The organism is Gottfriedia sp. NPDC057991 (assembly GCF_042886615.1).
GTDB lineage: Bacteria > Bacillota > Bacilli > Bacillales > Bacillaceae_G > Gottfriedia.
This window is the reverse complement of the sequence record NZ_JBHVQN010000004.1, coordinates 212,898-270,568: the sequence shown is the minus strand read 5'-3', so window position 1 is coordinate 270,568 and position 57,671 is coordinate 212,898. Positions and strand designations below refer to the sequence as shown.

The following is a 57,671-nucleotide window of genomic DNA, read 5'->3' as shown; positions in this document are numbered from 1 at the left end:
AAGTAGCTGCATTTTATAAATCTCAAGGAAAAACATTATATGATGGATTACTAGAAATCTTTGAAAAGTACGGTTACTTTAAAGAAGATTTAGTATCTATGACATTAAAAGGAAAAGACGGAGCTGAGCAAATTCAACAAATGATGAATGAGTTCCGTATGAATCCACCGCAAGAGTTTGCTAGTCTTGAAGTAGCAGTAATTGAAGACTATAAGGAAAGTACTAAAACAAATCTTGAAGATGAAACGACTGTTGAAATTAATCTACCAAAGTCGAATGTATTAAAATACATTCTATCTGATGAATCATGGTGCGCATTACGACCATCAGGTACTGAGCCGAAAATTAAATTCTATTTCGGAGTAAAGGGAAATTCATTAACAAATAGCGTAGAAAAATTAGAAGCAATTAAAAAAGATTTATTAAGTCGTTTTGATAAGTAAGAAAATTGATGCACAGGAGAATCTAAAATGAAGATCCTGTGCTTTTTTTATTTTGTGAAATATAGAGGCTAGGTCTACACTATATTATAGAAGAAACTAAAAAGGAGAGATTTTCATGATTCTAGTCGTTGGCGGAGCAGGATACATAGGTAGTCATACAGTTAAAGAATTAGTCGAGCAAAATTATGAAGTAGTAGTTTTAGATAATCTAACAACTGGTCATCGTGATGCAGTAGATGAGCGAGCAAACTTTGTTGAAGGTGATTTAGGGGATGCAACTATTTTAGAAACTGTTTTCTCAACTTATAATATTGATGCTGTAATGCACTTTGCTGCTTATAGTTTAGTAGGGGAATCAGTTACAAATCCTTTAAAATATTATCAAAATAATGTTGGTGCGACATTAACATTACTAGACAATATGATAAAGTTTGACGTAAAGAAATTTATCTTCTCTTCAACTGCAGCAACATATGGTATTCCCGAAGTTGATATCATTACAGAAGAAACAGTAACGAATCCAATCAATCCATATGGTCAATCAAAATTAATGATAGAAAAAATCTTAGCTGACTTTCATAAAGCATATGGTTTAGGCTATGTTGTTTTACGTTACTTCAATGTAGCTGGAGCACATGCTACGGGATTAATTGGAGAGGATCACACTCCTGAAACACATTTAATTCCACTTGTACTACAGCATTTACTTGGTCAACGTGAGTCAATCAGTGTATTTGGAAGTAATTACCCAACTCCAGATGGCACATGTATTCGTGATTATATCCATATTACTGACTTGGCATCGGCACATATTTTAGGTTTAGCAAGTTTACTAGAAAATGGTGACCTTAATAAGACGTACAATCTAGGAAATGGAAAAGGATTTTCTGTAAAAGAGATTATTCAAACATGTGAACGAGTTACAGATAGAAATGCAAATGTTATCGTTACTGAACGCCGTGAAGGTGACCCTGCTCAATTAATAGCTTCATCACAAAAAATCTATGAGGAATTAGGCTGGGAGACGAAATATTCTTTGGAGCAAATAATCGAAACAGCCTGGAATTGGCATCAAAAGAATCCAAATGGATATCCAAAACAATATATTATGAACTGAAGTTAACACGACCTTTTGGAGGTTATGTTTTTCATTTTTCAAATAATTAACAAATAAAAAATAGGCAAATGCATATCTAATCAAGTAAGATTAAAGTAAGTTAATAAATTAAATTCCTAATTAAAGGAGAAAAATCTTGTCCAGATCAGAAAAACCCTCATCAAAAAAAATGTCCACAACAAAAAAAGTACTATTAATCCTAGTTAGTGTAATAGTCCTAATCGGTCTAGGAATAGGCGGTTATGCATATTCAATTTACCACAATGTAAATAAAACAACAGACGCAATCTATAAAGACATAAAGAAAACAGATAAACGAAAAGAAGAAGTAAATGTTGAAAAGAAAGAACCTTTCTCTATTTTACTATTAGGGGTTGATCATCGTCCTGGTGATAAAGGTCGTTCGGATTCAATGATTGTGATGACGGTTAATCCGAATACACATACAACAAAAATGGTAAGTATTCCACGTGATACAAGAACAGAAATTGTTGGAAAAGGTAAAGAAGATAAAATTAACCATGCATATGCGTTTGGTGGAATTCAAATGTCAGTTGATACTGTTGAAAACTTCTTGAACATTCCTATCGATTATTATCTTGAAGTTAATATGGAAGGCTTTAAAGATATCGTTGAAGCAGTAGGTGGAGTTGATGTGAATAATGACTTAGACTTTACTTATGATGGTGTTCACTTTACGAAGGGACCACTTCATTTAAATGGTGTAGATGCCTTAAAGTTCTCTCGCATGCGTAAGTTAGATCCTCGTGGTGACTTTGGTCGAGAGCTTCGACAAAGAGAAATTCTTGAAGCGGTTATTAAAAAGGGAGCTTCAATTTCTTCTTTAACAAACTATCAATCGATTTTACAAGCAATCCAAAAGAACGTTGTGACAAATATTACTTTGGGTGATATGGTTTCGATTCAAAAGGATTACCGTGAGGCTGCGCAGAATATTAGTAAAACCCAAGTTAAAGGTGAAGGCAAGATGATTGATAAAATTTATTATTTTATTGTATCCAAACAAGAAAAAGATAGTATATCGAATGATCTTCGCCAGCATTTAGAACTACCTGCGGAAACAAAATAACATCTAAATCTTTGATGAAATATTTTTTAGGAACCACCGTTAAAAGTTATCTTTTTAACGGTGGTTCTTTTTTTATGTCTTTCTTACCTCCACTTAGATTTCAACTGAATTCGCCATTCATTCAAATCCCCTAAGAATTTAACCTACACATCCCTTTAACCATCATCATAATAATATATATATTCCTAAATGTTTAGGAGGTCTTTGCGATAAAAGGAATTATACTTGCAGGTGGTAGTGGTACTCGACTTTATCCATTAACGATGGTGACTAGTAAGCAGCTATTGCCTGTGTATGATAAACCAATGATTTATTATCCATTATCTACTATAATGCTTGCGGGTATTAGAGAGATTTTAATTATATCGACTCCAGAGGATCTGCCTCGTTTTGAGGCTTTATTAGGTGATGGTTCTCAGTTTGGAGTTTCGTTGAAATATAAAGTACAGCCTAGTCCAGATGGGCTGGCTCAAGCGTTTATTATTGGGGAAGAGTTTATAGGAAACGACTCTGTTGCGATGATATTAGGTGACAATATTTATTATGGCAGTGGGTTGCGTAGTATTTTGAAGAAAGCTGCGATGAAGGAAAAAGGTGCAACAGTGTTCGGTTATCATGTTCAGGATCCCGAGCGATTTGGTGTTGTAGAATTTGATGAGTCTGGGAAAGTTTTGAGCATTGAAGAAAAGCCAGTGGCTCCGAAATCAAATTATGCAGTAACGGGATTGTATTTTTACGATAATCGTGTCATTGAAATTGCTAAAAATGTAAAACCATCCAATCGTGGAGAATTGGAGATTACTTCTGTAAATGAAGCTTATTTAAATTTAGGTGAACTAGAAGTGGAGTTACTTGGTCGCGGTTATACGTGGTTAGATACTGGAACGCATGAAAGCTTAGTGTCGGCAACAAATTTTGTCAAAACAATTGAAGAGCATCAAGGGATTAAAATATCTGCTCCAGAAGAGGTCGCTTATATAAACGGTTGGATTGATAAAGAACAATTAGTACGTTTAAGCGAATCGCTTAGTAAAACAAGTTATGGTAACTATTTACGAAAAGTTGCAAATGGTGAGATTAAATATTAGCTTAAGGGGTCATTATCAATGAAAATTACAGAAACTTTTATAAAAGGAATTGTAGTGATTGAGCCAACTGTTTTTGGTGATCATCGTGGTTGGTTTATGGAAACATATAATGATTCTAAAATGAAAGATTTTGGAATGGATTTAAATTTTGTTCAAGATAATCAATCGTTTTCTTCATTGAAGGGAACGTTGCGTGGATTACACTATCAATTGTCTCCAAAAGCACAAATGAAATTAGTCCGTTGTACAAGGGGTTCCATTTTTGATGTGGCTGTCGATATTCGAAAAGGGAGTCCGACATACGGAAAGTGGTTCGGAATTGAGTTAAGTGCAGAAAATAAAAAACAATTATTCATACCAAAAGGATTTGCTCACGGTTTTATGACTTTAACAGATGATGTAGAAGTCCAGTATAAAGTTGATGAGCTATATTCACCTGAATGTGATCGAGGCATTCTTTGGAACGACCCAGTTATTCAGGTGCAATGGCCAATCAATATTTCTCCATTATTATCTGCAAAGGATAAAATCGCACCATTATTAAAGGATGCTGAAAATAATTTTATCTATAAGGAGTAAGATAAATGAAGGTTTTAGTAACTGGTTACGGTGGGCAGTTAGGCTATGATGTCGTTCGGGCTTGTGAACAACAAGGTTTAGTTGTAAAAGGAATCGGACGAAAAGAACTGGATATTACTGAAAGGGAATCTGTTTCTTCTATTATAGATTCATATAAACCAGATGTAATTGTTCACTGTGCTGCCCATACGGCGGTGGATAAAGCTGAAGATGATAAAGAGAATTGCTGGAATGTGAATGTTGAAGGAACGAGATATTTAGTTGAAGCTGCGAAAAAGCATCATTCAAAGTTCATTTATATTAGTACAGACTATATATTTAATGGGAAAGGTGAAAGTCCTTTTAAAGAAGATGACCAACCTGACCCAATCGGTTATTATGGATTAACAAAGTATGAAGGCGAAAAAGTTGTTCAATCATTCATCGAAAACTATTTTATCATTCGTATTTCGTGGGTATTTGGTGTTAATGGGAATAACTTTATTAAAACAATGTTAAGGTTATCAGAAACTAGAAATGAATTAAATATAGTCGGAGATCAAATCGGTTCACCAACCTATACAGTTGATTTGGCTAGATTAATAGTAGATTTAATTAAATCTGATAAATATGGAATCTATCATGCAACAAATGAAGGCTTTACTAGTTGGGCTGATTTTGCAAAAGAAATATTCAAACAAACCGACAGTAAAACTTTAGTAAAATCGATTGCCTCCGAAGACTATCCTACTCGAGCAGCTAGACCGAAAAATTCGAGATTATCAAAACAAAAGCTAGTGGAAAATGGCTTTCAATCCTTACCTACATGGCAAGATGCATTAGCTAGATATTTAGTTCAATTAAATAAAAGAGACGAGGTACAATAAAACATGAAAGTAGCTGTTACAGGCGGTGCCGGGTTTATCGGTGGAAACTTTGTTCAATACATGATAAATAAATACCCGTCCTATACCATATATAATCTGGATGCTTTAACCTATGCAGGTGACTTAACAAAGCATAAAAATATCGAACAAAATGAAAACTATCATTTTATTAAAATTGATATTTCAAACAGTGAAGAAATCATGGCGTTATTTAAAAAAGAAAAGTTCGACTATGTCATCCACTTCGCAGCAGAAAGTCATGTTGATCGCTCAATAGCAGACCCAGGTATATTCGTGACAACAAATGTTTTAGGGACTCAAGTTTTACTGGATGCTTCAAAAGCAATAAACATTAAGAAATTTGTACATGTATCTACAGATGAAGTGTACGGTGATCTAGATTTTGATCCTACAACTTTTTTTACAGAAGATACTCCTCTACAACCAAATAGTCCATACTCTGCAAGTAAAGCCTCATCTGACTTATTAGTTCGTGCATATCATGAAACGTTTGGATTTCCTATGAATATCACACGTTGTTCAAATAATTACGGACCATATCACTTTCCAGAGAAGTTAATTCCATTAACAATTTCTCGTGTATTAAATGATCAAAAGGTTCCTGTTTATGGTACAGGTGAAAATATTCGTGATTGGTTACATGTTCTTGACCATTGCTCAGCAATTGATTTAGTTTTGCATAAAGGAGTAAATGGGGAAGTTTACAATGTAGGTGGGCATAACGAGCGTACAAATTTAGAAGTTGTTAAAACAATCATTTCAACGCTTGGTAAATCTGAAGACTTAATTGAATTCGTTAAAGACCGTTTAGGTCATGATAAGCGTTATGCGATTGATCCTAGTAAACTAGAAAAACTAGGATGGAAGCCAATTTATAATTTTGATACAGGGATTATTCAAACCGTTCAATGGTATGTAGATAATAAGGAATGGTGGGAAACGATTGTTTCTGGTGAGTATAAACAATATTTTGAAAAGCAATACGATAAATAATTAGAAATGAACTTGATGAGGGAATTTCATTAAAATAATAAAAGTAATTTAGACGTTTTCATTTCATTTGAACACGTCTTTTTTAATTTTAGATGTATAGTAATTTAGACTTCTTAACATATGTAATTTATGGGTAATTAAGACTAGAACCAATAACCTAATTAATTCTAAATTTTTTCTAATGTTTTGGCAAATATTCCTAAATAAGACTCTATTAATCATTTTTTAACTATAATGTTACTTACCATTTATAAGTTACATTTTTTTATGTTATAATACATTTTATATTAATAAATGACAATTTCATTACAAAATTGTAAGTTTTTTTTATGCGAAATTTACGATTTTTTTATGTTCAGATATGTTTCTTTAATGTTATGTTTTTCCAGGAAAATATAATGTTGTAGATTACTAGTTATATCATTAAAAACTGATTAGAAAAAAATGCTTATTTTAATGAGAAATTAAATTTTAATTCAAGGAGGACAAGGGATGAATCAACCGTTAATCTCGGTAATTTTACCTATTTATAATGTTGAAAATTATATTCATGAATGCTTAAATTCATTATTAAACCAAACGATTGGTTATGAAAATTTAGAAGTAATTATGGTAAACGATTGCTCTAATGATCGTACCCCTCTAATTATTGATGAATATGCCGCAAAATATGAAAATTTTAAAGCAATTCATTTCACAGAAAATTCTGGTGCTCCAGGTAAACCAAGGAATGTTGGAATAGAGAATGCCACAGGTAAGTATACAATCTTTTTAGACCCGGATGACATTGTACCTGCGGATGCATATGAAAAATTAATTAACGTAATCGAAAATAGTGAGTCTGATTTTGTAATGGGTAAGATGCAAAGTTTTGATGATGAAACTAAACGTAGGCATGAACACGTTACATTTAAGCAATACCAATTACAAAAGAAATACATCGATGTAAATATTGATAATGTTCCATTTTTCTATCAAGTTAAAACAGCAATTATTTTAAAATTAGTTAAAACTGAGTTTTTATTAATAAATAAAATTAATTTTATTGAAGGTATGAAAAATGGTGAAGACAAATATTATGACATTCAGCTATTCTCTAAAGCCAAAAAGTTCAGTTATATTCCTGAAGTAATTTATTTATATCGAGCAAGAAATGATGAGAAAAATTTATCTCTAACTCAAAGAGATATTATTAGTACTGTAGAAAACGATGTAAAATCGGCTTTAATTATTAAGCCTTTACTTACACAAAAAGAATTTAAATATTTTCAAATAAATGTGTTTAGATCTATTTTTTGGAAAATTGGAGATGCAGACTTTAAGAATTTAACAAAGGACCAAAAAGATTATCTTTTTAATTTAATAAAAGATGTAGTGGTAGGATATGATTCAGAAATAACTAAGGAATATATGGAAGTAGAGGAACCAATCATTAGTTTAATTAGCTCTGGTCATATCGAAGAAGCTTTAGATTATAATCATTTATTAATTTCTAGAAGATGGTGGTTTAAAATAAGCAAAGAACTAGAGAAAGAATATAAAAAGTCATCAAAAATAAGAAATAGTAATTTTTGGAAAGTGACAAGTCCATTAAGAAAAGTTATCAGACTTGTGAAGAGGGTGTCGTAAGTTGCAATTTAGCATCATAATTCCATTTGTAAAAGAGGAGATTAATCAAGCTCTTGATTGTATTAATTCAGTTAAGGATCAAAGTATTAAACAAAATCAAATTGAATTAATCCTTTTTAATACAGAAAATGAAGTACTAAATGAAGAAATTGAGAAAATATTAACTCATCAGTTTAATGACCTAAGTGTAATAAACACAAAATTGAAGCCAGAAGACCTAAATGGCAAATATGTCTTTATATATGATCGTAAAATCAATATAAATAAGCATTTATTAGAAGTGTTTTTAAGAATAGCAGATTCAGGTAAATATGATTGCATTTTTCCTACTGAAAATGCAAAGAAATTAGAAGTGACTCCAGTAAATATGAATGATTTTTCGTATTCAGATCTTATGAGTATGAATTTACTGAGAACTGTTACCTTAAAAGACTATCTTGTAAAAAATAAAATTAAAGAGTTCAATTACTTTGAATTAAAGTATTTTCAATTAAAGCAATATTTTACAAATAAAAATATTGGAACGAATGATGTATTAGAGATTAAAAATGCTGAGATTAAAGACGAGTACATTCATAATCAGGTCCACGAAATTAACTATTTGTTTGTAAAAGTAAGGGAAGAATCCGATAAAGTCTTTCAAAAATTTGTATTTGGTATGTTAATTAAGCAAATAATGTTTTTTGTTGATAAAAAGATATTTGTTGATGAATTAGATGAAGGGCTTCAAATTCAATTATTAGAACTATTACAATTGATCATAAAAGAAGTAAATTTACCTGAAACTTTAAAGATTATAAAACTAGAAGGCTATAAAGGATTTTTTGCAATCTTAAACATGAAAAAATATTCCGAAGCTATTAGTTATATGAAGTTGTTCAGGAGTAAGAGATACCAATATCATACGGCAAACAAATATAGCAATTATTTAGAGAAACATCCAGTCGATCCTAGTAAAGACTTAACTTGGAAAATGACGAAACCATTACGTTTAGTAAAACCAGCAATACGCAAAGTAAAAGGACTTATTTTTAAGTATTTATTACTGCTAATTGTATCTTTCTATAGACTTCTATATTTAAATAAAGAGGTTTGGTTAGTATGTGAAAGACCTGATCAAGCTGAAGATAATGGATATTTCTTTTTTAAGTACTGCAGAGAGCAACATCCAAACAGAAAAATCTATTATATAATCGAGAAAAGTTCTCCGCATTATGATAAAGTAGCTAAATTAGGAAATGTTATTCATCACTCTTCCTTTAAACATAAAATTTACACACTATTAGCGGATGTATATGTTAGTGCATGGACATTTAGTGAAAGTGGTTTTCCGAACCCTTCAAAAGATTTCACCTCAAGATTTAGAAAGCAATTAAAGAATAAGTTTCAAGTATGTATCCAGCATGGCGTTATTATTCATAATATTTCTCCGTATTTATCAAAGAAAAAGTATCAACAAAATTTAATTATAGCTAGTTCAGAATTTGAAAAAGAAATTATTATAGAAACTCTAAATTATCCAAACGATGAAGTTGAAGTAACAGGTTTAGCTAGATTTGATAATTTACATGATGCGATTACGAAAAGACAAATATTAATTATGCCAACGTGGAGACGTCATTTATTTAAAATAAATAAAAAACAATTCTCTAATTCGGAATACTTTAAGACGTATAAAAACTTGATATCAAATAAAAATTTTCAAGATTTTATTAGTAAGGAAAATATACAGGTTAAGTTTTATATTCATCATCAGATGCAGCGCTTCTTAGGAAACTTTATTGTAGAACATCCAAACATTGAATTCTTATTAAAAAAAGATGCCAAAGTTTCAGATTTACTAAAAGAATCGAAGTTATTATTAACTGATTACTCATCCGTTTCTAGTGATTTCTTTTATATGAATAAACCAGTAGTATTCTATCAATTTGATCCACATAAAAATCATCATGCACCTACTGAACAAATTAAATATAGCGATCTTGGAATTATTGTTAATAATGAAGAAAAATTACTTGAGGAAATCATTAATATTTCAAATAGAAATTTTACAGCAGATCAACTATATCAACAAAATTCGAGAAGAATATTTAAATATAAAGACAAAAGTAACTCAAAGAGAATATTTGAAGCAATTGAAACATCTCATCACAATTTCAAAATTAATAAGAACGTTAAATAAATCAAAAAGAGGGTAAAATAAATCACCCTCTTTTTTTATTGCGTTAATTTTATTAATTCAGATAGAAAATTCTTATAATAATTTGGTTCAAAATGCAAATGAAAAATACCCCAAGCATGATCTGCAATAGAAATATAGTTTTGTTTTACATTTATTGTTGAAACCTCATAATTTGAAATAACATAGTCATCCAATTGATCCCAAAAGGCATTTAACAATTCGATATCAGTGTCAGAATTAATTTTCTTAATGTTTTGTTCCTCATCGTAGTACATACCAGTAAATCTAGCTTTGTGAAGTATGATTTTACAATTCGGAAGTTCTTTATTAGTAATTTGTAAAAATTTGTCAATCGATTGCTTCCAAAGTGTAAAGTATTCGCTAAGATTAGTGTTCAAATTAAATGTAGTGACTTCGTTTAATTCTCTATAAAATGATGTTTTAGTGATCTTCCAACGATTATTAGTAATATATGAACTATGCGTCTTGAAACAGCCAAAATAAACATCGCCAAAGAAATCAAGAATTAGAGCTTCAGGTTGTTTACTGATTAAATCATTCAAAAAGTTCTTTTCTAAGTCATCGAAAACATCATTTTGCTCATATTGATTTAAGTTGTCAATTTTCTTTGTATTATATGGAATCGGTTTACTCATTAAACTAATGATTGACGATTGGTTTTGATAGCGAAGTAATTCGAAATGATTTTTATAATTTAAGTTAAATTTACTATTAAAATTATCGCGTGTAACACAAGACCCAAACGCGGCGATTTTTAATTTTTTTTCATTGCTTTTAATAAAAATAACGTTCTTATTTAATGAAAGAGAAAAGTTTTTAGTTTGATGATTATATTCATTCTCAGCTAATAAGTTAATTAAAACTTTAATATTTTTGTTTAATGTAATTTGTACATATAGTTCTAAGTCAGTCGATTCAGGATAGCTATTTAATAAATCAAATACATTAAAGGTTGAATACAAAATTTCATTGTTATTTCCACTATGTGTACGAAATGAATGAGTATTAATCGCTAATTCGGTTTTGATTTGATTGAATTGTTTTTGATCAAATACAGAGAGTTGAACAAAATCTTCGTAACACTCTGTTTTAGCTAGATTAAAATGTAATTTATCTTGCGTTAAGTAAAGTGCAATACGGTTATCATTTGTCATATATGTCTTTACATAATAAATGTTTAGTAGTTTTGTGTTCATATAATTAGTTGGAATTTCAGAATTACGATTAATTTCTAATGGTAATAATTCAGCATCTTTAGCTAAATATAAATCAAAAATCTCGACTGGATATAATGTGACACTTCTCAAATCAGAAAAGTTAATATCTACTATATATTGGTTATCAATCTTTTTTATTAAGCTCCGCAATATTTCATTGCTTATTTTAACATGTTTATTTGACCTCTGTTTTACGACTAATGAAGATGCTTCATTTATTTTCCCATTTAGATCCTCTATGTAGAGTCTAATTCCATCATTTAAGTATTCTATTTTTTTTAGCATAAAACAGCCCATCCCATTTAATTAAAATATTTTTTGAATTCGTAAAAAAATTTACGAAACGCTAACAGATATTAACATTAACACAATGATTATAATTATTAAACAAGACAATAGTTTTTTAAATTATTAAATTATTTATCTATGGAACACCGATTGTAGCATTCTCTTTCTATTGGAAAAGAACGTTACAGTTGGGGATTTTTTATATTTTAAAACATTCTGATGCATTACTAATTTGGAAAATCATCTCATTATTTTTTTTACATTTTTTTAACATGGATACTCATTAAGATTCACAAAAAATCGTTAATCTTTAATTAATAAAATTTTCATTTTTTAATAAACACGTCTTACTTGGATACGGTGTTTATCTTATTGTTCTGGAGGTTTGAAATGAAGAATAGTGAATTATTGAATAGTAGTCATGTTGATTCAACAACTGTAAATTTTAAACCGAGTTTAATAGAGGTTTCGACTGAGGATTTCGATGCTAATATTCTACGGAAAAATGAATTGTTAATGAAAGAAAATGAATTCCTTTCTAATAAGGTGATGGAATTAGAAAAAAGAATGGAAGAGCAATTATTTCGCCAGTTGGATTTAATTGTAGAGCATGAGGAATTTATGATGGGACTCGATGATTATGTTCTTGTAAACGAAGTAAAGCAGTCATTTGGTTCGTATGAATATGAAAAGTTGCAAGAAGAATATCAAAAGCTGCAATTAAATTATGAAACGTTTAGGAATTCAAAGTTTGGAAAATTAGCAAGGAAGTATTGGAAGATCTTGAAGTATTTAAAAAGAAAATGAGGGGTCATTTATGTTAAAAGAATTAATCGAAAAACAAATAACTAAATTACGTAATGAAAAATATGACACAAAAATGATGCTGCAAGAATTAATGAATGTGGATGAACCCTTTTATTTTCAAAACCATGAGTTACTTCTATTTTCAGCTGATGATTTTACAGTTAGTAAAGGTATCCAAAAGTTTCAGAAGGAAAAGAAAACGCTATTTCATAACAAACTAATAAAGCAGACTGCGGTCATTGATTATAAAGACGAAAAAAAATTAATGGAACTACTTTTTAATGAAGGAAGAAGTCAGTTATTTACTAAATTTGGGATCACAGGATTTGTCAGTGGTAAGTGTGAGGTAGTTTGTGAATTACGATTGATCGATCATGAGAATAACGCAAGTACAATCAGTTTTCATATGGACGAGTTAGTTAATCTATCTCAATTTAATCAAAATGAGATACAATCGGCTTCTTTTTCGATTTACATGACAGGCGCTGCTACTCTCCATTTATTCCATGCTAAATTAATGGGTTCATATAAAAATAATACAATAGACAATAGCCATTTGAAGAAACAAAAGAAAGAAATTAAGGACTTTCGAGTTGGTTTTATTGCCGACGAATTTACGACACGATGTTTCGATTATGAGTTTCAACTTGTAAAAATCACGCCAGAGAATTGGTTAACTGAGTTTAAAAAACATCGAATTGATTTATTCTTTTGCGAGTCTGCATGGCTTGGAAACGATGGAGCTTGGAAGGATAAAATCGGTACGAAAAATCACAGAAATCATACGAAACTATTAAAACTAGTTTATTGGTGTAAAGAACACAATATCCCGACCGTCTTTTGGAATAAAGAAGATCCATTTCATTACCAAGCTTTTATTGATACAGCTAAGCATTTTGATTATGTATGCACGACTGATTTTGAATCAGTTCAGAACTATGTGGATGAAGGCTGTGAAAATGTTTATTGCTTACCTTTTGCAGCTCAACCGAAAATTCACAATCCAATTGAATATATTCCACGTAAAGAGAAAGTAGTTTTTGCTGGAGCTTATTATGGTAAAAAGTTTCCTGAGCGTACGAGTGCGATGGAGAAGCTAGTAAATTCTTCGAAGGAATACGGATTGGATATATATGACCGAAACTATCATAATCCAACAAGTCCTAATCAATTTCCGGATGAGTATAAACCATTTATTGTTGGAAACTTAAAACAAAATGAAATCGATCTTGCGTATAAAGGATATAAAGTAGCACTAAATGTAAATAGTATTACGAAATCTCCGACAATGTTTGCCCGGAGAGTATTTGAGTTATTGGCAAGTAATACGCCGATTATTAGTTCCCATTCAGAGGGGATTCATCGAATGTTTGGAGACATTGTAACAGCTACAGACGATGAAAAACTAATGAAACAACGACTTTCAAACTATTATTCAGATGAGACTTTTTATAAAAAAAATCGTTTACTCACATTGCGAAAAGTATTAGAAGAACACACTTATACGAATCGAGTGGAAGATTTATTCAACATTATTAATCTGCCATACGAAAAATATGAAGAAACTGCTACGTTAGTTGGTGTTGTTCGAAGTAAGGCCGACTATGAAAAGTTAATCGCGATTTACAATAGACAAGGAATCAAACAAAAAAAGCTAGTGATCTTACTCGATTTGTTTGACGGCTATTTAGACATTTTTAATCAAAACAATCATGGGGAAGTAAAAACCTACCTAATTGATTACTGCCATCATTACTTTAGCTTGAATGATCTCGTTGATTCGAATTATATTGCTCCAATCAATCTAGACCATTATTATGGAGAGAATTATTTAAGAGACTTGATGTTAGCTACTAAGTATACGAATGATACGATTATTGCAAAAGGGAATGGAAATAGCTATAACTACGTAAACGATTGCCATATTGACGAAGCATTAATTTGCAAAAAAGCGACTAGATTTCTTCATCCAAATGAATTTATTAAGCTTTTAGATGATAAATCATCAATTGGACACTTCTCAAAAGCTGGCGTTCAATTTTTTGAAATTGATGAGTTTAATTTTTATCGAGATGCCTATGAACAAGCCATTAGCCGAGACAAAATTGAGAGAATTTTAGTATAAGGAGCTGTTTTTATGAAACTGGCGATTATAGGGCATGATTTAAAATTTATAAACGATGCCATTAAGAGGTTTGAAGCTAGAGATGACATTGAAATAAAAATTGATTTATGGGAAGGTCATACAATTCATCAAGTTGGAAAAAGCTTAGAGGTCGTTAATTGGGCTGATGTTCTTTTTTGCGAGTGGGGACTTGGAAATGTGATTTGGTATCAGGAGCATAAAAAAGATCATCAAGTATTAATTGTTAGAATGCACCGTTTTGAAATGAATACCCCTTTTCCAGAGCAATTTGATTTTACGAAAATTGATAAGATTATTGCGATTTCTTCTTATATATATGAGGAATTTCATCGGGTTGCAAGGATTCCTAGAGAAAAGATGATTGTCATTCAAAATGGTGTTGATGTAGATAAATTCCATTTGCCTAAGCAGTATGATGCAGATTTTCGAATTGGATTACTTGGTTATGTACCAAAGTTAAAACGGTTAGATCGAGCGCTTGAGATATTTGAAAAGTTATACGAAAAAGACAGCCGATATACTCTTTCGATAAAAGGAAAGCATCCGAAAGAGTTTCCGTGGGTATGGAATAATCAACAAGAACAGGATTATTATACAAGTTTATTCCGAAAAATTGAGAAATCCCACTATCGTAATCAAGTTCAGTTTGAAGAGTGGGGAGATTCAGCGGAGTGGCTCGAGTCGATTGGTTTTGTCTTATCCGTTAGCGATTATGAAAGTTTTCACTTAGCACCAGTTGAAGGGATGGCCTCTTGCGCTATGCCAATTGTTTTAAATCGTGAAGGAGCTCGAACGATATTCCCTGATGAGTATATTTTTGAATCACTCGATCAAGCAGCGCAGTACATTGCGGATAGTAGAAAAGGATCTAGGAAAGAACTAGTTGAATTTGTGAAGGAAAATTACTGTATGGATAAAATGTGTTCAGAGATTTTGAGTCTAATTGATGAGTTACAAGTAAAATTAGTTCATTAAGTATTTCGGAGAGCACAGTGAATTCTTGAGTAGAAGGAACTGTGCTTTTTTCTTCTATTATTATTCACATCAAGTATGAATGATTTCAAAATGTGGGAAACTAAGTGTATAAGACTTTGTCGTAAGTGATGAATAATCGAATAATTACTAGGTAAAGAACTTATTAGGGATTAAGACGATCAACTTTTGCAATTAATCATGTAAATAGAGGAATAAACGGTATTTTTTATGGTAAAAAATGTCTTTATTTCCTTAGTTAAGATACAATAGATAGATACATATTTCAATAAGCCGAATTGTTTTTGAAAGGGGAAAGAATTTTGACTGTTAAAGTAATGACAATTTTTGGAACAAGACCAGAAGCGATTAAGATGGCGCCACTAGTGCTTGAACTAGCTAAACATCCAGATCAAATAGAATCAATTGTGACGGTTACAGCTCAGCATCGTCAAATGCTGGATCAAGTTCTCGAAATTTTTGAAATAACGCCAGATTATGATTTAAATATAATGAAGGATCGCCAAACTTTAATTGATGTAACAACTCGAGGTTTGGAAGGTTTAAATAAGATAATGCAAGAAGTAAAGCCGGACATTGTATTAGTTCATGGTGATACGACAACTACTTTTATTGCTAGTCTTGCAGCTTTTTATAATCAAATTGCAATTGGGCATGTTGAAGCCGGTTTACGTACTTGGGACAAGTATTCACCATACCCAGAAGAAATGAATCGTCAATTAACTGGTGTCATGGCGGATTTACATTTCGCACCTACTACAAAATCAGCACAAAATTTATTAGCTGAAAACAAGAAGGAAGAATCGATTTATATTACCGGTAATACTGCAATCGATGCACTTAAAACAACAGTAAAAGAAGAGTATGCTCATCCTGTTCTTGATCAAATTGGGAATGACAGATTAGTCTTAATGACTGCACATCGCCGTGAAAATTTAGGGGAACCAATGAGAAATATGTTTAAAGCGATTAAGCGCTTAGTCGAAAAACATCATGATATTCAAGTTGTGTATCCTGTACATATGAATCCTGTTGTTCGCGAAATTGCAAATGAAGTTTTAGGAAATGACACTCGAATCCATTTAATCGAACCACTAGATGTCATTGATTTCCATAACTTTGCGGCAAGATCACATTTAATCTTAACTGATTCTGGTGGTGTACAAGAAGAGGCACCTTCTTTAGGCGTACCAGTTCTTGTTTTACGCGATACGACAGAACGCCCTGAAGGAATTGACGCTGGTACATTAAAGCTTGCTGGAACTGACGAAGAAGTTATTTTCTCGTTAGCCGATGAACTGTTGTCGGATGAAGAGGCACATGCAAAAATGTCTAAAGCATCTAATCCGTATGGAGACGGCGAAGCTTCTAGAAGAATTGTTGAAGTGATTATTCAACATTTTAATAATAGAACAAAGTAATCACGTACAATGAAAGACTATCTTTGAAAACTATTCAAGGGTAGTCTTTTTAACTTTATTCATTATCAAGAACAATAGGCATTTATTCGTTTTTAAAGTAAAATAGGTTTATAGTTTTTCAATTCTAATATAATGGTTTAGCCATTCAATAAAGGGGTCTAATTAAACTCTAGGAGTGATTAATATGAAGAAAGTAAGAAAAGCGATTATTCCAGCTGCGGGCCTTGGTACGCGATTTTTACCTGCAACAAAAGCAATGCCGAAAGAAATGTTACCGATCGTAGATAAGCCAACTATTCAATACATTGTTGAAGAAGCGATTGAATCGGGTATTGAAGACATTATCATTGTAACCGGTAAAGGAAAGCGTGCGATTGAAGATCATTTTGATCGAGCATTTGAGTTAGAACAAACTTTATATGAGAAAGAAAAGTACTCTCTTTTAGAAGAAGTAAAAATCCCTTCAAATATTGAGATTCATTATATACGTCAAAAGGAACCAAGAGGATTAGGTCACGCAGTTTGGTGTGCACGTAATTTTATTGGAGATGAACCATTTGCAGTTTTACTTGGTGATGATATCGTTGATGGAGAAATTCCAGCTTTAAAACAATTAATTGATCAATACAATACAACCTATTCATCGGTCATTGGTGTTCAATCTGTAGCTAGTGAAGAGACTCATCGATACGGTATAGTTGACCCATTATTACAAAATGGTAGGAGATACGAAGTAAAGAATTTTGTTGAAAAACCAGCTCCTGGAACAATTGATTCGAATTTAGCCATTTTGGGTAGATATGTACTGACACCAGAAATTTTTATGTTCTTAGAAGAACAAAATATTGGTACTGGCGGAGAAATTCAATTAACTGATGCAATTCAAAAATTAAATCGAATTCAACGTGTATTCGCTTATGATTTTGAAGGAACAAGATATGATGTAGGTGAAAAACTAGGATTTATAAAAACAAACATTGAATTTGCTTTAAAAAAAGAAGAAATAAGAGAAGACTTGATTCAATATTTAAAAAAGATTCTTTCAGAAGAAGTTCAGCTTTAGTCATTACAAATAAAAACGACTAAACCTTTTGTTACCCTGTAATTTACAGTAAAACAAAGTTTAGTCGTTTTTGTTTTCGAAATGGTTTAAATTACATAATCAGTCAACATCCTTATTAGCTTGTTGAATATAATAGTTCAATGTTTTTTCAAGTCCTTCATACAAAGTGTAGGCAGGTTGCCAATTTAATAATGAGTGTATTTTTTCATTTGTTAAATAGCTATCACGAATATCACCACTACGTTCATCTTCGTATTGAACTTCAATTTTTCGGTTAAGAATTTGTTCAGTAACTTCTAATAATGTATTTAAAGATGTTTTTATGTTTGTACCAACATTACATACATCATTTGCTGGTTTTTCTCCTGCATTGAAGTTTGCTGAAGCAATATCTTCTACGTAGATATAATCTCTAGTTTGCTCGCCGTCTCCGAAAACCGTAAAAGTAGAATTTGATAAGATTTTATCCATAAGAATACTAATAACTCCGCCTTCACCTTTTGGATCTTGGCCAATACCATATACATTGGCATATCTAAAAATAGTAAAAGGGATTTCATATAGTTGATGGTATACATTTATGTAATATTCAGGTGTTAATTTTGAAATGCCATAAAAAGAAATAGGGTGTTTTTGATGGTTCTCATCCACTCCTAAATAGACCGGATTACCATAAACTGCTGCAGAAGAAGCATAGACAAGCGTTACTTCTTTTTCTTCTTTTAATTTGCGTACAGCCTCTAATAAGTTGAGCGTCCCTAAAATATTAATTTTTGCGTCTTCTAAAGGATTTTGGATTGAAAATTGAATATCGATTTGTGCCGCGTGATGATTGATGATATCTGGTTTTTCTTTTAGCACAATATCAATAAATTTAGAATTACAAATACTTTCTTCGTAAAAAGTAACATTTGGTGGAAGAGTAGCTATGTTTCCACTTGAAAGATCATCTACAACTACAACTTGGTAACCTTTGTCTACATACATTTTTACAAGATTTGAACCAATAAAACCAGCACCGCCTGTAATTAAGATCTTTTTCATAAAACTTCTCCTTAAATAATGTACTAGCAATCATAGATTTCTTTATATATTAACTAAAATTATGATATTAATTTTACCATAGGAATACAAACTAGACCATGTAAAACAACTAGTACGGTCGTGCTTTCATTATTTAATTAAAGCTTGAATTAATCTTTTAGCTGATTGACCGTCTTGATATTTATTAAATCGGTGACTAAACTCAGCTACTTTTTGAAGGTCGTAGTTATCTTCTTTTATAATGTTAATGATTTCATCTGTTGTTCTGACAATCGGTCCTGGAACAAACTCATCATAATCATAGAAAAAGCTTCTTTCATCTAAATATTCTTCTAGGTCATATGCATAAAAGATCATTGGCCGTTCCAAAATCGCATACTCAAATACAAGTGATGAATAATCACTGATTAGTATATCTGTAAGATAAAGTACTTCATTCATATCATGATTGCCTAAATCAATAACAAAATCTTTTGCTTCTTGTGGAATGACAATCCCTTTTTTTACGGCTGGATGTAGTTTAAGGACTAGTACAAACTCATCTTGGAGTTTATTGGCCATTTGGATTAGATCTAATTGTAAATTAAAATTCTTTCGCTCTTTAGGGCTACCTCTAAATGTAGGGGCATAAGTAATAATTTTTTTGCCTTTCAACATTGGATACTTATTAAAATATTGCCTTTTTACGGACTCTAGCATTTCGTCATTATAGAAAAAGTCAGTTCTAGGTAATCCTAAAGCTAAAACCCTTGATTCAGGAACGTTAAATGCCTCTGCATAAAAAGGAATAATCTCATCGCAAGAAACAACAACATTTGAATAAGAAGTATGTGCTTTAATTTCAAAATCCTTACTATTACTATCTTTATAGCCTACTGCGCTAAGTCCAAATTTTTTGAAGGCTCCACATGCATGCCATACTTGAATGACTTTCGTATCTTTTCGTAAATTTACATTATAAAGAGGTCTGTGATAATCATTTAGTATGACATATTTAGCGCGTCCAAAATCATAATACATTTTACATAACTCAGAGAAATTACGTTTTCTAATAAAATAGCCAATAATTTTGTACTCTGGTTTTGTTTTAATCAGTTCTTCGTATATAAAATAATAAGAGTCTTGAAGTCCAGTTGATTTATTCGAAGCAAAAATAATCTCATTTTTCATTGGGAGCATTTTTGCAAAATTTAAGACAACCCGTCTAGCGAAGGCACTCTTTAACCTACTAGAGAATTTGTTTTTTCTTTTTTTATTTGCTTTCATTCTGACCAGGCTATTAATAGGAGATAAGCTATTTTTCCTGACGGCCTCCAAACATGAATTAACCTCTAGTTTAAATTTAGAAGTTATTAATTGATGAGCCATTTCTGGATTTAATCGTGCTTCCCAAACTTTTAGTAGGTCTAGATGTATTCGTTTAGCTTCTGGACTCATAAAATGATAACGATTAACGATTTCATAGGATAGAATCCGAGGGATCGCTGGGATTTTGTTATAAAGATTAATATCAATTTTACTAACAAATTCCCAAAGTAGTTTTAAACTCTCAACCTGGGTCTCTGTCTCCATACTTCGAATAGCACTGTTAACTGCCGGCCATATATCTGCCATTACGATTCTTTGGTAGTAATGAGCTTTTATTTGATTGCGTTCAAATTTGTTTACTATGTATTGATCCCAAAGAGGATCGGAAACTGATAGACTCTTTAAGATATCATTTAAGACTTTAACAGAATTAACTCTGACAATTTGAGATAAAGAAATATTATCTTCATCTTCTCTAGAGCGATAGTAATAAATAACTTTATCAACGGTGAAAATTTTATTGGCCTTTAAGTATGCTTCGATTATAAAAGGGTGGTCCTCGGTTACTTTAATATTTTTAGGGAAATTGATATTTTTGACGTGGGTAGCTTTAAATAGTTTATTACATGGTCCAAGAGAATAGAGTAGTCCAGGGGTTGAGATTAATGATTTTTCTCCAGGTATATTCACTCCATTACTAACATGACTGCCAATAAACCATTTTTGAGTACTATTAAAGCTTAAACTTTGCCCAGTAACAACATCTGCATTTTCATCAAGTGCTGCTTGGTACATTGCTTCGATTGCATCGTGAGGCAATAAATCATCGGAATCGACAAAGCCGATATACTCACCTCTAGCAATCTTCATTCCATTATTTCTAGCTATACCAGGTCCGCTATTATCTTGAATACCTAATACAATATTAGGATAATCTTTTGCATATTGTTTTATTAATTCAACACTTTGATCACTTGAACCATCGTCTATAAATATAATTTCTATATTTTTAAGTGATTGATTAACCAAGGATGAACAGGTTACTTCAATATATTCCTCTACATTATATACAGGGATGATTAAACTAACTTTAACGTCCTTTAAATCAGGGTTGATTATTAATTCAAAACTCATCAATTTTTCCTCATTTCAAACGATTAAATAAAAGTTTATTTATTATTTAAAAGTAATTTTGTCAAAAATATTGGAAATTATTCCTTCTTAAAGGATTTATGAATAGGTTAGTCAAAGAAAAGGCAAGTAAACAGATAAATCCACGGATTTAAATGCTTACTTGCCTTTAAAAAATTATTTAATTAGCGTTTCTACGAATCTTTCTGAAGCTCGTCCATCAGCTATTTCATTAAAACGTTGGTTGAATTCTTTCACTTTATTTAAATCAAACTGATCTTCTTGGATTAAATCGATAATCTCATTTGTCGTTGAAGTAATTGGACCTGGTACAAAATCATGATAATCATAGAAGAAACTTCTTTCTTTCATATATTTCTCATAATCATATGCAAAGAAAATAACAGGTCTTTCAAGTAATGTATACTCAAATAATAAAGAAGAATAGTCACTGATTAAAATATCTGTCATTAATAATACTTCATTAATATTCTCATTACCTAAATTCAATACAAAATCACGAGCAGATTCAGGGATTTTTACATTATTCGTAACTGCCGGATGCAATTTTAGTACAAGTACATAATCTTCCCCTAATTTTTCTTGCATTGAAGCTAAATCAAGCTCCAAATGAAACGTTTTTCGATCTCTTGGGTTTCCACGGAATGTTGGAGCATAAGTAATAATTTTTTTATCTTGTAATTTTGGAAACCTATTTAGGAATTTTCTACGAACATAATCCTTCGTTTCATCGTCAAAGAAAAGGTCAGTTCTAGGTAGTCCTAAAGGTAAAACATTATTTTGATCAATATTAAATGCCTCAGCGTAATGAGGTACAACTTCATTCGTTGAAACAACAACTTTTGTATAAGGTTTATGAGCATTTGTTTCAAATTGCTTTGGATTACTATCTGCAAAACCTACTGCACTATGTCCAAACTTTTTAAATGCACCACAAGCATGCCACATTTGAATAACTTCTGTTTCTTTTCTAAAATTCATTTTATAAATTTGGCGGTGATAGTCGTTTAGAACAATATATTTAGCACGGCCAAATTGGTAGTATGTTTTACATAAATCAGAGAACTCACGTTTCTTAAAGAAGTCATCAACTACTTTATATTGTGGGCGTTTCGTTCTAATTTGTTCGTAAATAAAAGGATATGAATCATCAAGACCTTTAGATTTATTTGATGCAAAAACAATTGTATTATCTGCAGGTAGTAAACTAGCAAACTTAAAAACTACTCGACGAGCAAAGGCACTCTTAAAGCGACTCTTAATTTTATTAATACGTTTTCGGCGATTTCTTTTGCTAATATGACTCTGAATTGGTTTGATTGAATCTTTTTGTAATGCTTTTAAACACAACTGTGTATCAAATTTTCTATTAGAGTTTTTCAAAGTATGCATTGTACCTGGGTTACTAAGTTTTACCCATTCTTTTAACCAGTTTAAATGCAATTCCTTTGCCTTTTGTGATAATAAACCATAATGAGGAACCAACTCGTATGATGTGATTCTAGTTAAAGCAGGTACTTTATTATATAATTTAAAGTCAATTGTCTTAAGCCAATCATAAATTAATTGAAATGCTTCTTCTTGGATTGAAGCGTCTTTTGAACGAACCGCGCTCATAATAGCAGGCCATAGATCAGCTGTAACGATACGATGGTAATAAACACCCATCACATCTAAACGCTCTAGCTCGTTCGGTAATAAATTATTCCATAATTGATTTGAATAACTCAAACTTTTTAAGATATCACGTAAAACTTTAACAGAATCTACTCGTACTACTTGTGAAAGAGAAAGGTTTGATTCTTCTTCACGATTACGGTAATGATAGATCACTTTATCAACTGTAAAAATTTTATTTGCTTTTAAATAAGCTTCAATGATGAACGGGTGGTCTTCCGTTACTCTAATATCAGTTGGGAATGACATACCTTTAATTAGACTAGATTTAAACATTTTGTTACAAGGACCTAATGAATATAATAGTCCTTTATTTGCAACAAGCGATTTAGTACCAGGCGTATATACACCATTGTTGACATGACTAGCAATATACCAAGAACGAGTACTATTAAAGCTTAGAGAAGCTCCTGTAACTACTTCGGCATCCTCAGTTTTTGCTGCTAGATACATAGTTTCTAAAGCATCCACAGGTAATAAATCATCTGAATCGACAAAACTAATGTATTCACCTTTAGCCAAAGTTAATCCATTATTTCTTGCAACACCTGGACCAGCGTTTTTCTGTATAGCATATAGTATATTTGGATATAAGTTTAAAAGGTCATTGATAATGTTTGGTGTATTATCAGTCGAACCATCATCAACTAATATAATTTCAATTGGACTTAATGTTTGTTTGGCAAGTGATTCAATTGTCTCTTTAATATAATTTTCTACATTATATACAGGAATAATGATACTAACCTTAGGTTGATCTATATTAGATGGTCTTACTACTTCAAAATTCATTTTAGGTAATTTCTCCTCATTATTAAAATAGTTTATGAGTTATATGATTAACATAAAAAAGAGGAGAGCAGTATCCCCTCTAATTTATATTATATTTTCCATTCCATAACTGATTTTCCCCAGTTAGTTGTTAAATCACGTTCGAATGCATTATGAATATCATCGATACTACGAATTTGATTTACATCTCCAATTAGAGTCTCTAAATATTCGACTACTTCAGGGTACTCATGAAGGAAGTTAACAGTTTCAACGAAGTCAGAGCGTCCGCTACGACTACTACCTATTAAAGTAATTCCTCTTTCAAGGATCATTCGCGTATTGATTTCAACAGGATACTCAGATACGCCAAGTAATGGAATCGAGCCTTCAGGCTGAATGTGTTTAATGATTTGTTCTACAGCATATTGACTACCAATACCGCCTACACATTCAAAAGCATGGTCGACTGTTACATCTTCAGGAACTTCATCAATTTGATACGTTTCATCTGCAAATGAGAAGTAGCTTAATTTTGAATGGTTTTTACCAAATACATATACTTTACTTTCTGGATAACGCTTTTTCAGGATCAGAGCAGTTATAAATCCTAAGTTTCCATCACCCCAAACGCCTAAAACATCACGACGTTTATGTGCACGTTCTTCAAAGCGGACAACTGCATGCATACTTACACTGATTAACTCAGAGAAAGCTGCAACCTGCAAGTTTATATCTTCTGATAATCCTACTACACGGTCTCTTTCAAGAAATACATAATCTTGCATGAAACCATCATAGCCACTTGAGCGAAACTTACTCGTTTTTAAATAGTTTTCAGCAATTACATCATCAACTTGAGTAGGTGTATTTGGAATCATCACGACATGAGAGCCTATTTTGAAATCACCTTTTGGATCATAAACAACTTTTCCGACACCTTCATGGATCAGTGCCATTGGTAATTTTTTTGCCATCGCTTCTTTGCCACGAGTACCAGTATAGTATCGTTGATCAGCAGCACAGATTGACAAATGTGTTGGACGTACAACGATATAGTCACCTTCAAGAGACTGTTCTTTATAAGTGATCTCAATTTGTTTTGTTGAAACTAAACGATAGATTTGATTAATCATTTTGTTGTCACCTGATCCTTTAAAAGTGCATTTGCTACTTTTAAGTCATACGGAGTCGTAATTTTCATATTAAAAACTTCACCTTTAACTAGCTTTACGTCTACACCTTTAAGAAGACAAATTTTACAAGCATCAGTTAAGATTGATTTTTGTTCTGAATCTAATTCAGAATAGTGTTTTGTAAGTAGATTAATATTAAAACTCTGAGGAGTTTGGCCTTGATACATTGTATTTCTAACTGGGATATCAGTAATCGTATCGTGATTAGAAGATTGAATGATTGTATCAACAGCCTCAATAACAGTATCAACAGCTCCATATTTTAGAGCAGCATCAATATTTTCCTCTATAATTCGATGTGTTAAAAACGGTCTAACAGCATCATGCGTTACGATAATATCTTCATCAGTAATTTCAAAGTTTTGTTGTAAATAGCGAATACCACTCATGATTGATTCATTACGGTCGCTACCACCCTCAACAACAGTAATACGGTCATTCATACCAATATATTTTTTGATAATATCTTTTGTATGTTGAATCCATTCTTTTGGAGTTACTACTAAAATCTTTTTAAAGTCGTCATTTAAGATAAATTTTTCTATTGTATGGATAATAATTGGACGGTTATTCAGTGCTAGAAATTGCTTTGGCATACTAACATTTCCCATGCGTGTACCTTTTCCACCCGCTAATATTTCTGCATAAATCATTCATTTTCACCTGCTTTATTATTTTGGAATTAATATGTCAAGTAGGGATATTTTAATAAAATACCCAAAGTATACAAAAAAATTACATTTCGTCAATTGTTGAATTTACATAGATATAATAATATCAAATAAAAAATAATTAGTCGACATTATACTATATTATTCGATGTTATAGTACAAGTAGCTTCAAATAAAATGAATGGCTATTAGAAAAATGGTAAAAAAAGAAGGTTTATGGTAAAATATCGTATATTTTGTCAAGTTAAAATAATCATTAATTATATGCAGGAGGTAAGACATTCTTGGGGTTTCATAAAAAGAAGATTTTACTTATTTCGCAACACTTTTATCCAGAAATAGGTAGTGCAGCAAACCGTATGAAAAATATTTATATAGAATTAAAGGAAAAAGGTTTCGATGTTACAGTGCTAACATTAGAACCTAGGTATCCTAGTCGTGAACTATATGAAGATAAACAATTTTGGAATGAACCACTAATCGACGAAAAGGACGTCATTCGAATTGATCCTTCTATAAAAAAACACTCTGGTAGTATTTTAAAGAGATTATATTTATATCTAGAAGTTATGGTTCGATTTATTGGCACTATTTTTAAACAAAAGGCTGAATTTGATTATATTTTTGTGACATCTCCACCAATATTTGTAGGAGTGGCAGGTTTAATTGCTAAATGGAAGTTAAAAGCTCCATTAATTTTAGACATAAGAGATCTATGGCCAGAGTCTCTAACTGGCGTTCAAGTTTTCTCTAATCCTTTAATCTTAAAGACGGCATATAAAGTAGAAGAAATATTATATAAAAAAGCAACGAAAATCATCGTGAATAGCCGAAGTTTTATTCAATATATGACGAATAAAAATGTAAACAAGGATAAAATTACATTCCTACCTAATTCATTAACTGAAAGTGAATTAGAATATAAAGAAGGCGAAGTAGAAAAAGAAAATATAACTGTTATTTATACCGGGAATTTAGGCTTAGCACAGGATTTGCATAAGTTTATGAAAACTGCTGCAATATTAAAGGAAAATAAATCAATTAATTTTTCGATTATTGGCTATGGGAAAAATACAAATGAAGTTAAGAATTATATTGATTCGAATGGATTATCAAATGTAACACTACATACTGCAAAATCCAGAAACGAAACTTTAAAACTTGTAGCAAGTGCTGATATTGCTTATGTAAGTTTAGTAAATCAAGAGGTGTTTAAAACCGTTTTACCAGGGAAAATAATTGATTATATGTGTGTGAAGAAACCAATCATTGGTGATGTAGCAGGTTATGCAAGTGAAATTATTCATGAAGCAAACTGTGGAATGATATTGAAAGAAGATACACCTGAGGAATTGGTTGAAAATATATATAAACTTGCAAATGATCCAAATCTCCGAAAAAATTATGGGGAAAATGGCTATCAATATGCATACAAAAATCTACGTTGGAAAACGAATATTAATGTGTTATTAAAAGTGATGGAGGATATCCATGAATAAAAAGGTTTGTGCGTTTGTTTTTAATCATTTTACGAATGATGCACGTGTACTGCGTGAATGTTCTGCATTAGCAGAAGTCGGATATGATGTTGATTTAATTGCTTTACATGATGATTCAAAAGAATTGCCAAAAAGAGAACGAATGGAAGAAGGGTTTAATGTTATTCGAGTAAATAATCGTTTACCATTTGGAATCTATCATCTTGTTCATTATTGTGCAAAGATCTTTAATTTAGTAAAAAGTAGTTTATTAATGAAGCTAGTTGCTATTTTATTGATCTTACTTGGTCTATTTTTAAATGCAGTTGCAACGATTGTAATTGTAGGTGTAATCGTTCTTTTTGGTAATCGTTATATGAAAGTACTATTAACTAGAGGCTATAATATTTTACAAATGATCTATTATGGGCTTAAAAGGGATTACGATATTTATCATGCGAATGATTTAAATACTTTACCTCAAGGAATCATTTGTGCAAAAGTATTCAAAAAAAGTAAATTAGTTTATGATTCACATGAAGTTCAATCTAGTAGATCTGGTTATGAGAATCCGATTTTCGGAAAAATTGAGAAGTTTTTAATTAAATATATTGATGTGATGATTCACGAAAATAATACTAGGGCAAAATATACTCAAGATTTATATGATATTGCATATCCTGAGGTAATTCACAATTACCCATTTGTATCTAAGCCAGAAGAAAGTAAAGCGATTAATCTTCATGAAAAACTAGGAATTAGTGAAGATGAACCAATCCTTCTTTATCAAGGTGGTATTCAAAAGGGACGTGGATTAGAATTAATTGTGAAAGCTGCACCTTTATATAAAAGAGGAATCGTAGTTTTTATTGGTGATGGTAAGATCAAGCCTACACTCTTAAATTTAGTAGAAGAGTTACAGCTACAAAATCGAGTGAAATTTATTGATAAAGTACCAGTAGATGAATTACTTAATTATACAAGAAATGCTTATCTAGGGTTTCAAGTATTAAATAATATTAACTTTAATCACTATTCAGCTTCTTCGAATAAATTATTTGAATACTTGATGAGCGGTGTACCAGTTGTTGCTTGTAGCTTTCCAGAAATCCAAAAGGTAGTTGAAGGTGAATATACTGGTGTATGTGTAGACTCCCACGATCTTGATTCAATAGCTGAAGGTGTGAACTATTTATTAGATAATCCTGAAGTTCGAGACGAAATGAGCAAAAATTGTTTAAAAGCAAGACATAAATACAATTGGAATAATGAGAAGAAAGTTTTCATCGGAATTTACGAAAAAGTTTTATACGGTGAAAAGGCAATGGTAAGCTAAAGATTTTTCGATTATGTGAATATTTTAGTAGAGAAGGTAAAAAGAACTAGGGATTATGCCATATTTCTTTTTACCTTTCTATGCATAGAGAGGTAAGCTAGATGACCAATTATAAGTTAAGTGTTGTAGTCATTAACTATAACAAAGAGAAATTTATTGAGGAAAGTTTACAATCTGTCATGGATCAGTCATTAGAAGATTTTGAACTGATCGTTGTCGATGATGGTTCGACTGATAAAAGTAGCGTTTTAGCAGAAGAGTTCACAAAAAAGTATCAAAATGCAAAGTTTATTAAGCAGGAAAATAGAGGGCCAAGTGCTGCAAGAAATACAGGTTTGTCTCATGCAAGTGGTGAATATATTGCATTTTTAGATGGAGATGACATTGCTTACCCTGATGCATATGCCCAATTATATTCATTAGCAAAAAAGTATAACGCTGATACGGCAGTAGGTAATATATTATGCTTTAATGGTGAAAAAACTTGGCGTTTAAATTATATGAAAGAAATTTTCAAAGAAGGTTTACCTGAAAATAGGCAGATTCTTGAATATCCGGAGCTGCATCTTACGCCATCTGCTAGTAATAAATTATTTAAAAAAGAACTACTTGAGCGCGAGGGTATTCTATTTCATGAAGAACTTCGAGTTGGTGAAGATTTATTTTTTACGGAGAAATCATTGTTAAAATCAAACTGTACAGTTGTATGTAATGTTGATGTAATTGGATATCGAATTGAAGATCCAGAAAATAGTTTGATTAAATCTGGAACAATTCAATTTTTCAAACAATTAGTCGTGCTTCAAAAAGAGCTACGAACTTATTATGAAGAAAATGGTTTTACAAAAGATTTAATACATATTGAACGAAGACAACTTAAATTCTTTATTAACTCAATTAATATAAAGGCAAATAAACTACCAGATGATGAGAAGTTGAATCTAGCTTCTGTTGGGAATGAATTTATGAAAACAATTCGAAATGAATCGATTAAAGATGAGCTTAGTGTTGTACCAAAGTTTGTTGCCGAGACATTACGATTAAAAGATAAACGAGCTTTAAAAATTTATTTATCCTTAAAATCAAACCCTAAAATGACGAATAGTAAGTTAAGAAAAGTAGTTTATCTTCTTTCACTATTCTCTTTAAGATACAAGTTTGTTAAATCTTAGTTAATTTAATGTAAAATAGAGTCGAATCGTGAAAATTAATTGTAAGATTAATAAGATAAATAGATATTTATTGAAATATAATTTCTACTAATTTAAAATGATGATTGGTGCTTTTACTAATTTATCAGTTTCCTTAATAGAAAAGGTAAGTTATGACGATTTAAGTTTTATCCAATTATCCAAAAAGTTTACGAATAAGACGTTTACTATAATCTAATTATCAGTAAACTATTAGTTAAGCGAAAGAGTAGAAATTAGTAAAATTTCTGAAAGAGGTTATAGTAAAATGAAAATTTGCACAATTGGACTAGGGTATATAGGATTACCAACTTCTGCGATGTTTGCAAAATATGGCGCAAGTGTTGTAGGTGTAGACGTACAAAAAAGCGTTGTCGATAAATTAAATTCTGGAGAAATTCATATAGAAGAGCCTGGATTAGGCGAAATGGTTAAAGAAGTAGTCGAAAAAGGATTTTTCAGAGCTTCATTAACACCTGAAGAGGCTGACGCATTTATCGTTGCGGTACCAACTCCTAATAATGATGATGAGAATAAATCTTGTGATTTATCATATGTATTAGACGCGGTTCATAAAGTAATTCCTTATTTAAAAAAAGGGAATGTTTTAATCGTTGAATCAACAATCGCACCTAGAAGTATGGATGACTTTGTAAAACCACTAGTAGAGCAAGCTGGATTTACTGTAGGTGAAGATATTTATCTTGTTCACTGTCCAGAACGTGTATTACCAGGCCAAATTTTACATGAATTAATTCATAATAATCGTATTGTTGGTGGGATTACAGCTGCATGTAGTGAAGCAGGAGCAAAAGTGTATCGTACATTTGTAGAAGGCGAAATTATTCAAACAGATGCAAAAACTGCTGAAATGTCTAAACTAATGGAAAATACATTCCGTGATGTAAATATTGCTTTGGCAAATGAGTTGACAAAAATTTGTAACTCATTAGAAATCAACGTATTAGATGTTATTCAAATGGCAAACAAACATCCACGTGTAAATATTCATTCACCAGGTCCAGGTGTTGGAGGTCACTGTCTTGCTGTTGACCCATATTTTATTGTAGCCAAAACTCCTGAATTAGCTGGTATGATCAAATTATCTCGTGATACAAATGTATCTATGCCTAAATATGTTGTTGATTCAGTAAAAGAACTAGTTTCAGGAATCGATAATCCTAAGATTGCAGCATTTGGTGTGACATACAAAGGTAATGTAGATGATATGAGAGAAAGTCCTGCAATGGAAATTATTGAGTTACTGAACGAAGAGGGACTCAATGTCACAATTCATGATCCACATGTAACTTCTGAGAAAATTAATGTTTTATCTGCGGAAGAAGCTGTTGAAGATGCAAGCTTAATTCTTGTATTAACAGATCATAATGAATTTAAAACAATGGATTACAATAAACTTGCTAAACAAATGAAGCAAGCAGTACTATTTGATACACGTAATTGTGTACCAACTTCAAGTGATTCTGATATGAAATTTGTTAATTACGGAAATTTATATAAAGAAATTAAAAAGAATGTGGTTGATTTATGAGTAGTATAAAAACAGTTTTACAAGAACATGCTAAAAATTTATCATTAATTTTACGTCTTTCATCTTATGAAACACGTAAAGAATATGCAGATAGCCAACTTGGCTTCATTTGGGTATTTTTAAACCCACTTTTTCAAATAGCTGTTTACTGGGTAACTTTCGGAACGGGAATTAGGCATGGTACTCCTGTAAATGGTATTCCGTTTCTTATTTGGATGCTTTGTGGTTTAATTCCATGGTTCTTTATTAGTGCAGCAATCATGCAAGGTTCAAGTTCGATCTTTAACCGAATTGGAACAGTATCTAAAATGAATTTCCCATTAAGTATTATTCCATCATATGTTGTTTTATCTAGGTTCAATACGCATTTATTTATGATGGCAGTCTTAATAATCGGTGTAATTATAAATCGAGGAATCGAACATATAAATATTTTTGCACTAATTTATTTTATGATTGTGGGATTACTATTTAACATCGCACTTGCATTACTTACATCTACCTTATCAACAATGGTTAGAGATGTTCATTTATTAATTCAATCATTAACTAGAATGCTTTTATATTTATCACCTATTTTATGGGAGCCTAAGGGTGCAAATATTTTAACGAAATTAATGAAATTAAATCCACTCTACTATATTATAGAAGGTTATCGTGGCGCTTTATTATATGGACATTCTAATTTAATTTTTTCTAAAATAACTATTTACTTTTGGTGTGTATTGCTAGCCTTTTTCATAATCGGTTCAATTTTTCATGTTAAATTCAGGAAGCAGTTTGTTGACTTCCTATAGAAGGTGAAATGTATGACAAAAAAAGTTGTCTTTAAAAATGTTACTAAAAAATTTAAAATTTATAATAAACCGACTGACAAGCTGAAGGACTTATTCTTTGGTGGAAGAGGCGGAGAATATTTTCATGCGTTAAAAAACATTTCATTTGAAATTGAACAAGGTGAAATTGTAGGGATTATTGGTTTAAATGGTTCAGGTAAAAGTACAATGTCTAATTTAATTGCTGGTGTAACAATGCCAAATGATGGCGAAGTTGAAGTAAATGGAGTTGCTTCACTAATTGCCATTCAAGCTGGATTAGATAACCGATTGACTGGTCTAGAAAATATTCGATTAAAAGGTTTGATGATGGGTCTTACCACTAAGCAAATTGAAAAGATCACGCCTGATATTATTGAATTTGCCGAAATTGGAAAATTTATTAATCAACCAGTTAAATCATATTCAAGTGGTATGAGATCTAGGTTAGGATTTGCTATCTCTGTAAATATCGACCCAGACATCATGGTAATCGATGAAGCATTATCTGTTGGTGACCCTACCTTTACAAAACGTTGTTTAGATAAAATGAATGAATTTAAAGAACAAGGCAAAACAATCTTCTTTATTAGTCACTCATTAGGTCAAGTAAGAAACTTCTGTACAAAAGGCTTATGGATTCATTATGGAAAATTAGTTGAGTATGGTGAAATAAATGAAGTATGCGATAACTATCAAAATTTCCTAACTGAATATAATAAATTAACACCTGCAGAACGTGCAGCAGACCGTGAAAAGAATATGCATGTAAATCAATAATGTAAATAGACACTTTATGAAATAGATTTTCTTCATAATAGTGTCTATTTTAATAGACTTTTATAGATACAAAAATTAAAAAAAATAAGTCATTTGTGTTGGAAAGGAATAGTATGGAATCCAAAAGTAAAATTAGAATTTTTATTGGTTATTGGATACCTGTGATCCTTATAGCTGGCATTATCTTTTATTCATCGGCAACACCGTATGAAAAACAAGATATAAGACCAGAAATAAGTCATTTTACATTTTTATATGATCTAATGAAGCATTTTACCTTTGTCCACTTTAACTACGCTGGACATGAAGTAAGTATAAAAGAACTTGGAGTAGCAGGATTTACAGAATTCTTTATTCGTAAACTATCCCATTTTTCAATCTATCTCTTACTTGCCTTTTTTGCTACAAGATTAGCAAAGCTTTATGTAAAGAGAGCCTATTTAGTAGGCGTAATTTTTTCAATCCTTTATGCAGCTTCCGATGAATTTCACCAATCCTTTACTGCGAATCGAACTCCGTTAGTTCAAGACGTAGTAATTGATTCAATAGGAGCTCTAATAGGGGCATGCTTATTTTTATTAATAAGTAAGAAACTTAAAGCAAAAGTTCAAAAATCCATTCGAGTTTAATCGGATGGATTTTTTGATTGAAATCATTTTTTGAAGTATAAACTGTACAACAAAAAACCTTATCTAAATTCAATTAGATAAGATTTCGTTTTTCACAGCTTCATAAAAGTAGGTTCTGTACCTGCTTTCTCTACATAACCGATTTTAACTGGATTCATTTGAATCAGTACATAGTTAGGATCTTCGGGACCTTCAAGCCATCTAGACAATTCTTCTGTCCATACTTTCTCTTCAGGACTTGCATTTTCAACTACTTCAGCTCTTGCAAACATCTCAACAAAGTTATCATCTAATCGGTCACCATCATGGCCAAGTAGTATATGTACGTTTGGATTATTTTTTATATCTTCTACTTTTTGTGAATTCTTATTTGTAGCGATATAAGGCGTTAGGCCTTTAAAGAAAAATACCATATAACAACTATGTGGAAAGTCTTCACGAATGGTTGTAAATAGACCTAGTTGTTTCGCTTTAAGTACTTTCATAATATTTTGTTGAATCATTTTTATTAACTCCCTCCTAGTTCAGAAGAAGGGAAGGTAGAAATCTATTCTACCAACCGAATCTCCAACTTAAGTAATTCTAGTTCTCGAGGTCATAATCCTTTGAGCAATATAGGTGAAAACGAAACTTTTATTCAAGTGATAGAAATCATTTAGCCATCAACACTTTAAGTGTTTGTTAATTGTTTTACATTTAAACCTATTTTTTTAAGTCTTTTGCATATGATATTTATAAGGATATTTATTTAGGAGGTTATTATGGCTCATCGTTTATTTTTTATTGTTACATTTATCGGTGTACCATTATCGGTAATTGGCAGCTTGATGCATTGGAGCGAGATTTTATTATTTATCATTTACTGTTTAACGATTATTGCATTAGCTGGCATTATGGGAAGAGCTACTGAAAGTTTAGCGATTGCAGCTGGCCCGAGAATTGGGGGACTTTTAAATGCAACATTTGGGAATGCGGTAGAGTTAATTATCGCGATATTTGCATTACAAAATGGTTTATCGGAAGTAGTTTTAGCATCATTAACAGGTTCTGTAATAGGAAACTTACTTCTTGTAGGTGGACTATCCTTTTTTATTGGTGGATTAAAATATAAACGCCAAAGCTTTAATGTTTACGATGCGAGACATAATTCAGGATTGTTGATCTTTGCGGTCGTACTAGCCTTTGTTATTCCTGAAATTTTTTCAGTTAAAATGACTGCAAATGATAAGATGACACTTAGTGTAGGCGTTTCGATTGTTTTAATGGTTTTATACTTAGCAGCACTTTACTTTAAATTAGTTACACATCGAGGGGTTTACGTAGCTAAAAATCAAGAGATCGTAGAAGAGCATGAAGAAGCTGAGTGGGGAACAGGGAAAGCTATGATTGTTTTAGCATTAGCTACTGTAGCGGTTGGATATGTTTCAGAGAAGCTAGTTCACACGTTTACGACAGTGGGAGATAAGTTCGGATGGACTGAATTATTTATCGGTATAATCGTTGTTGCAATCGTTGGTAACGCGGCTGAACATGCATCTGCAATTGTGATGGCATATAAAAATAAAGTAGGGGTTTCGGTAGAAATTGCTGTTGGTTCATCATTACAAATTGCTATGTTCGTAGCGCCAGTGTTAGTGATTTGTTCATTGTTTATAGGGGAAAGAATGCCATTAATATTTTCCATGCCTGAATTAATTTCAATGATCACATCCGTATTTTTAACAATTGCCATTATGAATGACGGAGATACAAACTGGTTTGAAGGGTTAACTTTATTATCTGCTTATCTCATTATGGGGATTGGGTTCTATTTAATATAAAAACAAAAATTGAAGGTGGTAATACTTGAAAATAATAATAAGAATTCTTTTTTATTTAATTGGATTACTATTTTTAACTTTAGGAATCAGTTTAGCGATTAAAGCTGGCCTAGGAGCTAGTGCATGGGATGCATTAGCAGTTGGAGAGTCGAAAACCTTTGGCTTATCTGTTGGAAATTGGATTATCATTAATTCATCTGTACTATTATTTGTAAATGCTTTTTTACAAAAGAAAAGACCGGATTGGCTTGCTGCGATTACGTTTATTTTAATTGGACGATTTCTAGATTTTTGGCTAACTGTAGAGTCAGAGCATTTATTTGATTCAAATATGGTCACTAGATATATCCAATTAGTACTAGCCATTTTAAGTATGACGATTGGTATTGCGATATATTTGCAAGCAAAATTTCCTTTAAGTCCAATAGATGATTTAATGATCTCGCTAAATAAGCGGTTCGGAGTAGGGTTAGGAGTAGCAAAAACGATTGGTGAAGTGTTTGCTTTAGTATTGGCATTTCTACTAAAAGGTCCAATTGGAATCGGAACTGTCTTAATTACATTCAGTATTGGACCCATTTTGCAGAAGTTAAGAGGTCCAATTGAGAAACTATATATTAAGCTGAGTTCATAGCAAAATTTTTCATTTTAAGGAATACATATATTTACATAAAATGTTCATGCTAAGAGTAATAATTTCCTTATTTGTGAAAGGGGCATGAATATGTCTAAATGGTTTAAGCCATTCGTTCTTATTAATATAGCTATTTTAATTATTTCTTTAAATAATGGACAAACAACTTTTGCAGCTAATTCAGATATTAAAGTCCCACGTTCGGCTGCAAATGTGACAAAAGAAAATACTTACCCTAATCCAACTCAGGACCTTCCAGAACTTCAACCAGGGGGATTAGCTAAGCAGTTGTTAAATTCATCAAATGTAAAAATTGAGAATCCCAATCTAATTCGTATGTTTAATGAATCCTATGTCAGTAAAGCACCATTTGCAATAGGCTATAATGCGAAAATTTTCTTAGGGGTTTGGCCTTTGAATTACGAGTCAAATGAGACAACAATCAATTGGCAATATAAAAAAATTAATACAAACTTTCTAGATAATAGAGGAGAAAAAGCGTACAAACGAATAAAATACTACCAAAATTCGCAACAGATTGTTAAAGGTGGTTTAACTGCTAAAGTAAGAAATTCGGATGACGTGATTAATTTAATGATGCATGATGCATCAGAGAAAACAACTCTTCCACTAGCATTCCAAACAGTAGTTGGAGTTGGAACTAAAAACGAAAGAGTATATAATGTACCTCCAAAGCAACTCGGCTATTTATATGCTTATGCTCCTGCAGTTAATGAAAAAGGGAAAGTTACATTTGGAGAAGTGTACTTAATATTAAAGGGGAATAAAAGAACTCTACAAGTTAAAAATGTAGTATCACAAGGTGTAGGTGCATGGATTCCTGTTCAGGATTATGTTTCATTTGGTTATTTTGCTTCGCCACACCCAAGATAATAGAGAGAGCCACAAGGTAGTTCATTTTCCTTGTGGTTTTTTGTGTTTGAAAAAAAGTACACAAAAAAACATGCCATAAATATGACATGTTCTTTCAAGGATTTAATTTCCCTTTAAAATCTTAGTACTTCTATTCGAAAAATCAGTTTCAGGGTAATAGCTGTTTTTTACAAGAATATTAGGTCCTAAGCATTTTACTGCTGGGCAATGACAGCTTAGCTCATTTGCTGTCTTTGATAATGTCCAAGTATCATATGCTTCTTGTAATGTATGGGTTTGAATATTTCCAAGATGAGGTACATCACCAAAGTCAGTAACGATGATGCTACCATCAAATACATTTACATTTAAGCGAGAACGCCCATCAGGGTCATTTCGTAATGTTACATTTTTACTATTATATAATCTCTGAATGATGTCTAAATCGTTTTGATCATCGCTACATGGATAAAATGGTAGAGTACCAAATAGCATCCAGATATTTTCATCACGTACATCTAGTAAAGTTGAAATTGCTTCACGAAGCTCTGATTTTGTTAGAACTTCTAGTGTACTAGCGAAATCGCTGGCATACATAGGGTGAATTTCGTGTCTCTGACATTTCATTTCTTCTATGATTTGACGATGGATTTTTTCTAAGTATGGAAGAGTACGTTTGTTTAACATTGTTTCAGCGGATACCATCACTCCAGCATCAGCAAGACGTCGGCTGTTTTCAATCATGTTTTCGAATAATTTCGCACGCTGAGCATATGTCGGTTTACGATCCATCATCGCAAATCCTGCTTCTACAAATTCATCAACAGTTCCCCAGTTATGAGAGATATGTAGCACGTCTAAATAAGGAATTATTTTTTCGTATCTTTCAAAATCTAATGTTAGATTTGAGTTAATTTGAGTACGTACTCCACGTTCATGTGCATATTTTAATAATGGCACAACATATCCGTTCAACATTTTATTTGAAAGCATCGGTTCTCCACCAGTGATACTAATACAACGAAGCTTTTCAATCTCTTCTAAGCGGTTTAAAACTAGCTCAATAGATAGTGGATTTGGATCCTTAGGTTGTAAAGTATATCCGACAGCACAATGCTCACAGCGCATATTACAAATCGTTGTAGTCGTAAACTCTACATTTGTAAGTAGGTTCTTACCATACTCTTCAACATCTAAATATGCTTCCCAAGGATCATATGTAGGTGTTATTTGTTGTAATAATTTTTTCATGTGATAACTCCTTTAGGTACAAAACTGCACCCATAAGTATTAGATTAATTTAATTTTCCTCAACTATTATAAGAAAGAAAGTTAAACCTTGTATAGGAATAACTTCCTAAAATTTAAAAAAATGTCGAATAAGGCAAGTAACAGCTAAATAAATTAATAATTTTCTGTGAAAAGTTATCAAACTTTAACATAAGAAAGGAGAATTGTTACCAATTGCTTGCTACGAAATAATAAATTCATGATACACTTAGTTTACCTACTGTGAATCTAGGATGTTTCGCGAAAGTGACTTCTGCATTGGGTAGAACCATGATAGTGGGTAGGCTAAAAATCAGACGAAAACCAATTCAATTAAAAAAGTTGAGAATAATCACTTAAAAGACTCCTCAAATATGTAGAATTCGTTGTATCCGAATTTACGCCCTTGGAGTGCTAGACCAAACGAAAGTAGCTTCGGTAAAATCGGGCACGTGGAACAGGGAAGCAAACATCAAAATTTATAGATATATATAAATTAATGGCAACGGGTATAATAAACTTATATTTGTATTAGAAAGGACGATCATTTCATGTCAAACACAGTTGAACAATTATCTTATATTAAAGAACGTTTTAATTCAGTAATGGAAACAATCGAATCATTAGAAGCTGAAGAAGTAAGCTTAGAAGAACTAGATCAATTATTATCAGTTTTAGATGACTTAGAAAGTAAATGTCGTGAAGTTAATCGCCCAGATTGAGTCCATTATTATGGGCTTTTTTTATTGGAAAGCGAACAGAATGTGTACATAATTTAATTGCTAACGATAGAAGTAGCTAAATATTTGCCCAAATCAGAAACTAACTCTGAAGGGCTTTTTTTATTCCGTTTATTAAAAATTGTATTATAATGAAGAGGGGAACATTCAGTATTTTTATAAAGGGTTTTAAGGGGGAGCATGAATGCAACACATACAAGAAAGTATTTATCAATTAATTGTTGAAACATCAACAAATCTACCAAAAGACGTACGTAAAGCAATCAGACAAGCTAAAGCAGGTGAAACTGCAGGTACAAGAAGTGCCATCGCATTGGAAACGATTACAAACAATATCATGATGGCTGAAGGCGATGTTTCACCGATTTGCCAAGATACTGGTATGCCAACTTTTAAAGTGAAAACACCAGTTGGGGTAAACCAACTTGTGATAAAAGAAGCAATTTATGCTGCAATTGAACAAGCTACAAAAGATGGTAAGCTTCGTTCTAACTCTGTAGATTCTTTATTTGGTAAAAACAGCGGAAATAACTTAGGACCAGGTACTCCTGTTGTTAAATTTGAGCAACACGAGGGTGACTATATCGATATTCGCTTAATCTTAAAAGGTGGCGGATGTGAAAATAAAAACATCCAATACAGCTTACCGTGCGAACTTGAAGGACTTGGAAAAGCAGGTCGTGATTTAGATGGTATTCGTAAATGTATTTTACACAGCGTATACCAAGCACAAGGACAAGGCTGTAGCGCAGGTTTCATCGGAGTTGGTATTGGTGGAGACCGTACTAGCGGTTATGAGCTTGCAAAGGATCAATTATTCCGTTTATCTGATGATGAAAATTCAATTCCAGAGCTTAAAGCAATGGAAGATTACATTATGGAAAATGCTAACAAGCTAGGCGTAGGAACAATGGGCTTTGGTGGAGAAACAACTCTACTTGGCTGTAAAATCGGTGTAATGAACCGTCTACCTGCGAGCTTCTTCGTATCAGTAGCGTATAACTGCTGGGCATTCCGCCGTTTAGGAATGAAAATCAATCCTGAAACTGGTGATATTTCAGAATGGATATATCGCGAAGGCGAAGAAATTAGATTTACAAATGAAACTGATGAAACAACTGAAGCACCTCGCGAAGTGAAATTAGTAGCTCCAATTACAGAAGAACAAATTCGTGATTTAAAAGTTGGAGATGTAGTTTCAATTAGTGGCATGATGTACACAGGACGTGACGCAATCCACCATCATTTAAAAGACCACGATTGCCCAGTAGATTTAAATGGACAAATTATATACCACTGTGGACCTGTAGTATTAAAAGATGAAGAAGGCAAATATCACATTAAAGCAGCTGGTCCAACTACAAGTATTCGTGAGGAGCCATACCAAGGCGATATCATGAAAAAATTCGGCATTCGCGCTGTAATCGGTAAAGGCGGAATGGGTGCAAAAACATTAAAAGCTCTAGAAGAACACGGCGGCGTTTACTTAAATGCAATTGGTGGAGCAGCACAATACTACTCAAAATGTATTAAAGAAGTAAAAGACGTAAACTACCTAGAGTTTGGTATTCCTGAAGCTATGTGGCACTTACAAGTTGAAGACTTCAAAGCAGTAGTAACAATGGATTCTCATGGTAATTCACTTCATAAAGATGTAGATAAGAGTTCGCTTGAGAAATTAGCTACTATGGCTGAGAAAGTATTTTAATCATTGAGTTTTGAGGGCAATGTCATTTTTATGGCATTGCTTTTTTTGTTTTGTGGAGAGGACATATAAAGTTACAAAAAAGAATTACAGCTGCAAATAAAAATGTGATAAGTGCAAATAAACGTTCTAATTCTGCAAATAAGAACGGAACTGCAAATAAAGGAATGAGAGCTGAAAATAAAAATGTGATAGCTGCAAATAAACGTTCTAATTCTGCAAATAAGAATAGAACTGCAAATAACCCTTTCTGAAGTGCAAATAAGTAGTTAAATCATGAAGAAAAAGTCTAATTATAGGGTAAATTAATGGTCCTGAGTTCAAAAAAGTTCAGATTAAATCGAAAAACACATCTACTTCGATAAGCATCTCTTTTTCATCAAAAATCCTTATTAGAAAAATTTAGTTTTATTTCAAAAGTACTCCAATTCTTTTCATATTTCTAATTTATTTACAGATACTATTTTTAAGTGAGGTGAATGAATTGAAAAAAATAATTGTATATATTCTTACTTTTTTCTTAGTATTTCCTAGTACTACATTTGCTTATAGTAATACACCACATGGCTGGGGGATTGTTCCTGCGAAAAATGAGACTCCACCTGATGCTGGTGAGCAACTTAATAAATTGGTATCAAATACGGGGTCAGTTTATTTAGGGGATACTACAAAAAAAGATGTATATTTAACTTTTGACAATGGTTATGAAAATGGTTTTACACCAAAGTTTTTGGATGTTTTAAAGAAACATGGTGTTCATGGGACTTTTTTTATAACAGGGCATTATATTAAGGAAAATCCTGAATTAGTGAAACGAATGGTTAATGAGGGACATATAGTTGGAAACCATTCATGGAGTCATCCTGATATGACAACGATTGGTGATCAAAAGATTGTTGAGGAATTGGAACAAGTTAAAATGGCATATCAGGAATTGACTGGCCGATCAGATATGAAATATTTCAGACCTGCCAGAGGTGTTTTTAGCGAACGTACTTTACAACTAGTTAATAAACAAGGATATGAAAATATTTTCTGGTCATTGGCATATGTTGATTGGAAGGTTGATCAACAAAGAGGTTGGAAATATGCTTATGATAATGTGATGAAAATGATTCATCCTGGAGCAGTTATATTAATGCATACTGTATCGAAGGATAATGCAGAAGCGATGGATGAAATTATTACTGGCTTACATAAACGTGGGTATCATTTTAGAAGTTTAGATGACTTAATGATGGAACGAAGCGGATTTGATCCGAACTTTTATGTACCTAAAAAATAAAAAGCTAATGATTAAGTAGTTTTATTAACTGCTTAAATCATTAGCTTTTTCTATTCTTTAATTGGCAGCGAGGAGTCGCACTTAACGCAGTAACCAATTTTAGAGTTTTCTTTAACGATTTGCGATTGCTTCGTAGTTTAGTTTAGCATGTTGCTTAGGTGTTTTGATTACAAATGGATTTTCGACTGTATTTTCTAAGAATTGTTTATCTTTATTAGCGAATTTTTTTATTCCGTTAAGAACTTGCTCTTCTTCAGTTACAACTTCTCCAAATAGTAAGTCTTGTGTAATTGGTCCTTGATTGTAATGCTCATAATAAAATCGCTTATAGTCGAACTGATAGAAAATAACTGGTTTTTCCATATATGAAAAATCAAATGAAACTGTTGAATAATCAGTGATTAATAAATCTGATCTTTTTAATAGAGATTGGACGGTCTCTTCACCTTGACGGATCACTTTAATTCTTTTATGAAAATCCGGAACATCCTTCATATAAATTTGAGTCTGGTAGTGCGGATAGAAAATGATATTTAAATCATTCTTTTCTAAGATTTGATGTAATTCCGGATTACTAAGTAAAGAAAAATAACGGTTAAAGTATTCAGAGTTCATTAATTGCTGAGTACTTTTATTCCAGTTTCTCCATGTTGGCATGATCAAAATGGTTTTCCCATTCCCTGTATTTTCAAGTGCATCCCACCTAGCCAATCCAGTAACGGCCACTTCATTTTCAGCATAACCGAATTCGTTAACAATATGATCTTTTTCAAAATCAGATGAAACGATAAACAATGAGTAGCCCATTCGATTTTTATTTAGTACATGATTTACACGACTAACTCCAATAACGCCATGTTGAATAAGGATTTTTTGATTTTGCTGCCATTCAGGATGACATTTTAAAACTTGTAAGTATTCGTGGGTGTACATGTTTGCACGCTCTGAATAGGCATTAATTGTTTTATCACAAGTTAATAAGTAAAGTGTGTGCTTTAAACTTCCATATTGTACAATGTTTCCGAATTCCTTTATATATTCGTAATCCTTTGCCTTTTTATCAATCAAATAGTAGCAGTTATCTCTTATTTTATTTTTTTGAATGTACTTGAATAAATGATATGAATTATCTTGTGCCGTATCTTTTCGTTCTCCAATTAACCAAATATGCTTATTTCGATAGTATCTTTGGGTTAAACGGTAAAGGTAAAAAATAAGGAATGATTTCCATTCTCTTCTTAGTACAAGTAACCCAAATTCATAAACGATATCACGGAATGATTTTTGGATCTTTGTTTTTAATTTTCCAAGTAAGCCTGTGTTATTGATTCGAATGTGTAAATTTTTCTTTGGAAAATAAGGTACGATACTGTGTGTTTTAGTTGTTGCAGGTTTTGAATTTGCCTTTGTTGAAAAATAGAAAATATGAAGTGGTTTTTTTAATGAAATATCTCCAACTTTTACTGAAATAAACACTTCATAATCGCCATCAGGTAATATTTTACTTAGCTCAATTGTAGCTGTTTTATAGCCACCATCGCTATAATTGATACTATTTTTTGAGAAAAGATAAGACAAATCAGAACGCTCAAGAGTTTCGAGTGTAACTGTAATAAGTTGACCATTTGATTTATTTTTAAACTGTAATTCCTTAATAGAATCTAAATTATTAATTTCCTCGATAAATGCGAAGCCGCCAACTTGCAAGCGGTCACCTCGTAACGAAAGGATTTCAATTTTTTGATGTAAATTAAATTCCTTAATTACTAGGTATTCTTTATATTTTGGAAAATACTTTGCAAAATAATGATAATATTTTCCCTCTATCATCACTGCTCCTTTTTGTAAGGTACGATCTGATAATAGAGTCATCAATAATTGAAATTCTTCTGGATTTTGATTAAGAAAAATTGTATAAAATACTTTACTAATTTTAGAAGTATTGTTTTCCATTAGATTTCCAGACAAGTTTTTAGCAAACTCCGATGAAATCCTTAAAAGTTCATTGTACTGTTCAGAAGGGAAATAGTATGCCTTTGTCAGTAAAGACGTTAAATAATAATCCCATAATTTTTTCTCTACATGTGAGTAGTGAGAGGTGATATCTTTCAGATTATAATACTTTATTAATTCTGTTTGAGTAACGAGAAGGTTATCAAAAAATTCTAAAGTACTAGTTTGTTTAATGACATCACTGTTCGTTAAATCTCTCACTTTTATTACGATATCTGAAGTTACGAAAACTTTATTTGAACAAATAAAAGATTGTTGAGTAAATAATAAATCTTGTTGTTCGGTTAAGAACTCATTGAATTGCAATTGATTGTCGTTTAATAAACTTCTTTTAATAATCATATTTTTAATAGAAGGATTTAACAGAAGTTCTGGATGTTTATGAAACTCACGTAATGTTGGTAAATCTTTTTTTATGATTGATTTTAATTCATGGTGCTCCCATTTTCTTGTCCCATTGAATAATTGTATATTTCCTAAAGCAATATCAGTATGATCTTTTATTGCACTGTTAAATAAATTTTCATAAGCTGAAGGATTTACAATATCATCCGCATCGATAAATGCCACAAACTCTCCAGTAGCTTCATTTAAACCGATGTTACGTGCTTTGTTTTTTGTCATTAGCTCTAATGATATGGAGCGAAAATTTTTATGTGAATTCGAATATTCCTCAATTATTTCTTTACTATTATCAGATGAACCGTTGTCTATAATAATCATTTCAATATCAATTAATGATTGACCTTGTAAACTGTTTAGACAATCTTTTAAGACATCTTCATGATTATGTGCAACAACGACTACACTAACTTTGGCTTTTTCCATAATAGTCTTACCTCACTAGTCTCTACTTTCAATTAAATAGTTTATCATAAATTATAACCTAATGTGTCTTCGAAAGAACTAATTTACGAATGGTAAGTAGGTATCGTACTTGTATTATTTCCAATTATTTACGGAGATATTTTAAGGTAGAGGTGAATAATAGTTTTGAGAGAGTAGATACAATAAGGATCGAAAAAAGATTGAAATTATTTTTATCCCAATACTTGACTTTGAAAATGATAATCGTTATCATTTAAGTATAACAAATATCCACACCGCTGTAGCGATATTTGGTAAGTTTTGAAACCTGATTGGACTCTTGAAAGTTTCCCCATTCCCTTAAAATTAAATGTGTCAAAGAAAGCTTGGCTAGTCCCCAAGCTTTTTTTGTATTTTTCAGACTGAAAATCAATCTTTAATATTTTTTGCACACCTTAACTAGAGATCATTTCTCTAGTTTTTTTGCGTTTCACACAAATTTTCTTAAGCGGTACTTGTTATGCTATAATACACTTCAGAGTAATTAAGGAGGAACGGGAGAATGTGGAAGGAAGAGGTTGCTTTAGAAACACCATATCAATGGGAAGAAGTTTTAAAGAGATTAGAGCATGAGCCAACATTTACAGTGCATTCTGCTGAAAAGCGGTTAAGCATTCCACTTTATATAGATGGGGATCAAGCAGTTGTAAAGGTTAAGAAAATAAATGAAGCTCCGGTTTTGTTTGAAGTCATTAGTGAGCATGAAAATAAAGAAAAAATTCTCGAAGAAGTTGCGACTATTTTGCAATGGCAAACAGAATTTGAAGAACTACATCATCATTTAAGACAAACTACAATTTCTCCTCTCATTGACCTTTTTGGACACACACCAATTACCGTTTCTAATGATCCTTTTGCCTGTTTAATTACATGTATTATTCATCAACAAATACAGCGTACATTTGCAATCCAAGTAACAAAACGATTTGTTCGAATGTATGGTGAAAGAATTGGTAATTCGTGGTTTTTTCCAGCTCCTGAAATAATTGCTAATTTAACAATAGATGAGTTAAGAGATTTGCAGCTTAGTACTAGAAAAGCTGAATATATGATTGGAATTGCTAAAGCTTGGAGTGATGGAGTTTTAAGTCATCAAGATTATCGGACGATCTCATCAGAGGAAATTTCAAAGGAGTTAATCAAGCTTAAGGGAGTCGGTCCTTGGACAGTTGAAAACTTCTTATTATTTGGTTTAGGTCGAAAAGATATTTTCCCAGTTGGTGATGTTGGAATTCAAATTGCACTTCAAAAGCTTTTAAATTTAAATGAAAAGCCTTCAAAAGAAATAATGGATTATGTAAAGGAACAGGTTTCTCCGTTTGGAAGCTACGCTGCCCTTTATCTTTGGAAGAGCATAGAATAATGGAGTTGTATATATGAGCAATCAGTTAGAAAATAAATTAGAAGTAGGACAATCCTTTCCTATTACAATTAAACGTATTGGGATTAATGGTGAGGGTGTCGGTTACTTCAAAAGACAAGTAGTTTTCATTAAAGGAGCATTACCTGGTGAGGAAGTAGTAGCAGAGGTAACGAATGTTCGTAACGGTTTTGCTGAAGGAAAAATTCAACGTATTCGAAAAGCATCACCAGATCGTGTAGAGCCGACTTGTAAAATCTATGAAAAATGTGGTGGCTGTCAAATTCAGCATGCATCATATGAAGGACAACTTGGATATAAACGAGACATTGTCATCCAAGCAATGGAAAAGTATGCGAAAGATTTACTAGAAAAAACACCAATTAAAGAAACGATTGGTATGGAAAATCCTTGGAATTATCGCAACAAAAGTCAGCTACAAGCTGGGCTAGAAAAAAATAAAATCATCGCTGGACTATATACACAAAACTCTCATAATGTTGTCGATATTGGCCATTGCCCGGTCCAACATGAGGATTTAAATAAAATTACTGGTAAAGTGAAGAAAATTTTAACTCGTTTAAATATCCCTGTTTATAATGAACGAAAAAATAAAGGGGTAATCCGAACAATCGTAGCCCGTGTTGGTTTACGTACAGGTCAAATCCAATTAGTACTTGTAACTGGAACGAAAGATTTTCCTCAGAAAAATGAACTAATCAGTGAAATTAAAAAGCGAATTCCTGAAGTGACAAGCTTAATGCAAAACATTAATAATCAAATGACTTCAGTGATCTTTGGTCGTGAAACGGTTTATTTATCAGGAGAAGAAGTAATCGAAGAAAAACTTGGAGACTTATCGTTCGAACTTTCAGCAAGAGCCTTCTTCCAATTAAATCCTGAACAAACTGTTAAGCTATATGATGAAGTCAAAAAAGCAGCGGCACTTACTGGAACAGAAAAAGTCGTAGATGCTTATTGTGGAGTAGGGACAATCGGACTATGGCTAGCAAAAGACGCAAAAGAAGTTCGAGGCATGGACGTCACGAAAGAAGCAATCATCGATGCTAAAACAAATGCTCTAAGCCATGGATTTACAAATACGCATTACGAAGCAGGAAATGCTGAACAAGTATTACCGAAATGGTTAAAAGAGGGCTGGAAACCAGACGTTATTATAACTGATCCGCCAAGAACTGGTTGTGATGAGGAGTTTTTAAATACTGTATTACAGATTAAACCGAAGAAATTAGTTTATGTTTCTTGTAATCCTTCTACTTTAGCTAGGGATTTGAAGGTATTGAGTAAGAGTTATGATGTGAAGTATTTACAGCCTGTTGATATGTTTCCGCATACTGCACACGTTGAGTGTGTGGCGCAACTCATTTTAAAAGAAGGTAACTAACCATTTAAAATGTACCCTATAGAGTAGACACTTGAAAAAGGTCACCTCTATAGGGTGCTTTTTTATATAATGAAGAAAAATAGATAAACTGGGGAATTTACCAAAAGCAAGTGAATGATGAGTGGTATTTATTGAATTTCTAGTGAAATATGATAGGGGAACACGTACGTGCAAAAATAAGGGCCTGAGTTCTATATTTACATGGACTCAGGCTGGTTAATTTTTCTCTAAAAATGGTGGTAATAATAGAAATGGTAATATTTATTTTCGACAAACTACCTCTCAATAAATTAAATGTTTTTTTTGAAATTATCCAAAAAATCACACATAAATTCCTTAGCTACTTCCGTTAAATTTTTCGTTTCTAGATAAATAAGCCAAAAATCAACTGGAAAATACTTTTCATTCTTTAACGGGATAATTTTTATTTCTCCATTCATAACCATTGAACTTTTTTTAATAGAAAAATCATGCAAAAACAAGAGGGCTTGACTCTCTTTTACCAGCTTATAAATAAGGATGTTGTTATTCGAACTAACTAGCACTTGATTTAAATTCGGTTTTGTTAATTTTAATACCTCGTTATAGTCAGATGAATTATACATTATTAATTTTGAATCTTTTAATGCACAAAGTGTTACATAATCATGATGATAAAAAGGTGAATTTTTACCAACCGCTATACAAATATGCCCTGTATGAATATGTTCAAAACGAATATTTTTTTCATTTTTTATCTTTTCTAAAGAAGCGGGAATTAAAGCAAAGTCATAATTTTCCTTGTTGAAATTCTGAATAATTTCTTTAGGGTTTTGCTCTATTAATTCGAAGGTAATATCTTTATTTTCCGAATTAAACTTTACCATTGTTTCTTGAAGGAAATAAGTAAAGGCAGGGGCAGTTAATATTTTTAAATGAGTTTGATTATTATTTTTACACTCCAAAATTTCTTTATTTAGTTCTTTAATGGTGTTTAGTAAAGTCATTGCTTTAGAAATAACAATTTTACCTTCAAAAGTAGGAGTAACTCCTTGATTTGATCGGTTAAAGATTTTTATACCCAGCTCATTTTCCAACCGGGTAATAGATTGGCTCATCCCCGAAGTTGAAATAAATAATTTTTCTGCTGCTTTTGAAATGGACATCTCATTTGCAACATTTACAATATAATTCATTTGTTCAAAATTCATCATTTCACCTCAACTTTAGTAGATGACATCATGTAAGTATTTTTTTTGTTAAGGCTTTGGAACTGACCAGTTTCGTTTCGAAGATCCCTCACACTACAATAGCACTTCAGCAAAAGGTTGATCACTAAGGAAAATTTTTCATTAGGCGCTAATTCTGGTCATCATCCCATCGTGTCCTTTCATGCACAGAGTGAATTTTTTGCTATGAAATTTCTCCAGTATCGAAAAGTACAATCCTCACTTTTGTACGAATCGGTACGAATGAGTAGATGGAATCCCAATTATTTTTCTCGGTTCCACCGATCGGGCTGATAAAGGGTAAACGGCCAATCTTTATTTTAAATTCACAGCCTTTAAATTTCCTATTCTGTTAAATTGTAAGTGACAAAAGTTAATAGAGGGTAAATTGAATGTAAAAGTTTTGTAATTAGGTTCTGGATCAAAACGATTAAATGCAATTGCAGTATTATCAACAGATCATTTTGAGAATTACTTAATACGGCATTCAGTTTTTGGGAATTTAATAAAAGTTTCGAACCATGATATCCTTCTTTACGTAAGGGACACGACCACCTTACCTGAAATCATACGTTTATATGATTATCAAGGACTATAAGGGGGAAATTAGATTCTTCTAGAAAAGGGAGTGAAAAATTTGGGGAAATTTAAAAAGAAGAAAAAATTGATTGCTGGACTTGCATTAAGCACCGTAGTACTTGGTTCTGTTAGTGCTTATGCAGCAAAGGACGGTGCATTTGGGAGTAACTTAGTCGGTAGACAACTTAACGGGTCAGTTCAAACTGCTGATAATCATCTGCTCACACCAGCTGGGAAGCAAATTGAATTTAAAGGAAGCCCAATTTCCGTTGCGGTTAATCCTAATGGAAAGACTGCTGTAGCCTTAATTGGACAAGGTGGTGGGAATGCTCTTAACATTGTGGATTTGACAACCGGAAAGCTGACAGTAATTAATGTTTCACTGGATGCTGCGAGGGGACTAGCTTATTCTCCTGATGGTAATACACTCTATGTAACAGGTTCAAAATCAGGAGTAGGAAAAATTGTCACTATGTCAGTGGCTACCGACGGAATTCCCTCAGTGACATCGACTTTGTCACTGCCAAAAGCTAGTGTGGGTGGTAATATTAACCCGCAAGACTTGGCTGTTGGGCCTCAGGGAAAGACGCTCCTTGTGGCTCTCAATCGAGACAATAGTCTTGGTGTTATTGATCTGCAGTCAGGAGAACTTTCTGCCCAAATACCTGTAGGAAACGCTCCAACAAGTGTAATGGTTAATGGTAATACAGCATACGTGACAAATAAAGGTGGTAGAAAAGCTACTACAGGAGACTACACCATAAATTCCTCCGGTACGCCGGTTGTAGTAGACTCTAAATTGGGTACTACAACTACTGGAACCGTCTCGGTGGTTGATCTCACCACGAATATCGTTACGAAGACAATTCCTGTCGGAGTTCAGCCAGAGCGAATGACGCTATCTGGAAAGTATCTCTTTGTAACAAACACAAACAGTGACACGGTGTCGGTTATCGACACAGAAACCAATGACGTTGTACAAACAATCGATATTAAACCATACCCGAATGCACCACAAGGCTCTGCACCGAACGCTGTTAAAATGATTAACGGTAATCAATTAGTAGTTAGCTTGGGACGAGATGACGCCCTCGCCGTATATGACTGGAACGGTCCGGATAAAGAACATCGCTTGAAGGGGCTTGTACCGACTGCTTCGTTCCCAGATGATATTGCCATTGATCCTGCTAACAATCAACTGCTTATCGCTAACTTGGATGGAGTAGGCTCGCTCGGAGACACGGGAAATAGTCACTCAGTTTATCGTCAAGTGGGCTCTATATCAATGATTCCGTTCACTTCGAACAAAAATATCGAGAGACAGACGGACATAGATCTCGAGAAACGGCAGGACAAAAATTTCGAGATTTGGACTGAACAAGATCTCGAGAAATGGACGGACCAAGTTTACAAAAATAACAACTGGTTCGGGTTGAAAGATCTAAACGCCAAGCCTCGCCACAATAAGAAACCTGTGGCAATGCCAGAGCGAATCGGTGAGCCTTCTACAATTAAACACGTGTTATACATCATCAAAGAAAATCGTACGTATGATCAGGTACTTGGAGACCTTGGTCGAGGCAATGGCGATCCAACTCTGACTCAGTTTGGTCAAAATGTCACACCAAACTTCCATCAGATTGCAAATACATTCCCGTTGTTGGACAACTTCTACACTGGTGGCCTTCAGTCAGCCGCTGGGCATCAATGGGTTACACAAGCAACCCTTCCTGACTATGAGGATAAAGCGTCAGATTCAGGAAATGTTCGTAGCTACCCAGGAGGGAATCAAAGCGATCCTATGGCCTACGCACCAACCGGGCATATCTGGGATAACGCCGTAGCACATAATGTATCGGCTGCTGTCTTCGGAGAAAACGCGACTAATTTTAGTGGTCCTGAGCCATTTTGGGGGTGGACTACTTGGTATAACGATTACTTGATCTTGTCAGGTCAAAAGCAAGGTTCGCTTCATGTACCTGTTGGGGATTACAAAGCAACAAGTGATATTCCAGCGGTGAATGATATCTTGTACAAGCCGTTCCCTACCAACACCCAATCAATTCCAGATGTGTACCGGGCTCAAATCTTTCTGGACAAGTTTAATGATTACGTAAAGAACGATAATTTACCACAACTCATTACCATGTGGTTACCTGACGACCATACTGCTTCAACTGCCAATGGGTTCCCAACACCGCAGGCAATGGTAGCAGACAATGATCAGGCTGTCGGAAAGATTGTAGACGCCATCTCACACAGCCCGTACTGGAAAGACTCAATCATCTACGTTACCGAAGATGATGCTCAAGGTGGTGTAGATCACGTAGATGGTCACCGTGAACCTGCATTTGTCATTAGTCCGTGGGTAAAGAAAGGGGTAATCGATAGTCACTACTGGACCACTACTAATATGATTAGAAGTATGGAACAAATACTTGGGTTACCACCTATGAATCAAAACGATGCTGCGGCTAATCCGATGAACGAGATCTTTACCGACCAACCGGATTTTACTCCGTATAATTTGGTTGCAAATCAAATACCACTAAATTGGATGAACGGGCAGCCTGAACCACCACAGGTACTCGCACAGGTAGCGCCAACTGCAACGACTCCTGAAGCGCAGCAGATGGAGAATGATTGGGATTCTTGGTCCGAAAAGCATAAGTCTGATTTTGGTGGACCAAAAGCGACTCCTGACGTTGAGAACGCAAACGTGATGAACCATTCAATTTGGTACGCTACAAAGGGATATGATAAACCATATCCGGGTGACAAAAAGGTCTTAACACCTGATGAAGTTGAAAAGCAGCCTGAAAGCTTTACTCCTTAACCTGCTGACAACTAAAAGTTTTTTCATTATCTAAAAATCGAAGAGGATGTCCCAAAGATATACCTTTAGATACTGCAAAAGGGAAGAAATGCTAAGCGATGTTAAATAAAATAGCCCTTAACTTTTGTTTTTCATAATTTCGGGGCTGTTCCACCAATACACAAATAATGGGGATGATTTACTTGAAAAAGAAAACTGTCATTGGACTTGCAACAAGTGGTTTATTCGTAATGGGTTCACTTTTATCAACATCAATTCCAACGTTTGCAGCACAAAAGAATGATGTAAAAACAACTGTACCCTACAATGTGTTAAACAAAAAGAATGATGTAAAGACAACTACACCAATCAAACATGTTGTTGTCATTTTCCAGGAGAACGTTTCGTTTGATCATTACTTTGCTACGTATCCATACGCACTGAATATTAAAAGGGAGCCGCAATTTAAAGCAAAACCAAATACTCCGGCGGTAAACAATTTACTAACACCAAAGGATTACAATGGAACACAGCCTGGTATTGAGAACACAAACTTAATCACTAATAATCCAAACTCAGCAAACCCTGTTCGCTTGGACCGTTCACAAGCAATAACACCTGATATGGATCATGAATACCATGATGAAATTAAAGCTACTGATGGCGGAAAAATGGATCAATTTGTTAATGGTACCGGTTATGGAAATAATATTGTTATGGACTATTATGATGGCAATACAGTAACTGCACTTTGGAACTATGCTCAAAACTTTGCCATGAGTGATAATTCCTTCGGTACAACTTATGGTCCATCTACACCGGGTGCGTTAAATCTGATTTCAGGCGAATTAAATGGAGCAACATTATATAGCAAAAATATGACGCAAAATGGCCAAGCAATTCCTGGCGATGTTTATAATGAATATGAGGGCAGAACAGTTATTGGTGATCCTGATCCTTATTTTGACAATGTATCTAGTGGGAAAACTCTTGCAATGGATAACACAAACAAAAATGTCGGTGACTTGTTAAATACAAAAGGAATCACTTGGGGTTGGTTTGAAGGGGGCTTTGCTGATCCGACTCATAAAACTCCAAATATTAGTGGGGCATTGCAGACTGATTACAGCGCACATCACGAGCCATTCCAATATTATCAATCAACAGCAAACCCAAATCACGTAGCTCCAAGCTCTTCTGCTATGATTGGTAAAACGGATCAAGCTAATCACCAATATGATATGAAAGATTTCTGGACTACAGTGGATAACGGTAATATGCCAAGTGTTAGCTACCTTAAAGCTCCAAAAGCTCAAGATGGACATGCTGGCTACTCAGATCCTCTTGATGAGCAAAAATTTATTGTCGATACAATTAACAAGCTTCAAAAAACACCTGAATGGAAAGATACAGCTGTTATTGTCTCTTATGATGATTCAGATGGCTGGTATGATCATGTATATGGTCCAAATAATGGCTACTCTGAAACGTCTGGTAAAGCCGGTTATGGTCCTAGATTACCTTTAATGGTAATTTCACCATATGCTAAGAGTAACTTTGTAGACCATACCCATACAGATCAAACTTCAATTCTTAAGTTTATTGAAGATAACTGGAATTTAGGACGTATTGGTGTAAACTCATTGGATGCTAAAGCTGGTAGCTTAAATAATATGTTTGATTTCAGTCATGGTCCTCGAAACCTAAAACTTTTCTTAGACCCTACAACTGGAGAACCATCTAACGGAAAAAATGAATAATTAAGAAAAAGGGGCACCTGAATTAAGGTGCTCCTTCGCAAAGGGGGATCGATTTCGGGAGAAATTTTACCCGAAAACCAAATGAGACGATTGCTGGAAGCAACACAAAAGCGAGCTATTTTGATAATCACTTTAATCGTTTTGATACTTCTTTGGGGTGGAATGTCAGCGTTCCAAATTCAACGAGATTATATGCCGGAAATTAGTAATTCCACGCTTATGGTTACCGTAAGGGCAGACAATTACCAGGCGAATCAAGTAAAGACAATGATAACGGACAAGCTTCAACAGGCAGTAAGTGTAGTAGATGGTCTGCAGGATGTAGAGACAAACTCATTTAATGGCGGAGCGACGCTCAGTCTTGATTTTTCAATGCAACATGATATGAAAAATGCCGAGGCACAGGTAACTAAAGCTCTGGAAGGAGTTTCTCTCCCTGCTGATGTTCAAATACCTATAGTCAACCGGCTCAGCACCCATTCTCTCCCCATAATGAGAATCAGTTTGATGAGTGCGTCTCCAAATATTACGGAAAATACTCTAAGAACAACGATACAAAAGGATGCTGTCAATCGCTTAAAAACAGTTCCGGGGGTACAAGATGTCCGGGTATCCGGAGGTGGAACAGCCGGAGTAGCTGTTAGCATCAGAACCAAGGACTTACAAAAAGAGGGTTTAACCGTAACTGATGTTAAACAATCGCTTGAAAAAAACTACACAACGGATTTAGGCGGAAAGGTAACAAACAACCAGATTTCTATTCCAATCGAAGTTTCTGGTTGGGAGATTAGTCAAAAAGATTTGCAAAATATACCTATTCATGGTCAAAATGGAAAAACGGTTCCGCTGTCTGCTGTTGCCGACATTTTAAGCTCCATTGTGAACCTGGAGACCATTTCAAGAACGAACGGGGAGCCAAGTGTTATATTAGATGTTTTAAAAACTCCGTCCTCCAATATTACGGATGTTTCGGAACAGATAAAAAGCAAAATGAACGAGCTTCCAGCATTGCAAAATAAGGATATAAAGGCTTCCATTTTGTTTGACCAGGGTGCACAGGTGAATCATTCATTAAAGGATCTTATCAAAGAGGGACTGTTGGGCTGCTTATTTTCGATGATTTGTGTATTTTTGTTTTTCCGTAGAGTTCGCTTTACATTATTAATCGCTCTTTCCCTGCCAATCTGCTTACTAGCGACAACCGGTTTATTAAAAATGATGGGAATCAGTCTGAATATCCTTACCGTTTCCGGACTTATTGTGGCCATGGGCAGGGTAGTTGATGATTCGATTGTTATTCTGGATAATATGAACCGGAAAGTGAGTGAGAAAAAAGGACTGAATAGCATTAGTATAGTAACAGTCGGTGTAATGGAAATGCTTCCTGCCATTGTATCTTCTACCGCTACAACCGTAGCAGTCTATGTTCCAATCGCACTAATTGGTGGAGAAATAAGTTCTGCATTCTCAGGCTTTGCGTGGTCGGTAGTCATTGCCTTGGTTGTTTCTTTGTTTGTCTCCATTATGGTGGTGCCAGTTCTTTACAACCTTTTTGAGAAAGGAAAACCGGTTACGGTCGAGGATCGTTTAGAACGGTTGGTCCATAAGATGGTTACTTGGGTATTTAAGCGTAAAGGAAAAGTGGCTTTTGCCACGCTAGGATTATTTTTACTGACTGCGGTATGTGCAGCTTTTCTTCCTGTTAATTTTTTACCAACGACCAATACAACAGGACAAGTCGGCGTTCAAGTTGAAATGCCTCAGAATACATCCTTAACAGAAGTGGATACTGAAGTAAAAAGATTAGAGGAGTTACTTAAGGAAAATCCAAAGATTATCTCTTTTTCGTCGAGCCTTGGTTCCTCTTTTACACCTCAATCCGATGATGTTTTTGATGCAGGAGGAGGGTGGCTTCAACAACCGAACATTGCCAACTTGTCAATAACGGTTAAAAAAGGGATCGATGTCAATGCCTTTATCCCTGAACTGCAGAACCAATTAAAAAGATTGTCAAGTAAAGCGGTATATACAGTTTCAAATGCAAGCATATCAGGAGATGATACTCAGTTAAAAATTAATCTCACGGGAGCCGATAGTGATACGTTAGATACCATGGCGCAATCAGTCCGCGACCAACTCAAACTCATTCCCGGACTAGCTGTACAGGGAGCGGCTGATTCTGAAGATAAAACCACACAGTATCAATTAACACTCAATCGGAAAGCGATTGACTATAACGGGATTAAGCTGGCAGATATTCTCGACCGGATTCAAATGTATACCGCCGAGGGAACGAAAGGGTTTATCTCGATTAACCAGAATACCTTCCCAGTTGTCATCCATTCTGATGTGCAAAATAGCAATACGAAAGATATTTTTTCATTAATGGGTGCGGAGACCTTTTTAAATAAGTATGGTCAAGAAGTACCTTTATCCCAACTTTCACATGTAACTTATTCAGGTGCGCTGGTGATTCAAGAGCAAGATGACCATCCGTATGCTGTTGTGACAGCCAATATCACTTCCAATGATATTGAAAAGGTTACAAAAGAGGTCAAAACTGCTCTTGCAAAAATGCCACTACCAGAAAATGTGAAGGTTTCTTTCGCCGGTGCTCCGCAGCAGGTGTATCAAATGATTTATGAAATGGCAATTGCTTTATTCATTTCCGTGTTGCTGGTGCTCTTAATTATTAGTGTTGTTTTCCGTGGCTGGAAAGCTCCATTGTCGGTGTTAATGTGTATTCCGTTGGCGTTTATTGGATCGGTCATTAGCATGTTCATCTTTAGGCTGCAATGGAATCTGGCAGCGTTTGTCGGCATATTGATGCTGACGGGGATTGTTGTCACCAATGGAATTGTCCTTGTTGACAAAATCGAAAGAAGTGCTGCAGAAGGAATGAAACTTGAGGAGGCTATTTTACAAGGAACGATTTCCCGTGTTCGCCCAATTTTGACAACTGCCTTCACAACTATTTTAACCTTGGTTCCGCTAGCAATGTCCTCCAGCTCCGATACCGTAATCTCGCAAACCCTTGGAATCGTGGTAATCGGAGGGCTGATTAGTTCAACTTTCATTAGTCTGTGCATGGTTCCAATTTGTTACAAATGGATGCATCAAAATCGCCGTATTCCTATGAAGAGTGTTAAGTTAGAAAAATTGGTTTAATTCCTTTTAAGAAAACCGTTCAATTAGCTATGATCGGTTTTCTTGCTATTGGTGGTTCACTTCAGTATCCAAGGGGGTTTTTGTTTGTCTAATTCCTAAAATCCTAGGTATGGTAAAAAAGATGTTGGGAAGATTTACTCTTATTATTCCCTGATTTCAAATTAGAGGGACAAATAAAAATAAATGATCATTTTGAGAATCGATTTGGAGAAGATATGGAATTAGAATCACAAGTATTATGGATGAAGGGAAATATCGAAAAAAAATAATCCAATTAGAAAATTTATCTAAAATCAGCACACCAGACATTGTGAAGCGATCGCGCGGTTGGGGTTGGTATAATAGAAAAGCAGTTGATATAGAAAAAATCTATACCATCTGCTTTTTTGTTTATAAAAATACGATTCTGGCCCGATTTTAGTTAAAATAAACATTACCGATTTTCACAATAGTTTTTCACAAATAATAATTGTCCAAATGTATTTGTGTTTGATAATAAGTTATTAAGCACGATATAATGTATTTCGCTTTTGCGCCTGCTTCACTAACACTAAAGAACCTATTTTAAATTTCCTTTCGAGGTGATATAAATCGTCACAATAGCTCA

The 57,671-nt window shown here is 33.1% G+C and carries 41 protein-coding genes and 2 pseudogenes (2 of these 43 cut by a window edge); 32 read left to right on the top strand and 11 right to left on the bottom strand.

Features of this window, described 5'->3' with window-relative positions:
* The 9 genes from ACFVR2_RS15570 to ACFVR2_RS15530 all read left to right on the top strand — a co-directional run.
* A protein-coding gene (locus ACFVR2_RS15570) for a phospho-sugar mutase (RefSeq protein ID WP_387363347.1) crosses the window boundary here: on the top strand, positions 1-443 show its end. It extends 1,288 nt beyond the left edge of the window; only the last 443 of its 1,731 coding nucleotides appear in the window; its start codon lies beyond the left edge, outside the window; it ends in the stop codon at positions 441-443.
* 115 nt (positions 444-558) lie between these two features.
* Positions 559-1,560, top strand: a complete 1,002-nt coding sequence (gene galE, locus ACFVR2_RS15565; RefSeq protein WP_387363344.1) for a UDP-glucose 4-epimerase GalE — start codon at positions 559-561, stop codon at positions 1,558-1,560.
* A gap of 136 nt (positions 1,561-1,696) precedes the next feature.
* Positions 1,697-2,650 (top strand): polyisoprenyl-teichoic acid--peptidoglycan teichoic acid transferase TagU, encoded by a 954-nt coding sequence (gene tagU, locus ACFVR2_RS15560; RefSeq protein WP_387363341.1) that lies wholly within the window; start codon positions 1,697-1,699, stop codon positions 2,648-2,650.
* A gap of 209 nt (positions 2,651-2,859) precedes the next feature.
* A complete protein-coding gene (gene rfbA, locus ACFVR2_RS15555; protein WP_387363875.1) occupies positions 2,860-3,738 on the top strand; it encodes a glucose-1-phosphate thymidylyltransferase RfbA in 879 nt (292 codons plus the stop codon).
* Positions 3,739-3,756: 18 nt separating this feature from the next.
* Positions 3,757-4,317, top strand: a complete 561-nt coding sequence (gene rfbC, locus ACFVR2_RS15550; RefSeq protein WP_387363338.1) for a dTDP-4-dehydrorhamnose 3,5-epimerase — start codon at positions 3,757-3,759, stop codon at positions 4,315-4,317.
* Positions 4,318-4,322: 5 nt separating this feature from the next.
* Positions 4,323-5,183: a dTDP-4-dehydrorhamnose reductase gene (gene rfbD, locus ACFVR2_RS15545; RefSeq protein WP_387363335.1), complete on the top strand. Its 861-nt coding sequence runs from the start codon at positions 4,323-4,325 to the stop codon at positions 5,181-5,183.
* 3 nt (positions 5,184-5,186) lie between these two features.
* Positions 5,187-6,197 carry a dTDP-glucose 4,6-dehydratase gene (rfbB, locus tag ACFVR2_RS15540; RefSeq protein WP_387363332.1) on the top strand — a complete coding sequence of 337 codons (1,011 nt, stop codon included), beginning with the start codon at positions 5,187-5,189 and terminating at the stop codon, positions 6,195-6,197.
* Positions 6,198-6,689: 492 nt separating this feature from the next.
* The gene (locus ACFVR2_RS15535) at positions 6,690-7,826 is read left to right on the top strand and encodes a glycosyltransferase family 2 protein (protein WP_387363329.1); all 1,137 of its coding nucleotides are present in this window, start codon (positions 6,690-6,692) and stop codon (positions 7,824-7,826) included.
* Position 7,827: 1 nt separating this feature from the next.
* Positions 7,828-10,008, top strand: a complete 2,181-nt coding sequence (locus ACFVR2_RS15530; RefSeq protein WP_387363326.1) for a CDP-glycerol glycerophosphotransferase family protein — start codon at positions 7,828-7,830, stop codon at positions 10,006-10,008.
* Between the two features lie 35 nt (positions 10,009-10,043).
* Here the strand turns inward: ACFVR2_RS15530 and ACFVR2_RS15525 are convergent, their stop codons facing one another.
* Complete coding sequence (locus ACFVR2_RS15525; RefSeq protein ID WP_387363323.1) at positions 10,044-11,531, bottom strand: DUF6270 domain-containing protein; 1,488 nt, start codon at positions 11,529-11,531, stop codon at positions 10,044-10,046.
* Between the two features lie 393 nt (positions 11,532-11,924).
* On the opposite strand from ACFVR2_RS15525, the gene ACFVR2_RS15520 reads away from it, so the two are divergent.
* From ACFVR2_RS15520 to galU, 5 genes are all read left to right on the top strand, one after another.
* Positions 11,925-12,341, top strand: a complete 417-nt coding sequence (locus ACFVR2_RS15520; protein ID WP_098860972.1) for a hypothetical protein — start codon at positions 11,925-11,927, stop codon at positions 12,339-12,341.
* A gap of 10 nt (positions 12,342-12,351) precedes the next feature.
* Entirely contained in the window at positions 12,352-14,466 is a 2,115-nt protein-coding gene (locus tag ACFVR2_RS15515) for a CgeB family protein (RefSeq protein WP_387363319.1), read from the top strand.
* Positions 14,467-14,478: 12 nt separating this feature from the next.
* Positions 14,479-15,462, top strand: a complete 984-nt coding sequence (locus tag ACFVR2_RS15510; RefSeq protein ID WP_387363316.1) for a glycosyltransferase — start codon at positions 14,479-14,481, stop codon at positions 15,460-15,462.
* 335 nt (positions 15,463-15,797) lie between these two features.
* Positions 15,798-16,901 (top strand): non-hydrolyzing UDP-N-acetylglucosamine 2-epimerase, encoded by a 1,104-nt coding sequence (gene wecB, locus ACFVR2_RS15505; RefSeq protein ID WP_387363872.1) that lies wholly within the window; start codon positions 15,798-15,800, stop codon positions 16,899-16,901.
* Between the two features lie 184 nt (positions 16,902-17,085).
* Complete coding sequence (gene galU / locus ACFVR2_RS15500; protein WP_387363313.1) at positions 17,086-17,964, top strand: UTP--glucose-1-phosphate uridylyltransferase GalU; 879 nt, start codon at positions 17,086-17,088, stop codon at positions 17,962-17,964.
* A gap of 99 nt (positions 17,965-18,063) precedes the next feature.
* Here the strand turns inward: galU and ACFVR2_RS15495 are convergent, their stop codons facing one another.
* The 5 genes from ACFVR2_RS15495 to ACFVR2_RS15475 all read right to left on the bottom strand — a co-directional run bounded on the left by ACFVR2_RS15495 (position 18,064) and on the right by ACFVR2_RS15475 (position 25,765).
* Positions 18,064-19,008: a GDP-mannose 4,6-dehydratase gene (locus ACFVR2_RS15495; protein WP_387363310.1), complete on the bottom strand. Its 945-nt coding sequence runs from the start codon at positions 19,006-19,008 to the stop codon at positions 18,064-18,066.
* Between the two features lie 129 nt (positions 19,009-19,137).
* Positions 19,138-21,450 carry a bifunctional glycosyltransferase/CDP-glycerol:glycerophosphate glycerophosphotransferase gene (locus tag ACFVR2_RS15490; protein ID WP_387363307.1) on the bottom strand — a complete coding sequence of 771 codons (2,313 nt, stop codon included), beginning with the start codon at positions 21,448-21,450 and terminating at the stop codon, positions 19,138-19,140.
* A gap of 174 nt (positions 21,451-21,624) precedes the next feature.
* The gene (locus ACFVR2_RS15485) at positions 21,625-23,937 is read right to left on the bottom strand and encodes a bifunctional glycosyltransferase/CDP-glycerol:glycerophosphate glycerophosphotransferase (protein ID WP_387363304.1); all 2,313 of its coding nucleotides are present in this window, start codon (positions 23,935-23,937) and stop codon (positions 21,625-21,627) included.
* An 89-nt stretch (positions 23,938-24,026) separates the two neighbouring features.
* A complete protein-coding gene (locus ACFVR2_RS15480; RefSeq protein WP_387363301.1) occupies positions 24,027-25,052 on the bottom strand; it encodes a ribitol-5-phosphate dehydrogenase in 1,026 nt (341 codons plus the stop codon).
* Positions 25,049-25,765, bottom strand: coding sequence for an IspD/TarI family cytidylyltransferase (locus ACFVR2_RS15475; protein ID WP_387363298.1), 717 nt, complete (start codon positions 25,763-25,765; stop codon positions 25,049-25,051). Before ACFVR2_RS15475 ends, ACFVR2_RS15480 begins: the two co-directional genes overlap by 4 nt.
* A 302-nt stretch (positions 25,766-26,067) precedes the next feature.
* On the opposite strand from ACFVR2_RS15475, the gene ACFVR2_RS15470 reads away from it, so the two are divergent.
* From ACFVR2_RS15470 to ACFVR2_RS15440, 7 genes and pseudogenes are all read left to right on the top strand, one after another.
* Entirely contained in the window at positions 26,068-27,282 is a 1,215-nt protein-coding gene (locus tag ACFVR2_RS15470; protein ID WP_387363295.1) for a glycosyltransferase family 4 protein, read from the top strand.
* The gene (locus tag ACFVR2_RS15465; RefSeq protein ID WP_387363292.1) at positions 27,275-28,597 is read left to right on the top strand and encodes a glycosyltransferase; all 1,323 of its coding nucleotides are present in this window, start codon (positions 27,275-27,277) and stop codon (positions 28,595-28,597) included. The genes ACFVR2_RS15470 and ACFVR2_RS15465 overlap by 8 nt, the downstream gene beginning before the upstream one ends.
* 101 nt (positions 28,598-28,698) lie before the next feature.
* Positions 28,699-29,769 carry a glycosyltransferase family 2 protein gene (locus ACFVR2_RS15460; protein ID WP_387363289.1) on the top strand — a complete coding sequence of 357 codons (1,071 nt, stop codon included), beginning with the start codon at positions 28,699-28,701 and terminating at the stop codon, positions 29,767-29,769.
* Positions 29,770-30,055: 286 nt separating this feature from the next.
* Positions 30,056-31,339: a nucleotide sugar dehydrogenase gene (locus ACFVR2_RS15455; RefSeq protein WP_387363286.1), complete on the top strand. Its 1,284-nt coding sequence runs from the start codon at positions 30,056-30,058 to the stop codon at positions 31,337-31,339.
* A complete protein-coding gene (locus ACFVR2_RS15450; RefSeq protein WP_387363283.1) occupies positions 31,336-32,136 on the top strand; it encodes an ABC transporter permease in 801 nt (266 codons plus the stop codon). The genes ACFVR2_RS15455 and ACFVR2_RS15450 overlap by 4 nt, the downstream gene beginning before the upstream one ends.
* Positions 32,137-32,148: 12 nt before the next feature.
* Positions 32,149-32,919: pseudogene (tagH, locus tag ACFVR2_RS15445) on the top strand (teichoic acids export ABC transporter ATP-binding subunit TagH); the annotation flags it as partial.
* Positions 32,920-33,047: 128 nt separating this feature from the next.
* Complete coding sequence (locus ACFVR2_RS15440; RefSeq protein ID WP_387363280.1) at positions 33,048-33,563, top strand: VanZ family protein; 516 nt, start codon at positions 33,048-33,050, stop codon at positions 33,561-33,563.
* Positions 33,564-33,655: 92 nt separating this feature from the next.
* On the opposite strand, the gene ACFVR2_RS15435 is transcribed toward ACFVR2_RS15440, so the two are convergent.
* Positions 33,656-34,066, bottom strand: a complete 411-nt coding sequence (locus ACFVR2_RS15435; protein WP_387363277.1) for a pyridoxamine 5'-phosphate oxidase family protein — start codon at positions 34,064-34,066, stop codon at positions 33,656-33,658.
* A gap of 258 nt (positions 34,067-34,324) precedes the next feature.
* On the opposite strand from ACFVR2_RS15435, the gene cax reads away from it, so the two are divergent.
* The 3 genes from cax (at position 34,325) to ACFVR2_RS15420 (ending at position 36,911) form a co-directional block, all read left to right on the top strand.
* Positions 34,325-35,383 (top strand): calcium/proton exchanger, encoded by a 1,059-nt coding sequence (cax, locus tag ACFVR2_RS15430; protein WP_387363274.1) that lies wholly within the window; start codon positions 34,325-34,327, stop codon positions 35,381-35,383.
* Between the two features lie 25 nt (positions 35,384-35,408).
* On the top strand, positions 35,409-36,017 hold the full coding sequence (locus ACFVR2_RS15425) for a YczE/YyaS/YitT family protein (RefSeq protein WP_387363271.1): 609 nt from the start codon (positions 35,409-35,411) through the stop codon (positions 36,015-36,017).
* A gap of 90 nt (positions 36,018-36,107) precedes the next feature.
* Entirely contained in the window at positions 36,108-36,911 is an 804-nt protein-coding gene (locus ACFVR2_RS15420) for a YfkD family protein (protein WP_387363268.1), read from the top strand.
* Positions 36,912-37,013: 102 nt separating this feature from the next.
* Here the strand turns inward: ACFVR2_RS15420 and yfkAB are convergent, their stop codons facing one another.
* Positions 37,014-38,141 carry a radical SAM/CxCxxxxC motif protein YfkAB gene (yfkAB, locus tag ACFVR2_RS15415; RefSeq protein WP_387363265.1) on the bottom strand — a complete coding sequence of 376 codons (1,128 nt, stop codon included), beginning with the start codon at positions 38,139-38,141 and terminating at the stop codon, positions 37,014-37,016.
* A 569-nt stretch (positions 38,142-38,710) separates the two neighbouring features.
* On the opposite strand from yfkAB, the gene ACFVR2_RS15410 reads away from it, so the two are divergent.
* The 3 genes from ACFVR2_RS15410 to pdaA all read left to right on the top strand — a co-directional run bounded on the left by ACFVR2_RS15410 (position 38,711) and on the right by pdaA (position 41,889).
* Complete coding sequence (locus ACFVR2_RS15410) at positions 38,711-38,881, top strand: SE1561 family protein (protein ID WP_088013361.1); 171 nt, start codon at positions 38,711-38,713, stop codon at positions 38,879-38,881.
* A 202-nt stretch (positions 38,882-39,083) separates the two neighbouring features.
* Entirely contained in the window at positions 39,084-40,607 is a 1,524-nt protein-coding gene (locus ACFVR2_RS15405) for a fumarate hydratase (protein WP_387363262.1), read from the top strand.
* A 472-nt stretch (positions 40,608-41,079) separates the two neighbouring features.
* Entirely contained in the window at positions 41,080-41,889 is an 810-nt protein-coding gene (pdaA, locus tag ACFVR2_RS15400) for a delta-lactam-biosynthetic de-N-acetylase (protein WP_387363259.1), read from the top strand.
* 111 nt (positions 41,890-42,000) lie between these two features.
* Here pdaA and ACFVR2_RS15395 read toward each other — a convergent pair whose 3' ends face one another.
* Positions 42,001-44,730 (bottom strand): bifunctional glycosyltransferase/CDP-glycerol:glycerophosphate glycerophosphotransferase, encoded by a 2,730-nt coding sequence (locus ACFVR2_RS15395; protein WP_387363256.1) that lies wholly within the window; start codon positions 44,728-44,730, stop codon positions 42,001-42,003.
* A gap of 541 nt (positions 44,731-45,271) precedes the next feature.
* On the opposite strand from ACFVR2_RS15395, the gene ACFVR2_RS15390 reads away from it, so the two are divergent.
* Both ACFVR2_RS15390 and rlmD read left to right on the top strand, forming a co-directional pair.
* Positions 45,272-46,132, top strand: a complete 861-nt coding sequence (locus ACFVR2_RS15390; protein ID WP_387363253.1) for a DNA-3-methyladenine glycosylase family protein — start codon at positions 45,272-45,274, stop codon at positions 46,130-46,132.
* Positions 46,133-46,145: 13 nt separating this feature from the next.
* Entirely contained in the window at positions 46,146-47,534 is a 1,389-nt protein-coding gene (rlmD, locus tag ACFVR2_RS15385; RefSeq protein WP_387363250.1) for a 23S rRNA (uracil(1939)-C(5))-methyltransferase RlmD, read from the top strand.
* Positions 47,535-47,824: 290 nt separating this feature from the next.
* Here rlmD and ACFVR2_RS15380 read toward each other — a convergent pair whose 3' ends face one another.
* Positions 47,825-48,724 (bottom strand): LysR family transcriptional regulator, encoded by a 900-nt coding sequence (locus ACFVR2_RS15380; RefSeq protein ID WP_387363247.1) that lies wholly within the window; start codon positions 48,722-48,724, stop codon positions 47,825-47,827.
* Positions 48,725-49,370: 646 nt separating this feature from the next.
* Between ACFVR2_RS15380 and ACFVR2_RS15375 the strand changes: the two genes are divergently transcribed.
* From ACFVR2_RS15375 to ACFVR2_RS15365, 3 genes are all read left to right on the top strand, one after another.
* Positions 49,371-52,157 carry an alkaline phosphatase family protein gene (locus ACFVR2_RS15375; protein ID WP_387363244.1) on the top strand — a complete coding sequence of 929 codons (2,787 nt, stop codon included), beginning with the start codon at positions 49,371-49,373 and terminating at the stop codon, positions 52,155-52,157.
* A gap of 173 nt (positions 52,158-52,330) precedes the next feature.
* On the top strand, positions 52,331-53,896 hold the full coding sequence (locus ACFVR2_RS15370; protein WP_387363241.1) for a phospholipase C: 1,566 nt from the start codon (positions 52,331-52,333) through the stop codon (positions 53,894-53,896).
* Between the two features lie 27 nt (positions 53,897-53,923).
* Positions 53,924-57,064, top strand: a complete 3,141-nt coding sequence (locus ACFVR2_RS15365) for an efflux RND transporter permease subunit (protein WP_387363238.1) — start codon at positions 53,924-53,926, stop codon at positions 57,062-57,064.
* Between the two features lie 563 nt (positions 57,065-57,627).
* Here ACFVR2_RS15365 and ACFVR2_RS25120 read toward each other — a convergent pair.
* Positions 57,628-57,671: pseudogene (locus ACFVR2_RS25120) on the bottom strand (IS66 family transposase) (its annotated part continues 132 nt past the right edge of the window); the annotation flags it as partial.

Excerpts from the sequence above, each read along its gene's own strand:
- ACFVR2_RS15380 (WP_387363247.1), bottom strand. The coding sequence starts at position 48,724 with ATGAATTTTGAACAAATGAATTATATTGTAAATGTTGCAAATGAGATG.
- ACFVR2_RS15495 (WP_387363310.1), bottom strand. The coding sequence starts at position 19,008 with ATGAAAAAGATCTTAATTACAGGCGGTGCTGGTTTTATTGGTTCAAAT.
- ACFVR2_RS15410 (WP_088013361.1), top strand. The coding sequence starts at position 38,711 with ATGTCAAACACAGTTGAACAATTATCTTATATTAAAGAACGTTTTAAT.
- ACFVR2_RS15455 (WP_387363286.1), top strand. The coding sequence starts at position 30,056 with ATGAAAATTTGCACAATTGGACTAGGGTATATAGGATTACCAACTTCT.
- rlmD (WP_387363250.1), top strand. The coding sequence starts at position 46,146 with ATGAGCAATCAGTTAGAAAATAAATTAGAAGTAGGACAATCCTTTCCT.
- wecB (WP_387363872.1), top strand. The coding sequence starts at position 15,798 with ATGACAATTTTTGGAACAAGACCAGAAGCGATTAAGATGGCGCCACTA.
- rfbD (WP_387363335.1), top strand. The coding sequence starts at position 4,323 with ATGAAGGTTTTAGTAACTGGTTACGGTGGGCAGTTAGGCTATGATGTC.
- yfkAB (WP_387363265.1), bottom strand. The coding sequence starts at position 38,141 with ATGAAAAAATTATTACAACAAATAACACCTACATATGATCCTTGGGAA.
- ACFVR2_RS15370 (WP_387363241.1), top strand. The coding sequence starts at position 52,331 with ATGATTTACTTGAAAAAGAAAACTGTCATTGGACTTGCAACAAGTGGT.
- ACFVR2_RS15450 (WP_387363283.1), top strand. The coding sequence starts at position 31,336 with ATGAGTAGTATAAAAACAGTTTTACAAGAACATGCTAAAAATTTATCA.
- ACFVR2_RS15405 (WP_387363262.1), top strand. The coding sequence starts at position 39,084 with ATGCAACACATACAAGAAAGTATTTATCAATTAATTGTTGAAACATCA.
- ACFVR2_RS15520 (WP_098860972.1), top strand. The coding sequence starts at position 11,925 with ATGAAGAATAGTGAATTATTGAATAGTAGTCATGTTGATTCAACAACT.
- ACFVR2_RS15420 (WP_387363268.1), top strand. The coding sequence starts at position 36,108 with ATGTCTAAATGGTTTAAGCCATTCGTTCTTATTAATATAGCTATTTTA.
- galE (WP_387363344.1), top strand. The coding sequence starts at position 559 with ATGATTCTAGTCGTTGGCGGAGCAGGATACATAGGTAGTCATACAGTT.
- ACFVR2_RS15440 (WP_387363280.1), top strand. The coding sequence starts at position 33,048 with ATGGAATCCAAAAGTAAAATTAGAATTTTTATTGGTTATTGGATACCT.
- galU (WP_387363313.1), top strand. The coding sequence starts at position 17,086 with ATGAAGAAAGTAAGAAAAGCGATTATTCCAGCTGCGGGCCTTGGTACG.
- ACFVR2_RS15475 (WP_387363298.1), bottom strand. The coding sequence starts at position 25,765 with ATGATTTATGCAGAAATATTAGCGGGTGGAAAAGGTACACGCATGGGA.
- rfbC (WP_387363338.1), top strand. The coding sequence starts at position 3,757 with ATGAAAATTACAGAAACTTTTATAAAAGGAATTGTAGTGATTGAGCCA.
- ACFVR2_RS15525 (WP_387363323.1), bottom strand. The coding sequence starts at position 11,531 with ATGCTAAAAAAAATAGAATACTTAAATGATGGAATTAGACTCTACATA.
- ACFVR2_RS15460 (WP_387363289.1), top strand. The coding sequence starts at position 28,699 with ATGACCAATTATAAGTTAAGTGTTGTAGTCATTAACTATAACAAAGAG.
- rfbB (WP_387363332.1), top strand. The coding sequence starts at position 5,187 with ATGAAAGTAGCTGTTACAGGCGGTGCCGGGTTTATCGGTGGAAACTTT.
- ACFVR2_RS15485 (WP_387363304.1), bottom strand. The coding sequence starts at position 23,937 with ATGAATTTTGAAGTAGTAAGACCATCTAATATAGATCAACCTAAGGTT.
- ACFVR2_RS15490 (WP_387363307.1), bottom strand. The coding sequence starts at position 21,450 with ATGAGTTTTGAATTAATAATCAACCCTGATTTAAAGGACGTTAAAGTT.
- cax (WP_387363274.1), top strand. The coding sequence starts at position 34,325 with ATGGCTCATCGTTTATTTTTTATTGTTACATTTATCGGTGTACCATTA.
- ACFVR2_RS15395 (WP_387363256.1), bottom strand. The coding sequence starts at position 44,730 with ATGGAAAAAGCCAAAGTTAGTGTAGTCGTTGTTGCACATAATCATGAA.
- ACFVR2_RS15435 (WP_387363277.1), bottom strand. The coding sequence starts at position 34,066 with ATGATTCAACAAAATATTATGAAAGTACTTAAAGCGAAACAACTAGGT.
- ACFVR2_RS15465 (WP_387363292.1), top strand. The coding sequence starts at position 27,275 with ATGAATAAAAAGGTTTGTGCGTTTGTTTTTAATCATTTTACGAATGAT.
- ACFVR2_RS15390 (WP_387363253.1), top strand. The coding sequence starts at position 45,272 with ATGTGGAAGGAAGAGGTTGCTTTAGAAACACCATATCAATGGGAAGAA.
- ACFVR2_RS15535 (WP_387363329.1), top strand. The coding sequence starts at position 6,690 with ATGAATCAACCGTTAATCTCGGTAATTTTACCTATTTATAATGTTGAA.
- ACFVR2_RS15480 (WP_387363301.1), bottom strand. The coding sequence starts at position 25,052 with ATGATTAATCAAATCTATCGTTTAGTTTCAACAAAACAAATTGAGATC.
- ACFVR2_RS15510 (WP_387363316.1), top strand. The coding sequence starts at position 14,479 with ATGAAACTGGCGATTATAGGGCATGATTTAAAATTTATAAACGATGCC.
- ACFVR2_RS15515 (WP_387363319.1), top strand. The coding sequence starts at position 12,352 with ATGTTAAAAGAATTAATCGAAAAACAAATAACTAAATTACGTAATGAA.